The organism is Oceanobacillus saliphilus (genome assembly GCF_023522835.1).
GTDB lineage: Bacteria > Bacillota > Bacilli > Bacillales > Amphibacillaceae > Oceanobacillus > Oceanobacillus saliphilus.
Map to the genome: position 1 here is coordinate 57,672 of NZ_JALCZU010000012.1, position 56,711 is coordinate 114,382.

The following is a 56,711-nucleotide window of genomic DNA, read 5'->3' on the forward strand; positions in this document are numbered from 1 at the left end:
TGAGGATAAAGATAAGTGGGTAATTGAACAAAATGGAACGAAAATCAATCAGACATTTGAAAGCTTTCAAGAAGCAGAAAAATTCTTAAAAAGAAATTACGAGGCCTGGCTTGTGAGGGATAACATATTCGTGAATTATTTGATGGAAACGTTAGGCAGTATCACTGAAAAAGGTAATTAACAAGCGTGTAAAAGTCACAAAAGACTTCCAACAATTGGAAGTCTTTTAATTTGGAAATAAACACTTATTGGACGTACTCAGTCAGGTTGACATTTGAATAGGCTACAAGGTGAACAATTTTTAGGAGGTTATTATGTTGTCTAATCATGAGAATAATTCTGTAGAACCATTTGCGCATCAAAGTGAATCGGAGTATACGGACCAATCAGACTTTCCGGCTGAAAGGCAATTCCAACAAGCTTATTTTGATCCGGCCTTTTATCCGTATCCAAGACCTAGGCCGAGACCAAGACCGTTCTATCCATTTTTTCCACCTTTTTATTTTCCATTTTATTATTATCCTTATCCATATTTTCCTTATCCGTATTACCCAGGTTATTGATCCGGTGAAGAATCTATCCGTTTTTTCTGTCGTAAGGAAGTGCATGCCTACGCAAATAGTAAACACAGCAAATATAACCCCACCTATGGAATTTTTCATAGGTGGGGATTATTTATAATAAGCGTATGCGGGAGGGGGAGAACGTGGATGATGGCTACAATAGATACCCTCATACAGGAAGATTTTGAAGCGTACAATGAAAAAATAAAACTTTCAGAACTTGAAAAACCCTCTCTAGAATACACAAAACACGATTAACTATTTAAGGAACTTATTCATAACTATTTTGAAGAATTTCTAGAAACTTTTTTCCCAGAGGTTCAGAACAGTATCGATTTCAGTTCTGTCAAGCCATTGTAGGAAGAAGTATTTACAGGAATAAAAACGGATTTGTAATCCTGCATCAGCGCCCCTAGTATTCAAGGGCTGCCTATTGATAGACAGCCCTTTGGAAACTTAGCTATAATCCGTAACTACAAACGTTCCTGTCGTTTTAAAGTTACTCATGTCTTCAAAAATTCCTTCCACCTCGGACAGTTTAATGTTTCGTGTTACCATTTTTCCGGGTTGCAATTTATCCTGTGCCACTTGTTCCAAAAGGGAACTAAATCGATATGCTGGAATTCCAAGAGTGGTGATAAATGATTTTTCATTTAAAACCATATCATCTACAGGGATGGATATAAAACCAGCCTCTTTTTTCGATGTTACGCCAACTTGTAGATGACGGCCGCCTTTTTTCAAACTGTTGATTCCGTTTAGACATGTTTCCGTAATTCCCAGTGCGTCAACGGAAACATCTGCCCCGCCTTTTGTTAGCTCTTTTACTGCTTCTACTGGGTCATTGTTCATACTGTTGATTGTGTAATCTGCCCCAAGTTTTTTTGCGAGTTCAATATTGGAGTCATTGATATCGACGCCAATGACATTTGCCCCCATGGAGGAAGCAATATGAATTGCAGATAGTCCAATACCGCCACAACCATAAACGACAACATTTTCTCCAGGAAGCACATGTACACGATCTACAACACCGTGATAGGCAGTCATGAATCGACAGCCTAGTGCAGCAGCATCTGAGAAACTGAGATTCTCTGGTAAATGAATGGCATTTCTATCTCCTTTTGGTACAGCAACATATTCACCATATCCGCCTTGGTAAGCAGTTCCCGGTACGATGAAGGAATCACAAAGGTGAGTGTTACCGGCAATACAATGTGGACATGTTCCATCACTACCGGAAAAAGGAATAATGACACGATCGCCTCGTTTGAAATTCTTAACGTTATGACCAACTTCTTCAACAACTCCACAGAACTCATGACCAATAATTGGCTGGACAATACCATGGTCTCCTACCCATACATGCCAATCACTTCTGCAAACGCCATTTGCCATTGTTTTAATTAAAATGCCATCATGATCTATTTCAGGTGCTGGAACATCCTTCACTACTGCTTTTTGAACATCTTCTAATACGAGCGCTTTCATAAAATCTCTCCCTGTCTATTTTTATTTGAGTTGGTATGAACGATTCAGGTAACGCTTTCATAATTTAATGGTATAATATTCCCTGAAGTTAGTATATTACCAAAATTGTATAGTTCATCTACCCTAAAAGGAGTTGGTATCATGATAGAAACGTCTACCTTTTTAGAGAAATTAAGTGAAATAGAGAATATAGATTCTCATGAGAAACAAATCATCGCAGTACTTGAGACATACATCGATCTATTTCCTGTACTGGATGCCTCTCTTTGCCGGTACTCTCCAATTGGATACCTGGGGGAAGGGATTATTTCCATGCAACAACATGAAATCAAGTATATTCATGATTTGAGATATGATGTCAGGACGTTGCCTACGATTATGGCAGCTATCAATCAAAAGCAAGCAAAGTTTTATCGAGACCGTGAACTTTTTGAGAAAACGAGCAGTAACTATGTCATTGATTCAAAAATAACTTCTTTTCTCATAACCCCGATTTTGAGTGGGCCATCAGTCATAGGTTTTATTTACAGTGAAAGGTTTGAAAAAGATGTAGAATTTAACGAGGAATTATTAAGTTGCCTAACCGAATTCAGTAAGCAGGTTGGGTTGGTTCTGCAAGCCTCTACTTATAACAAGGATGATAAACTATTGAGTAATCGAGAATTTGAAGTAATGAAGAAAATTTCCTTAGGTCAGACTACAAAAGAAATTGCCTATTCCCTGGGTATCAGTGAACTGACTGTCAAACAGTATGTCAAATTGGCAATAAAAAAGCTGGATGCATCGAATCGTGTTCACGCTGTAGCTGAATTGTTCAGGAAGGGAATATTGTCTTGACTATAAGCGGGTATCGTTTATAATTTGACAAAATTCGGGAAGTGAAAGTAATCTATAATGACAAATACGGTATGATGGATATAATATATACATCTTTTTAGGGGGGGCTTATCAATGAGTATGAAACGAATGAAGTTAGGGACGAGCGATTTAAAAGTTCCTCAAATTGCATTGGGCTGTATGAGTATGAATAAACTTTCTAAACCGGAAGCTGCAAAGGTGATAGAGAATGCACTGGAGCATGGAATTGATTTCTTTGATCATGCAGATATTTATGGTAGCGGAGATTCCGAATCCATTTTCGCTGAAGCTATTGAGATGTCACCGTCTGTTCGTGAAAAGATTACGATCCAGACAAAGACAGGCATTCGTGATGGCTATTATGATTTTTCCAAAGAACATATTTTGAAATCGGCTGATGAAAGCCTCAAGCGTCTCAAGACAGACTACTTGGATGTATTTCTGCTGCATCGGCCGGATGCACTCGTAGAACCGGAAGAAGTAGCGGAAGCCTTTACGACACTATTCGAGAGTGGAAAAGTACGTCATTTCGGTGTGAGCAACCATAATCCGATGCAAATAGAGCTACTGAAAAAGTATTTAAATCAGGAGCTGGTGGTAAACCAACTACAGTTGAGTGTTACAAACACAAATATGATGAGACAAGGACTCTATGTAAATACGCCATTTGATTATGCGTTGAACCGCGATGGGAGTATACTTGATTACAGTCGCTTGAATGATATGACCATTCAGGCTTGGTCACCGTTTCGATACGGTTATTTTGAGGGATTTTTCATCAATCATGAGGACTTTAAAGAACTGAACATCAAGCTTCAGGAAATCGGTGAAAAATACGGTGTAACGAAATCTGCGGTTGCTGTAGCATGGATTCTTCGTCATCCGGCAAAAATCCAAACGATTGTCGGTACGATGACACCTGAAAGACTGACGAACATAGCCAAAGCTTCGACCGTCGAACTGACAAGGGAAGAATGGTACGAAATCTATCGTTCGGCGGGGAATCAAGTGCTGTAAAGTGAAACCCAAAACATGTATCTTTTCAAGGTACATGTTTTTTCATAAAGATTTAATTTTGTCCGATTATTACCGTATACTTGTGATAAAATAAAATTACAGAATAGTAAATCAATGTTTGAACTATAATGCTAAATTGATAAAATAGGGGGGAATAGTATTGGTAACGATAGAAGATTTTATGAAGCTGGATATTCGGATTGGAACGGTGACGAAGGCCGAACCATTTCCCGAGGCGAGGAAACCTGCAATAAAATTAGAGATTGATTTTGGTGAAATGGGCATAAAAAACTCATCCGCGCAAATTACCAAAAGATATGAACCAGTAAAACTTATAGGCCGTCAAGTTGCTGCAGTGGTAAATTTCCCCCCGAGGCGTATTGCAGGGTTTAAATCTGAAGTATTGGTGATTGGGGGAGTTCCGGAAGAAGGGGATGTTGTTCTTTTGAAACCGGATGAACTTGTTGAAAATGGTACAAAAATTCTTTAGGACGTTTGACTATGTTGGCAAGTAAGAAAGTACAAACTTTCTTACTTGCATAAGTGCAACTAGGCATACGCCATGTTTACTAAAAGGGAGTTACAGGTTTTTTTACTCTATTCCTGTTCATCTTCTGGAAGAGCTTTAATCGTCGATGCTAGTTCAGAAATAATGAGTTTGCTTCCGATAATCGGTGATTCCTTTTCCTGATCAGGTTTACTGCCTTGGTGGGCCTCTCTGAAATGGTCACTGTTTCTCCAGGATGTGAAGTTTTCAAGATTTTCCCAGTACATATTAACATTCAGTTCATCGTATTCTTCGATATTTTGTGTCACTAGAACTTCCACTTTATGAAAACCTTCCATTTTCTGAAGTAGACCTGGTTTGGTGAATGCAGGTGCCATTTTTGCTGCCATACCTTTTTTCGTCTTGATTCTATTCGTAACAATAAACATATCAATATCCTCCCTTAGTTGAAGATACTATTAGTATACTGGAATGAGTTTTATAATCCTAGTTATGCACTTCCAATAAAATGCATGTCTTGCCAGTAAGTACCGTCACTTTTTTAGGAAGTCATGGCCAGGAGATATAAAAATAAGCGCATAGGCACCCAAACACCTGTCCTGTGCGCGAAAATGTACTTCCTTTTTGATAAAATAAAAATACTGAAAATTTGCTTAATCAATGTTTATTTTTAGAGAGATAAGTATAGTCGAATAAAGAAAGGCAAATTCTAGAGGAGGGATCCAAATGTATTTAAAGAAAAAGAATATGTTTTATGTTGATTTATCAGAACTGCCCCAGTGGAAAAGTTTTGATGTGGTTACAAATACACCATTCGAGGAGGTTGGAGTGGAGCGGTTGTATGGGGTGGAGGATCATATTCTTGATTACAGGTTAATTGAAATGCTCGACCTTGGCGTAGTAAAAGATCATTATAATGATACGTGCTATATTTATAATCCAACTGCGGGTAATTTCTTTAATGAAACAATGAAGCTTGGAATCTATTACCAGATTACCCATCCAGAATATGATGATAAGGAGTTGGATCGTTGGATATTCGGAAATGAAGATGGCGTCGAATACATACTGAATCTTTTTCCACAAGATGGACCATGCATTTTAAGCCTGTTAAATGATACTTTCAAAAGTAAGAAAGGGAAAGTGCTGAAATTCAGAGCGCGCTCGTGAATGCATGAATCATACATAGAGAATAAGATGTAAGTCTGCCTGGAGGACATCCTCAACTATTTCGAACTAATTCGGGTGGTGCCTGGTGCGCGTGACTACAAGTGCTAGACTTCGTTGGCAATTGCTTCGGTAAGACCTTTTGTCGTTTTCGGTATGACGGATTTGAGGGCTGGTTTAATTGCAGGTGCAAGCAGGCCACCTGGTTTAATGAAAAGATATCCTGTAATTTTCGTGCTGATATCTGTTACTTTTTCGGCTTCAAAATAACCTGAGCCTGTAAACTTTTCATTGATTCCTTTCAGGTCAAAGGTGACTTTGGTCGGCTCCTGCCAGTTTGTGATCGTTACCTTCATGTGCAATGTTCTTTTGATGACACCAATATCACTGACAAATTTCCATGTGGACTGGTTGTCATTTAGTATCCTATGTTCTATATATCCAGGAACCAATGGCGCCCAGTTATTAATATCGCTAACAAAATTCCAGACCGTTTCAATTGGCCGATTCACCAGAATGGTATGTTTTCCACTTGCCATATGATAACCTCCTGTTCGATTCCATCCATTTAATGTTATGAAATATCCACTACTACTATTACCCTCGGGGTTGTTTGTCAAAACCTAAAGGTCGGCGCTACTCCGTTTGCAGAAACTTTTTCTCGTGAAAGGGCAGCATGAGCCGGCATGTATAGAAATAAATAGCCTTTCATGTCTCACATCAGAGAAAATGAAAGGCTATTTTTAGTAAGTAAGAAAGTATAAACTTCCTTACTGCATAAGTGCAACGAAGGCATTCGCCAAGTTTTCTAATGAACTGACTAGAAGTGAGCGGATCACTGCAAGCCCAGATACACGATTATAATTATTATTCGACAAAAACCACGGAGTGACAGGCACCTATCTGAGTTGGATTTTATTCTCTTCAGGGGTTGCGCGTTTTATAAAGAATGCAAGAATCAGTGCTACCACAATAATGAAGGTAGACACGAGGAATGCATCATTGATTCCTCCAAGCATTGCTTCCAGTGCGATTTGCTGCTTCCCCTCAGCTGTCGGCTGTCCGGTCATTGCTTCGGTTAATTTGTTGGCGTACCCCTTTTCACGAGTAGCCATAATAGTAATGATCAAGGCAGTACCGATTGCTCCCGATACTTGATTCAACGTATTGTTCATTGCAGTCCCATGCGGATAATAATCGACCGGCAACTGATTCAATCCATTGGTCTGTACAGGCATCATAACCATGGACATCCCCAACATCCGGATTACATGGATGAACATTAAGTAGTAATAACTCGTTTCAAACGTTAAATTACTAAGCGCAAAGGTCGTTCCCATCATAAGGGTTAACCCCGTGATGGCGAGAATTTTCCCGCCATACTTATCAAACAGTCTTCCGGTTATAGGAGACATGATGGCACTAACGATAGCTCCCGGTAAAAGCATTAATCCAGCTTCCATCGGGGAAACACCAAGAATGGTCTGTACGTAAATCGGCAAGAGCATAAATCCTGAAAACATCGCCATGTTAATAACAATCATGAGAATCGCAGCCAATGAAAACATCGGATAGGAAAACACATCAAAATTAAGCATCGGCTGTTTTAGTTTGCTTTGACGCTGAATAAACAGGACCAGCGAAATTATACCTGCGATAAGTGTCACGTAAACTTGAGGATTGCTCCACCCAAGGGACCCCGCTGAACTGAATCCATACAGCAACCCACCAAAACCAATGCTCGATAAGACGAGAGAAAATCCATCAAAATCGATGTTCACTTTATCTTTCTTATCTTTTAATAAGAAAAAGCCGAGCAGAAGGATGGCAATCGCGATCGGTGCAATAAAGTGGAACAGCATTCTCCAATTATAATGCTCCACAATCCACCCGGAGAGTGTCGGCCCAATTGCTGGTGCGAACATCAGAATCAATCCAAGGACTCCCATTGCAGTACCACGTTTTGCAACAGGGAAACTAACCAGAATAACATTCATTAAAAGTGGCATCATAATCGCTGAACCAGATGCCTGAATCATGCGGCCTGCAAGCAGTACGTTAAACATTGGAGCAAATCCGGCCAGCACCGTCCCTACGGAAAATAGGAGCATTGCTGCCAAAAATAAATGACGAACAGAATATTTTTGTATGAGAAAGGCAGTAGTCGGAATTAAGATACCGTTAACTAACATATAACCTGTACTCAGCCACTGGGCAGTAGCGGTAGTAATGTTTAAATCTGCCATAATGGAAGGCAGTGCAACGTTCAATAAAGTATTATTTAAAAACGAAATAAAGGCACCAATCATCAAAATGGCAATAATACCATACTTTGGACGACTGACGCTGTTTAGTGACTCACTCATCTTTTTTCCTCCAATTGGAATCAGCAAAATTCCGTTTAACCATAAAATATATCATATACCTCGTTGCAATTGTTTTCAATAAAGAAACCTCATTACATAGAGAAATTAATAAGCGTCCCCACATATCCCTCACCGTTAGGAAATACGAAATAAGCGCTCTACACCACGTCCTAAAACGGTTGATTAGTTGACAATACACTTAAAAAATTATTTAAAGTAGACAATTTTATAGCTAAACGTCGCTCCTAAGTGAAATTGTAGAATGAATGTTCTTTTGTCGTTAAGAATGTCTACTAGATGCAGATAAGCTTTACAGGAGGGTTTCAGATAAACGTTTACAAAAAAGATAGGATCTATGTTTGATGAAGCAGCGTTAATACGTGGAGTGGACATCGAAGTTATGAGGGAAGGTACTTTAGATTATTGCCCGATGAAAAATAATATACTGGGTGGTAGTATGGAAAAACAAAAGAAACAGAATATATATTCTGTTCCTTTTGTCGTTTAACAGTCTTCGGTATTATAATGGTGCAATGGTGGTGGAATTAACCAGCCTTTTTCCTTGTTCAGTCGAAGAACTTTTGCACCAAGAGCAGCTTTTTGCATATGAAATTGTCCATACATCATAGCGATGTCTTCTCGGACGGATTGACCTATGATCTGACTACATAAAACTAAACCTGCAGCAATATTTGCAGACAAAGCAGCTGATATCTCCGGGTCTTGAAAACGAGCTCCTGTTGGAATGTCCTCTAATCGAGCTTTCGCGCGTTCAGGAGGTGTTGGAGGTAATCCAATACCATTATCTTTTAATAAAGTTTCAATTTGTTTTATTTCTTCTTGTGCGCCTTGAATCGCTTCTTCAAGTAACTTTTGCAGGTCCACGTCACCAGTATGGTTTAGTTTGGTTTGGTAACCTGCAACCATTCCTTTAGCTGCTAAAAGAAATGACCAATTTGCAAAAACTTCACCATAGTGCATCGGTTCATTTTTTGGATTCCCGCTTAATATTCCCATAAAAACACTCCTTATTGCGTTTTTGAAATTCATAAATATTTTCCTCCTTGCAGAGGGTAAACATACGTACAGTTTGTGCAAGGAATAGGATTTTATTCACTTTATAAACAGTGTTCGTTTGCGCTACTTTAATTGGCCAGGGTTAATAGTAAAGAAAATCTAACCATATTACTGTATAAGTGCACAGGGTCCATCTTATATGATGGGGGATGCAAAAGATCCTTTTCACGAATTAATTTAGGCAAGTCCCCGAACGCTCAAGGAACAAAATTAAGCGCTCCATTCGACGTCTGGGAACGATTACTATCCTCGTGCAAATGAGTTAAAAAATAATTAGGGCACCTGTTACGCATAACAATGCAAAAATAAACCAACCTATAATGAACCAACTATAGGGAGGTAATATGTATGTCACAATCGTTAAGAGATATTATGACGTCGCAAGTTATGACAGTTAATGAAACCCAATCTGTTCAAGAGGCTGCTGCCATTATGAGTCAGTATAATATTGGGGCTGTACCAGTTGTAAATAATAGTGGACATATGGTTGGCATTATAACTGACCGGGACATTACTTTACGTACAACTGCGCAAGGTCAAAACGCGCAAACACAAGTTTCTCAAGTCATGACAGCACAACAAATGGTCCAAGGTACACCAGATATGGATGTACACGAGGCGGCACAGTTAATGGCTGAGCAGCAAATCCGTCGACTGCCTGTTGTAGAGAACAATCAGATCGTTGGAATGGTAGCATTGGGAGACCTCGCTGTGCAAAATCAATATGCAAATGAGGCTGAGCAGGCGCTTTCAAGTATTTCAACACCTTCTGCGCCTCAGTCGTAGAACATAGCTCAACTTATCTAAAAGCAGTAATCTTCTAATATATTTTCATTCAAGTGTCTGCCCTATTGTTTTTACACTTAAAACAATAGGGCAGACACTTTTTTCTCATGTATAATATTTCCCATTTACGTAGGAAAAGAAATAGTATATGCAAGCTGGCAAGGTATTAGATATATGAAGAAGTAGCCGTTATCTACCAAAGCGATGAACGTAATTATTTATCTAAAATTATTAGATAGCAATGAACTTCATAAGCGTGATGAACGTCATTATCGGCCTGGAATTAGATAGCAATGAACTTAATAAGCATGATGAACGTCATTTCCGACCTGAAATTAGAAAGCAATGAACGTCATTTCCGACCTGGAATTAGAAAGCAATGAACTTCATAAGCGGTATGAACATCATTTCCCAGCTGAAATTAGATAGCAATGAACTTCATAAGCGTGATGAACATCATTTCCGACTTGAAATTAGATAGCAATGAACTTCATAAGCATGATGAACGTCATTTCCGACCTGAAATTAGAAAGCAATGAACTTCATAAGCGTGATGAACGTCATTTTCTACCTGGAATTAGAGAAAAATGAACTTCATAAGCAGTATGAACATCATTTCCCGCCTGGAATTAGAGAGCAATGAACATCATTTTCGTCCTTTTTCTTAGTGAAAAATGAAAACAGTTCTTTTTAGAAAACTTGGTATAAAAAGCCTTTGGGTGAATGTCTTACTTTCCCAGAAATAACCAAACACCTGTCCTGAACGCTACATTGTATAACCTTCCTGTTAGACTTGGAGATAGATAAGCAGCAACGATAAAATGTGTTTTCAGCCGAACTAAAATTAATGCAGCAGAGGGTCAATTCGTTCTTAGATGGGATGAGGTGAATAGGAAGCAAAAGGATAAGTTTTTTTATTGACTAGTGAACAATTTTGACGGCAAGGAGCTGAACCGACTAATATTCGGTGATTATCCTTGTTCGGGTGGAGTCTTAGTGATGTCACGGCTAAAGGATATGGATAAGAAAAAAGGGAAGGCCATGTAGTTCCTTCTGCGTAAAAATTAAATTTTTCTAGGAGGTTATGGATCTATGTTTAAAAAATTGTCTCTGGAACGCACTGAATGCTATGGAACATGTCCGATATATCAAGTGGAAGTTACTCCGGATGGAATGGTTTACTGGAATGGGGAAGGTCACGTTTCTTTCATGGGGGAAACGACTTTTCGGATTTCAGAAAAAAAAGTACAGCAATTGGCGGCACTTCTGGAAAGTTTTAATTATCGGGTTTTTACTTATAAAGAGGGAGGCCCGTTTATAACGGATCAGCCACATTGCATCACAAGGGTTGAATATGAAGATGGCTTTGTAAAAGAGGTCGATCACTATTTGGGGAATAAGGATCAGAAGGAAACGCACTTAACAGATTCACTTACGAGTCTTGAAAAATTTGAGAAGCGGGTGGAACGTATTATTGGAACGAAACGCTATGTAGAACAAACCTTATATATTTATCATATTCGCTCAGATCATGCTGCTTATATTGTAGTTGCACCAAACCAAAAAGAGGCAGTAAATATGACGGAAGCAGACGAACATTGCAAAGTAATCAAAATAGGGAAAGAGACAACAGGGTCATTATTTCCCTATGTCGTGATGAAAAGCGACAAAAGTTATGACACGGTAGAGTAATTCAACCTATTTTCATGTAAATTAAATACAATCCTGGATGAGGAGCATCAAGTTATTTCAAATGGTGTTGTTGATCCCTCAGTGGATGAGATACCTTTCCTGTCCCTTTCTAAGACTAAAGTTCTAGGTGAAATCAGTCCAAAGGGTAGTGTCTGAAAAGTTAAAATAGTATAATGTGAAGACGCAGTATACAAATATCGTAGCATTCACACTAGCCAATTAGCTGCTTCATACTAAACTCTAACTTTTATGGGGCACATCAAACTCAAAGTCACAATTTTTAGAAACCAGCTTAATTTTAAAATGCTGAAGAACATGGTGCTTTGTACTTAAATTTATTGTAAATTATAAATGGTTTACAGCATTTTATAGTATTTTTCTAGTATACTGATTAGGGTTTATAAATAAAAACGAGGGACGGGGAAAGATCTTGTTAAAGTTTATTGTTAAACAGAAAATTTTAGTAAGTTTAGCTACTGTGTTAGTACTTATTTTAGGATTTTATTCGTTGACGAAGCTTGATAGGGAGTTAATGCCACCAGTTGATTTCGATGCGGCCTATGTTTCTGTCAATGCAGGGGGAATGGCTGCAATCGAAGTGGAGAGAACCATTACCACTCCAATTGAACGGAGTATTTTAGGGATAGACGGTGTGGATGAAATCTATTCGACAAGTAATATCGGTCAAAGCAGTATACAAATTATGATTGAAAAGGGCCGGGGTGAAGAAGTTTCTAGAGAAGTCCAATTAGCCGTTAACGCTGTCACTTCAAATGTATCAGCAGTCACAGAAGTAATAGCAGACCAAATGAGCCTGAGTCAAAACTATGAATTTTATATGGACATTTCCAATGGAGATATGGATGACGTCACAGCTTTTGCGAAGGATATTCTGGAACCTCGCCTGGAGGAACTTCCCGAAGTAAGGGATGTTTCTTTAATGGGAATCCAGGAATATGAAATGAGCATCGAGTTTGATCGCGAACGCCTTGCAGAAAATGGATTGGATAGTTCACAAGTCATTTCCATTATTCAACAGACCAATACAGAAGCGACATTTGGAGAATTACAGGAGGAGGGAGCACAACCATCTATTCGCTGGGAAACAGATTTAACATCTGTCGAAGAAGTATCAACGATTAAAATTCCAACACAGGAAGGTTTTATGGAGTTGGATGAAATTGCTGATGTTTCCTTACAGCCATTAGAAAATAGCTCCTATGTATGGAAAGATGGAACAAAGGAATTTATTTTTGTTCAAGTTGGCCGGACCTCCAATGTGACGCAAATCGAAATGGCAGAGGCGATCCGTGAAGAAGTTCAAAACATAAGAGATGAAGGATTAGTGGAAAATTTCGAGTTAAATGAACTTGTTGCCCAAGCCGATTATGTAAAGGAATCCATTGATGGGGTGACGAGTAATATCCTCATCGGTGGTATATTGGCAATCGTTATTTTACTGTTGTTTTTACGAAATGTTCGTGCGACAGTAATTATTGGGATTTCCATTCCAACCTCGATCCTGTTAACCTTTATCACAATGTGGTTATTGGATTACAGTTTCAATATCCTTTCCCTTATTGCTTTAGGGCTAGGAATTGGGATGATGGTTGATTCATCGATTGTGATATTGGAATCCATTTATAGGAAGAAGGAACAGGGTTTTCAATCTCTGAAAGCGGTGCTCGAAGGAACAAAAGAAGTCGCTTCGGCAGTTATCGCTTCGATGCTGACGACAATTGTTGTATTTCTGCCTATCGGATTGATGGGTGGGGAAGTAGGGCAGTTTATGATTATCCTGTCTGCAGTAGTTGCAATTACGTTAATCAGTTCTGTTATCGTATCCTTTACAATCATTCCATCTTTGTCAGAGAAATTCCTGAAGACTCGTAAAAGGAAAAAAGGAAAAGAAGGAAGAATCGTAAAAGGTTACGGAAAATTCGTCTCGTGGATCGTTAAGAAGAAACGCAATAGTATCGCTATGATTATTATATTTTTCCTCATGTTCGGGGGATCGATGTTTCTATTATTTAAAATTCCAATGACGATTATGCCGGATATGCTGAATCGGTATACCGAATTAATGATCGATCTGGAAACTGGTGTCTCTGCACAAGAAGTAGAGGAAGCTGCTCTGAAAATAGATGAAACGCTATCTGCAATTGACGACGTGGAATCAAGTTACATTATTGAAGATGGCTCGATGTTCTATACGCTCATTAATATGACAAAAGGTGATGAGATTACAAGAGAACAGAAAGAGGTTAATGAGGAGATATTAAGTTCCTTGCGTGAATTGGAAGAGGATTCCGCGATTAACAGTGTTCAAAGTGCGATGTCTCTAAGTGTTGGTCAGCCGGTTCAAATACAGATTAAAGGGCAAAATTATGAAGAAATGCACGCAATCGTGGAAGATTTTACCGTGGAGCTTCAGGAAATCGTGGGACTTGTTGGCATAAACAGTTCAATTGAACGGACTTCTATTGAAAAAGTAGTCGATTTGAATGAAGAAGCGATGGAGGATGCCGGGTTATCCGAAATCCAGGTACGCCAATTTATCCAAGAGGCGTTTCTTCATATGCCAATTGGTGAAGTTGTATTGGATGAACAAACTGTTCCGTTAGTAGTGAAATGGAATGAAGAAATGGTTAATGAAGAGAATCTGCTTGGCTTGGAAATCCCTACAGTGGAAGGGGATAGAAGCTTATCAGATTTCGTTGAACTGCGGAGTGTGGATACGCCGAATGAAATTTCGCATATCGACGGAGAAAGATATGTAACGATTTCTGCAGATATGGAAGACACGGATTTAGGGACTGTCAATAGGGAAGTACAGAACGTAATCAGTGCTTTTGAAACGCCGTCGGGATATACGATTTCAGCTGGAGGGGAACTGGAGACACAGCAGGAACTCATATTTGATATGATTCTGATTCTAGTCATATCCATCTTCCTCGTATATCTAGTTATGGCTGTACAATTTAATCATTTGGCACACCCAATCATTGTTATGTCCGTTATACCAATGACAATTGTCGGTGTAATTCTCGGCTTGTTCGTTACACAGCGGGAGCTCAGTATCATGTCGGGAATGGGAATTATTATGCTTATTGGTATTGTATTAAATAATGCCATCCTTCTCATTGACCGTACGAACCAACTGCGAAGAGATGGAGTTTCCGCAAATGAGGCAATTAGCAGGGCTGGGATGGATCGTCTTCGTCCCATATTCATGACGACGTTTACGACAATCGGCGGCATGCTACCACTTGCTTTGGCTTCTGGAACTACAGGTAATTATCAGGCACCGATGGCCACCGTGATTATTTCCGGGCTTTTGTTCGCAACCATTATAACGTTGGTTTTGATTCCTGCTGTCTATAGGACGTTTAATGCAATGGGAAATGGAATTGGCCGATTATTTGGGAGAAAGAATAAGAAACAAGAGCAGGCGGAGATGGTAGAGGAAAAGGGAGAAGCGATTTAATGCACATTAGCCTGTTCCTCAAAATGGATTAGATAAAGGAAACAACATCTAAACGTAGTGTAACAAAAAATAGTTAATAATAAGGCCATTCCAAAGGGGAAACTCTTTTGGAATGGCCTTAACATGTTGCAGATACATGTTTCTTGATCATACGAAGAAGATTTTAGTCTGATTTTAATCCGTGTCCCTGTTTCCTATTGGGAATAAAATAGGTGGACATCATTTTTCTCGTATTCTTCTAAGATGGAAGGTGAAATCATTGAATCGGTTATGATTCCGTCAACCGATTGGAGATCACCGATGCGTAACATTGCTGTGTTATCAAATTTCGTGTGATCAGCGACTGCGAATTTTTTAATGGAATTGGCAAACATCGCCATCTTCACTTCGAACTCTCCATCACCGTAGTCCGTTAATCCTTCTTTTAGGGAAATTCCGCTAACACTCATAAAGAATGTATCAAAATGAAAGCGGTTAATGTAAGAAACTGTAGACGCTCCCAAGATACATAATTCCGAGTTTCTAAGTTTCCCATTCGGTAAAAAAATAGTGAAATTTGGATTTTCCGTTAAGATGGTTGCAATAACCAAGGAATTCGTGAAGATTGATAACTTATTAAAATTTTTCACAAGTTGCTTGGAGATTTCCGTGTTCGTTGTACTGACATCCAATGCAATAAAATCCCCTTCTTTGACAAAATGGCAGGCTTCCATTGCAATTTGTTGTTTCTCTTTAATATTGATGGATTCCCTAACTAAAAAGTTTGTTTCAGAGATATTCGTTTGTTTTAAAATAGCCCCGCCATGAACTCGCTTCACTTCTCCTCTTTCTTCAAGATATTCGAGATCTCTCCTGATTGTTTCCGGAGTTACAGCTAATTTATTGCTTAAGAACCCAACTTTAGCGGTGTGATGCGTTTGTAAATAATCTAAAATATACGTCACTCTATCGTTTTTAAGCATAGTATCACTCTCTAAGTCTAGTTTTTTCTTTATTATACAAGTGAAATTCATATTTTTCTATCTAGACATATTTATAGAAAAATTTACAAAATCCGCGATTGAAGTTTACATTTATTATTTATAATTTGATTTGTGGACAAGAAACAAAGAAAAAACAATAAAAACAAAGATTTGTAGAAAGGGTGAATACATTTCCATGACCAAAATCAAATTGCAGCATGTATCCAAACAATACACCAAAGAAAGTGACAAAGTGATCCATGACTTTAATTTAGATATAGATGATAAGGAATTTATCGTTTTTGTTGGTCCGTCTGGATGTGGTAAATCTACTACATTACGAATGATAGCAGGTTTAGAATCGATTACAGGCGGAGAGTTGTGGATGGACGATCAACTCGTCAATCATGTTCCCTCCAAAGACCGAGACATTGCAATGGTTTTTCAAAATTATGCGTTATTCCCGCATTTAACGGTTTTTGATAACATTGCTTTCGGTTTGAAAATAAGAAAAGTAAAGAAAGCTATCATTAAAGAGAAAGTGGAACAAACCGCTGGCATTTTAGGATTAACCCCCTACTTGAAAAGAAAGCCAAAAGATTTATCAGGTGGGCAAAAACAGCGAGTAGCATTAGGAAGAGCCGTCGTCAGAGATGCGAATATCTTTTTAATGGATGAACCATTATCCAATCTTGATGCGAAATTACGTGTGCAAATGCGCGAAGAAATTATTAGATTACATAAAACGTTAGGAACGACAACGATATACGTTACCCATGATCAAACGGAAGCAATGACTATGGCTACGAGAATTGTCGTGTTGAAAGATGGACATATTCAGCAAATCGGTACACCAACAGAAATTTATAAAAACCCCAACAATATGTTTGTTGCTAGTTTTATTGGTGCACCAGCTATGAATTTCATCCATGCGAAAGTCGTGAACAACCAGCTGATGACTTCCGAGGGGAAAGAAATTGCTCCATTAGCAAGACCGATTGATCATCAAGGCAAAGTCATCCTTGGCATACGTCCAGAAAGTGTAGTTCTTGCCACAGAAAATGATGGCTTGGCCATGGATGTAGAATTTGTCGAGATGATGGGAGCAGACCTACATGTACATGGAAAACTCGAACAATCTAAAATTATTATTCGCCTGAACCCAGATGTGATGGTAAAAGAGAACGATCGGATTTACCTTCGTTTTCCTCATGAAAAAATCCATCTGTTTGATCCAAACAATGAAGAGTCCTTGTATCAAAGTGAGGGGATGACAGCGTGGGTCGACTAAGAGGAACGTTCAAATTATTGTTTTTTGTTGGAATCCCTTTAATCCCTCTTTTCGTATTTTGGTTCTTTCCAATGCTCGTGTCTTTGTGGCTTAGTTTCACGAACTGGGATTATATCAGTCCTTCATTTGATTATGTTGGAATTGATAATTATACAAATACGTTAACGAGTGAAACTTTTTATGAAGCATTGAAAAACACTATCTTCTTTTCGGTGTGGACAATTGTCCCAACCATCATTATCGGTTTATTTCTTGCGCTTTTATTAAAGGAAGGATTAAAGGGGCTTACCTTTTTCCGTTCGATCTTATTCTCGCCATGGATTACCCCGATGGTTGCAATGTCAATCGTTTGGTCATGGATTTTCCAAGCGGATGTAGGTCTCATTAACCAAATTTTAGGTTGGTTTCATTTACCACAACCACAATGGCTTACCGATTCCGATACGGCCATGTGGGCGATTATCATCGTTACCGTTTGGAAAAATGCGGGTTGGGCGATGTTATTTTACGCAGACTCCCTTTCGAAAATTCCAAACGACTTGTATGAAGTAAGTGATATAGAGGGAGCATCGTGGCTGCAAAAAATTAAAACGATTGTTATTCCGCTCGTATCACCAATTACACTATTTCTTGTAATCATTTCTGCGATTGATGCGATACAAGCGTATGACCAGATTCAAGTGATGACCCAAGGTGGACCTGCAGGAAGCACCAGAACGTTATTATACCTTTATTATCAAATGGCTTTTGAACAATTTAACATGGGGCAGGCTACGGCACTGGCAACCATCATCGTATTGATAACAGGGGTTTTAGCATTAAGCATGTTCTATGCTTCGAAAAAATGGGTGCATTATTAAGGAGGTTCGTTTGAAATGGTCAATGGAGCAACAAAACCGAAACGATTTGTTAACTATTTGCTGCTGATTCTATTTGGTTCAGTCATGATTTTACCATTGGTTTGGATGTTTTTAAGTTCATTGAAAACATCGGATGAAATCTTTGCGGTCCCATTAACATGGATACCTAGTAATCCGCAATGGGATAATTTCAGCAGGGCAATGGAGCTTGCCCCCTTTGGTCTCTATATTTATAACAGTACCGTAACAGCAATATTTATCGTTGTCTTTCAAATTATTTCATCCAGTATGTTTGCTTATGCATTAACACAATTAGAGTTTAAAGGGAAAAATCTATTATTTAACTCGATTTTGATTACGTACATGCTGCCAGCAGCTGCGACGTATGTGCCGAGCTATGTCATTGTTGCAAGACTTGGTTTGCTGGATACACTGACAGGGATCATCATTTCCAACATTGCGAGTGTATTTACGATATTTCTTATTCGCCAAGCATTTTTGCAAGTTCCAAAAGAATTAGTCGAAGCAGCTCGAGCAGATGGAGCGAATGACTTAACGGTTTTAATGAAAGTCATGATTCCGATGAGCAAATCTACCATTTTTACAGCGGCATTAATTAGTTTTGTGCAAATGTACAATAACTACTTATGGCCATCATTAATTGTAAGTAGTCAAGAGAAGTATTTGATTACGGTAGGATTAAATCGATTTTTTACAACCCAAGGTACTTTCGCCGATCAATGGCCTTTAATTATGGCAGCAAATGTTCTTGCCGTCTTACCACTATTAATCTTGTTTATCTTCTTGCATAAGTGGTTTATTAAAGGAATCAGTGATAACGGTGTGAAAGGATAAATTAAAAATAAAAGGAGAATACACATGAAGAAAAAAATAACGTTGTTTTTCGTCTTATCCGTATTGACATTATTAATGGCTGCTTGTTCAAGCAGTACAGATGGAGAAGGGGAGGCTGCTGGTCCAGTTGAAATTGAATTTTGGTATGGATTAGGTAGTGAAGCTGATTTGAAAATGAAAGAAATTGTTGAAGGTTTTAATGACTCTCAAGATGAAGTAATTGTAAAACCTGTTCCACAAGCAAGCTACTCAGAAACATATCAAAAACTGCAAGCTGGAATCGCAGCAGGAAATGCACCTGGAGCATTTATTACAGACTTAGATACAATGACAAATTTAGCTTTAAGAGATTCCCTTGCATCACTTGATGAATTTGCGAAAGCAGATAGTATTTATGATGAAGCTGACTTTCTTGATGTATTTATCGAACCAGCAAAAATTAATGATTCCTTGTATGGTATTCCAGCATACGGAACAACTCAAGTCATGTATTATCGAAAAGACATTTATGAAGAAGCGGGCATTAATCCAGAGGAAGCATTTTCATCTTGGGAAAATGTAGCTGAAGCATCAAAACAATTGCAAGAAGCCGGATTAGTCAATTACGGTCACCTGCCAATGTGGGGTTCCGGTAACTTAATCGATATAGCCTTAAGTAATGGAGGAGCAATTTTAAATGAAGCTGGTACAGAAGTAATGATCGATAGCCCGGAATGGGTGGAAGCATGGGAATTTATGCGTACCCAACTTCATGAGGAAGAAACAATGAAAGTAAATTCAGGTGGACAAGGTTGGGAATATTGGTACCGTACAATCGATGAAGTTATGAACGGATCTGCTGCAGGTTACACAGGCTCATCCGGTGATAAAGGGGATCTTGATTTTGAAATTATCGATTCCATTCCACAACCAGGTTTAAATGGAAATGATCCGAATCCAACTGTTGGTGCATTATATATGGCTGTACCTGAAATCAATAGTGATCAAGAAAAAGCAGCAGCCTACCAATTTATGAGCTATTTCTCCAGTGCAGAAGTAAATGCAGACTGGGCTCAAGCAATAGGTTACATCCCTGTAAGAGAATCAGCGATGGAAGTTCCTGATTATGCAGCATTTATAGAAGAAAATCCATACGCATCTGTTCCATATCAACAAGCACAAACAGGAAGTCCCGATTTTGTAGACCCAACTGGTGGCAAAATCTTTGACGCGATTAGTATTGCTGTGGATAAGGTAGAATTGCAAAATGTTCCAGCAGCAGAAGCTTTAACGGAAGCAAAAGTAAATGCGCAACAAGCACTAGATGAATATAACAACAATTAAAAATTGAATCTGGGAGTGATTACATTGACGATAGAATTACCAATCGTCCTAGCAAAAGCAACGAATCGTCTAAACCAACCATTCACGTTTCACGTTCCAGATCATGTCCATTCCATAACGATTACCGTACAAACGGAACAGCAGATGTGGCTTACTTATATGGTTTATGACGAACAACAGGAGTTAAGAGCGCAATATTTAAAGGGGAAATCTCCCAATACGATCGTAATTAATCAAGATAAGTTCAAAACAAGTCCCTATACGATATACGGACCCCTCCCATCGGGGGAATGGATGATTGATCTTGCTCTCATCACGAAAGAAGCGTTGGCATCTGACCATCAGGTAGCGAAAGTTACGATTCAATATAATGAAGAACAGAAATTAATAGCGGATAAAATCTTTTGGCAAGATAAAAACAGTGCTCGTTTTCAATTAAATGATTTCGATTCAAAGAAAATCTATCCATCAAAGAGCAAATGGTATAAAGGAGATTTCCATACACACACGATTTATTCAGATGGTCAAATGACGAGAGAAGAAAATATGATTAGCGCCAAGCATCAAGACTTAGACTTTTTTGTTGCTACCGATCATAATATCGTGCCAACTTCATGGCATGAGAAACAGGATATATTAGTTATTCCTGGTGTGGAAGTAACTGCACAACAAGGACATTTTAACGTCTTAGCTACGGATACTTCTCCTTTTTCCAATAACAAACTAGCTGATATGGAAACGGAAGAGGGAATGAAACGGATTATTCAAAGTGATTATGGCAATGCCGTCATTTCTATTAATCACCCGTTTTTAACGGAATGGAAATGGTTATTTACGGAAACACCATTGGATCAAATCGACTCGATTGAAATTTGTAATGATCCAACCTATCCTGATAATGAAAAGGCAACAGAAATGGCTTTGACAGCCTGGAATGTTCTGCTCAATGACGGTTACAGAATTACTGGAATTGGTGGATCGGATTCCCATTTGAAGCCGACGGAGACATACGAGGGAAGTAAGCTACCATCCTTAATTGGTGACCCTGGTACGTTCGTCTATGGTGAGGGGTTATCAGCAGATCAAATTGTCAAAGGTTTGAAACAAGGAAATGTTGTTGTTTCAAGAGAAGCATTCATCCAGTATTCTATCGACAGCTTCATTTCAGGTGATCAATGTACTGTAACAGAAGGGACAGCGAAAGCATCTGTAGATACAGATACCCCTATTTATTTTGAATGGATCGTCGATGGAGCAATCATAAAAAAAGAACATGGGAATCAATCGGAGTATACGTTTAACTTTAGTGATCAGGAATACCATTGGATTCGAGTCGATGTCAGATACGAGGATGGCCGTTTTTATGGCTTTTCTAATCCAATCTATTTCAACGATAAAAAACCAACCATCACAACCTGGGGACAGCTCCTTGCCATTACGAAGGAAATTTTGCCTCATGATTAAAGGTGTTTTATTCGATAAAGATGGTACATTAGTAGAATTCAACTCCCTTTGGGTCAACTCTACGTATACGATGATTCATTCGATTGTAAGTAAATATATGAAAAAAGATATAGAGGAAACAAGTCAAAAAATTGCAACAGCAGTTGGCTTAACTGGAAATCAGGTAAAAGAAGATAGTATTTTAGCTGGTAAAACGTCCGAAGATTTAGCACATGTCATTGCGAACATGTTGGGTGCAGATAAAAATGCCATTCACGAGCAAGTCAATCAATTTTATTATCAATCGGTCGTCGAAAATAGCGATGAGATACAAGCGATTTGTGATCTTCCATCCCTCTTCAAAAAATTAAAGAAGAATGGATTAAAAGTTGGCATCGTTACTGCAGATAACGCGGACGTAACGGAGTATACCATTCAAAAACTTGGTATTGAGCGTTATGTTGATTTTATGGGAACAGCCGATTTGTACGACAAAAAACCAGGAGCCGAAGCGATGGAGGTGTTCTGTAAAAAGTTTAATTTGCAAAGCGATGAGATCATTCATATTGGTGACACCTCGGTTGATATGGAATTTTCCAAGCATGGTCTGTTCGGTATCGGAGTACTATCAGGTGTCAGTTCAGAAGAAACGTTGAAACAATACACTCCATACGTAATCGATTCGGTAGCAGAATTAATAGATACCAATGGTAGATTTCGTATTCCAGGTTTTCCACAACTTCAGCAGTAAATTAAATAAAGTGAAGCTATTGCAGTAAAAAGCTGCTAGACCTTTGGTTTGGCAGCTTTTATCTATGCTTTGTATCGTACATCCATCCACTCATCTCAGAAAAGGAGGAAAGCTATATGGCTTATTTACTACTAGCATTTTCAATTGTATTAGAAGTTTGTGGATCGATTCTATTAAAAGTATCGAATGGATTTACGAAATTTCTGCCGGTCGTTGGTGTACTGATCGGATATGGTTTGGCCTTCTATCTTCTTGCGAAAACATTACGGTACCTTCCTTTGGGCGTTGTGTATGCAACCTGGAGTGGGGCAGGAACGATTTTAACGACGATTGCTGGTGTGCTTATCTTTAAGGAAAAAATCAATAAACAAGCTTACATAGGGATTGCATTATTAACGGTTGGATTACTGATGATGAATGTAGTGGAGTAGAGGTGATTGAATATGAAAGGAATTATATTTTTAATGGTTGCCATCCTTTTTGAAGTAGTCGGTTCTGTCATGTTAAAGTTGTCAAACGGATTTACCGTTCTGTTACCAACCCTTGCAGTAGGAATCGGATATCTTGTAGCATTTACATTTTTCAGCTTTGCCTTAAAAACGATCCCGCTGTCGATTGGATATGCCGTTTGGTCAGGATTAGGAACAATCTTAACGACAGTTCTAGGCATTTTCCTATTTAACGAAAGTACATCTATCCTTAAATTCACCGGCCTAACCATCGTAATCATAGGCATCATGCTGCTGGGGAAGCATGGGGACGGTTCTCCTGCTTCTAATTAGAATAATTATTATTTGGTAACTTTATCAAGATTTTAGGAAATATAATTCTCTCATGGGGTCACACCTGGACAATTTCAGGCTACATTGTCCAGCTAAAAAGCTTTATACAAGAGAAAAACTAGGAAACCGACTCTTAAAATGTGAGTCGGTTCCTGTTTTTTCTTCTAATCCGTTTTTGAGAAAGGAGGTGTCATGAGGTCTCCCGATTATGAACGAGTGTCTCCCTTTTAATGGGGTGCTTCTACAAATTTTCCTGTTAGGAGACAAGTTTCAGACCTATGGCAGCACTTAATACCATCCCAATAAAAACAAGTCTATTCCAGTCTCTTGATTCGCCATATAGAATCATTCCTACGATGGCCCCGCCAGATGCACCAATTCCTGTCCAGATAGCATATGCTGTACCCATCGGAATAGTATTCATGGAATAGGCAAGAAATACAAAACTTAAACCAAATCCGAGAATTAACATAACCAACGATTGCCACTTATGGTCGTTATGCAATTTGTTAATCATTGTCACACCAACCATTTCGAATAAACCTGCTAAGATTAACGAAAACCACGCCATCAGGACTCAGCTCCTTCTTCGACATTATCCTTTGTAACTAATTTCAGACCAATTACACCAGCTAATAACAATAAAATGAAAAGAATTTTTTCAATCTTGAATGGTTCTCCAAAGAAAAGAATCTCTGAAATAACAACACCGGCAGTACCCAATCCAACAAAAACGGCATAGACAGTACCAACCGGAAGCTTTTTCCCTGCCATGATCAAAATATAGAAGCTGATAATGATAGAAATAATCGTACCAGACCAAGTCCAGAAATCATCAGCGTGTTTTAGACCAATAACCCAAAAAACCTCAAAGAAAGCAGCAATAAAAACTTTCAACCAACCTGAATTCATTAAAAACACCTCCGAATGTTTCATTCTAAAAAAACAAAAAAGCCTCAGAAGATCACTCTTAAAGTTTCTCCCGGGCTTTTATCCCTCCGTGACACAGCAAAGCTGCGTGTTTTCTCTCGGACCAGACCAACATTTGTTGCGGAACCCTAGAAAACAAGGTAACTATTTAATTGATTATTATTATATAGGTATCTAGAAAATTATTCAAAGATAACACCCGAGCTTATCAGCAATCGTGAATCCAGACCTAATGAACCACAGCTAAGTACTGTCAATGACTTTCGAATCAATTCCAGTTCAACGATTTTTAGGAAAACTAGACTATTCTCTCATTTTTTAGAATTTACAGATAAAAATATTGAATAATAAAGCGTTTACAATTATAATAATCTATATAGTTTGTTTGATGTCCAAATTAATTAAAGGTTTTTGTAAGCGTTTTATCAAATGCTTGCCAACCTACATAAGGCTATCACCGAAACATATGGTGCCAACTTATTTATCAAATGAAGGGGGGAGAAAACCGGATCTTCAAATAAACTATCCGTAATTGTCCAGTTTTACACTTGAAAAAAGCGAAGGAGGAACAACATGCACCGAAAATGGAAGAAATTAAAAAAAGCAGGCATCGTTTCACTTGTATCTCTTATGGCTATATCTCCTGCAGGTCCGATTTATGGGGCTGCAGATGAGGAAACAAACAGCCCGAATGTGGAAACAAGGGTGAAAGAAATCATAACAGTAGATGGTCAATCTTTCAGGGATTTAAATGGAAATGGAGTAGTGGATGCATATGAAGATTGGAGACTACCGGTGGAAGACCGTGTGGGTGACCTGATTTCCCAAATGACCGTGGAAGAGAAAGCAGGATTAATGCTAATTTCTACCTTTAACAATACTTCGAGCCGCGTAAAAATCGAGGAAGATCATTTGCGGTATTTCATTGTACGTGATGATCCGGAACCACGGGATCTCGCTGCCCGCAATAATGAATTTCAGGAGTTGGGAGAAGCTTCGAGACTTGGGATTCCAGTCGTGATGACATCCAACCCACGAAACCATGTTAATCCAAATCAGACATATGGTCATGCTGAAGCAGGAGGCCAGCTGTCTACGTGGCCAGGGGAACTCGGACTTGCTGCGACACAGGATCCTGAGCTTGTAAAGGAATTCGCTGAAACTGCAGCAAAAGAATGGCGTGCTGCCGGTATGCATAAGCTTTATGGGTACATGGCTGATTTGCTGACAGAACCACGCTGGACGAGAACAGATGGTACGTTTGGAGAAGATCCGGAGTTAGTAGCAGATATGATGACTGCGATTGTGGAAGGATTCCAAGGTGACGAGCTGGATGAAAACAGTGTTTCCCTGACAATCAAACACTTCGCAGGTGGCGGTCCACGTGTAGATGGCACAGACCCGCATCATGTGTGGGGGAACACAAATGAGTATCCAACGGAAGGTAGCCTATACAATTACCACCTGCCACCGTTTGAAGCAGCGATAGCGGCAGGACCAACGTCAATCATGCCGTATTATGCAAAGCCAGTGAATGAGCCGAGCGCACTTCAATTGCCGGAATATCTCTGGTACAGTGAGAACGAACAGTTTGAAGAAGTCGCTTTTGCTTATAATGAGCGTATGCTTCAAGGGTTATTGCGTGATGAGCTTGGCTTTAAGGGCTATGTCAATTCTGACACTGGAATCATTTCCGATGGAGACCGTCCATGGGGTGTCGAGCATTTGAGCGAGCCTGAACGCTATGCGAAAGCAATTAGTGCAGGGACAAATATGTTCTCTGGTGGAACCAATGTACAACCGCTTATTGAAGCAATCAACACAGGTTTGGTAGAGGAAGCTGCCATCGACAATTCGATTTCCTTCCTTTTGACAGAAATCTATCAACTTGGATTATTCGAAAATCCTTATGTTGATCCGGAATTAGCACAGGAAATAGGAGATGACCCGGCCTCACAGGCACTTGCAGATGAAGCGCACCGCAAGTCAATCGTTCTCTTGAGAAATGGACATGCAGAGACTGGACAAGTATTGCCGATTTCTGATAACGAATTAAAAGATATGAAGTTGTATGTGGAAGTATTTATGAAAGATGAAGAAGATGCAGCTGAAGCCAGCACCGGACTAGGACATTCTATTAAACTGGCTGACCCATCTATTGATATCGTGGAATCTCCTGAAGAAGCAACACATGCTTTTCTTACAGTGATGCCTTCTCTTAGCTGGAGAGCAGATGATACCGAGGATGATCCACCATCCATTGAATTGAAAAAGGATGCAGATACAGGAATTGATTCAGAACGCATTTTGGAACTGCAGGAAATAGTTGAAACGACCATTCTTGGTGTTAATATGACAAATCCATGGTTGATCGATGAAATTGAGCCAGGTGCAGATGCTGTATTGGCAACTTTCAATACGACACCAGATGCCATTGTTGATGTCATCCGTGGCAAATACAATCCGACAGGGAAACTTCCATTTACTGTTCCAGCTGATATAGATGCTGTCGAAAATAATGCATCAGACGTACCTGGCTATGCAGAAACATTCGACTATGCTTATACAAATGCTGCTGGTGATGATTATGCCTTGAACTTCGGCCTTTCTTATAAGAAAGCATCCGATATCAAAGAAGCCATTGACCAATTTGAGATTGAAGGAGCATTCGCCAACAAAGGCACGGCACGTTCCCTTCAGGCATTATTGAACCCGGTGGAAAACTTTGAGCAGCAAGGTGAAGCAGAAGAAGTCATTAGTCACGTAGAAAAATTCATCAACAAACTGGATCAAAACTATCAAAAAGGATCCGTATCCGAAGAAGCACATGCCCAACTGGAAGCAGATGCAACTGAACTGCTGGAAGTCTGGCAGTAAAACAAATTTTATAAAAGTAAATCCCTATGGCAGTTTTAATATGTTGCCATAGGGATTTTTCATTTTTATGTGAAGTGAGGACGAATGCTGTTTTATGAGCAATTAGTATAACAAGTGATGGACGAGTTACTAGTTAATCGAGGGGTGCTCTCTCCCGAGTATAGCGGTTGCTCTCCCGTCTGGCAGGTGCTCTCTCCCGAATAGAGTAGTTGCTCTCCCGAATGGCGGATGCTCTCTCCCGAGTAGAGTGGTTGCTCTCCCGAATGGCGGATGCTCTCTCCCGAGTAGATAGAACGTTCTCCCGTTTTACCTGGCGCGAAAAAGAAAAGGAACGGTTCTAGTGCATCCTCGAACGAAGCACTAGAACCGTTCTTTTTTCATTAGATTTGACCTTTCCTAACTTATTCTGTCTCGATAGTAAGGTCCTGGAGCTTCAAATACTGCCCTTCAGAAACGGTGATATACATGTCTGCCTGGGCAAGCTCATTCGTTACAATGCTTCCAAGCTGATGGCTGCTGTCAGAGCTCACTTCCAGGTATCCCATCCCGGCTGCTGCATTGTGGTTCAACAGTACCTTATACTCGCCGGCTGGAATATCCTGACCAACCTTGTACATGCCATCCTCATAAACGCCATCTTCTGGAATGACAGAAGGGGCTTCATTTACCGGATACATATAGCCACCCTGCAATTTGAAATATTCTCCGTCTTTTACCGTAACATAACTGTGAGCGTCACCCATCAAATTATCATTGAAGATGATGCTTTCGAGACTTCCTGTGCTGTCAGATGAGCTTTCGATATACGCCATACCATTAGAAAATACCAAGTATTCGCCAGCTGGAATTTCCTCGCCGACTATATACGTACCTGACTCAATTGTTGCCCCATCATTTGTTTCTTCTTCTACAACCGGTTCAGTGGATTCTTCTAATTCATCTGTTTCATCAGCCGCCGATCCATCAACTTCTTCTGCCGTATTACCTTGTTCATCCACAACCGTTTCAGTTTCCATTTCTTGTTCGTCACTGGTTCCTGCTACTGTTGTATCCGACTCCTCGTTGTCGCCTGTCGATATTCCGATGATCACAATCAACAACACAATCCCCCATACCCACCATTTCTTATAAAAAGGTTTTTTAGCTTTTTCAGCCATATCCATTCTCCTTTGTGTAATAACGTATTCCACGAGTACTTCGTGTTAACTTCATACTATAAGAAATGGTATGCAAACCTGTGTCCAGGGTGGGGGACGCTTGGCAGGAGTGAATTCTTAAAGGAGTCCTGCATTAGAACGGGTGTCCTGGTCAACGTTTTGTATAGCGCTGTTGGTATGATGGCCTGTTAATGAATAAAGATACCTAGTCCCTTTAGATCCGATGCACTGATCTTGAAGGTAAATTCCATCCAAATCGATGGGATAAAATACGCAGTGCGAGAATAAGGCCAAATAACAGATAGAGCTGATAAGGTTGTGTAGCCCAGCCTAAACCGATAATAAATCCGGCAACGAGGGCCCATAATAGATAAATATCTTGGCGAAAAACAAGTGGTTTTTGTTGTGCCAAGACATCCCGGATGATTCCTCCACCAGCACCGGTTATCGCTGCCGAAAACATAATAGCCAAGATTGGCAAATTATTGGCATAAGCATGCATGGCACCTTGCACGGCGAATGCTGACAAACCAATGGCATCAAAGATACTCCACTCCCTAAGCCAGCGAACAGTCAAGTTTGGCAAAAGTAAAACAATGGTGATGGTAATGAGCGCAATGACAAACAGTGATGTCTGCTGCCATATCTCAACAATGGGGATACCAATCAAAAGATTTCGGAGGGCCCCGCCACCAAATGCAGTAATTAACCCCAATACGTAAGCACCGACAATATCGTATTTCACTTTCAATGCAATGATTGCCCCACTCATTGCAAAAGCGATTGTGCCGACCACATTTAAAACTTCCCAAACCACAAAAAAACCCCCTTCATCAGCTGGTAAAAATAGAGAGAATATTTTTGTCTCTGTCCTTGTACCTGAGAGTTTTACCTAATGATAAAAGGTGTTCCCCGTGGGTGTGTGAAGCGTTCTCCAGAGAAGCGTCCTGCAATGGTCTTTTTACCTGAGAGATTCATCTTTAAATAAGATTTGCCCCTTCGGTGACGTATTACGTTCTCTCCCACAGCAGTCTTCCGCAAGTATTCATATTATAACTATACAGTAGGGCAAGACTACTCTATTTGTCAATGGGAAAAATCATGACTTTTCATTCTAATTTTTAAGTATGTGATTTTTGGAATATAGCTTTCATATTTTGGTAGGGAATTTATCTCGAATTAACGCTTCCTTTCTTGAATTCGCTGTTGTACGAAAACGGATCCTATCATAAACGTTACTCGTTGATATTAATCTTTATGATTACAGTCAGTTACTATATAATGGATTACATGTTTGAGACTAAGTGGTTTACACTCTTGTTGTTTTGAAAGAGTTTTGATAGAGGAATTATTAAAGGCGTAAAAACAATTGGCCGAAAGCGATTTTAATAGAATAATGAAGCAATCGAATTTATTAGACGATGTGGACTTGAATATATAGAATGAGTGGTAGATTATGAGCAAAAAAAAGATAGAACAACAGGTATATAGATATGCTGGTGACCTGCTTCATGAGAAAGGGTATATCAGTGTGGTGGACCTTCTTATGAAGATGGAACGACTAACAGATAAACAGGTAAATGATTGGCGTTTGAAGCGAATTCCTTATCTAGAACGGGTCATGATCGGTAATTTGGCTAAAATGAATTACGTTCTAATTACCCTTAAGAAATTTGCAGGTGAGAAGAACCTAAAACCATCACATACTGTATACAAGTCTTGGGGAAAAGGTCCAAAACGAGTACTGCGTTTCTCTAAAAATGGTAAGTCTTATGTAGAAGAAATGTATTCTACGCACTATTTGCAGCGCAATGTTACAAAAAAAGGGGGAAGGGATTATGGGAGCTCAGGCAAAACTTAAAATTTCAGATTTAAAGAAGGAATTGAAAGGATACGATCAGAAGGAGTTAATCCAATTGATTACAGATCTTTATAAATTAAACGAAGATGTACAGGATTATCTCGCAGTTAAAATGAATCGGGAAGATACTGTTTCCATTTTATATGAGAAGGCACAAAAAGAGATATTGAATGAATTTTTTCCTACAAAAGGTTTTGGTAAAATGCGTTTGGCCAAAGCTAAGAAAGCAATAACAGACTTTAAAAAGGTAACAGGTGATCATGAAAATACGATAAGTCTGATGTTGTATTATGTGGAAACAGGTACGGAATTCACCAATGCGTACGGTGATATTGATGGGAGATTTTACGATAGTATGCTATCTGTATATCATAATGTCATAGTCGAGTGTGAAAAGGACAGAGAATTATTTATGAAATTTCGTGATCGTTTATATGAGGTTGTTGCTGAATCAGAAGGAATCGGTTGGGGATATCATCATGGATTGACTGATTACTATGATTCCATCAGCTGGTTGGAAGAAGAATCGTAATATTCCGTCTGTCCATGACAGCTTAAAAACAAAGAAAGCCAAAGCTTACCTGAGCTATGGCTTTTACTATTTTAATTCGATAAAATCCGCCGATATTCGGGGAGTGACAGGCACCCTTGTAAGTAAGTGCGGACTTCTTCGGTTGTTAGGCCAATTTGTTTTGCTTGTTGTATCAATGCTATCCATTCCTGATCCAGTTCCGTTTTATCTGTTATTCCTTGTGGAGACACAGCCATTACGATTCACCCTTCCCGAAAAAAGTTATCTCTGATAAGTATGGTCTTAGTTTATTAGGAAAAGGTTAAAAACAGGTTTAAAAAATTTATATTTTTAAATTTTCTGATGAGAATTTATACCCAAAACCTCTGACTGTCTGGATGAATTTCGGTTTTGCCGGGTTTTGTTCTATTTTTTTACGCATATTGCTGATATGAACTTTAACCGTCTGATAATTACCGTACTTATCCTCTCCCCAAATGTGGTCATAGAGCTGTTCAATCGAGAATACTTGATTCGGTTGGGTCACAAGAAAAATAAGGAGCTGGATCTCCTTTGTATACAATTGCAGTCGTTCTCCATTCCGGAAAACGGTGTATTCATCCAGATTAATTTCCAGCTCGCCAAATTGAAGCGTTGTCCTCGTTTCTTCACTATGACGTGATGCAATTTCTTTTCTTCGTAAATGTGCCTTCACCCTTGCCAGTACTTCTCCTGGGTCAAAGGGCTTTGTAATATAATCATCGGCACCAGCCTCAAGCCCGACAATTCGATCCTCGTATTCACTTCTTGAACTTAAAAATAAAATCGGTACATTTTCATTGAACAAACGGATTTCTTTACAAACTTCCAAACCGTCTTTTTCCGGTAGCATAACATCTAATAGAATGAGATCCGGTTCTTCTAATTTTGCAGCTTCGATTGCCTGATTTCCATCGGCTGCCAGAATGACTCTATATTCTTGTACCAAATATAGCTCAAGCAAATGCCGAATATCTGCATCATCTTCCACAATCAATATCGTTTCATGCTTCAATCGGTTCACCTCCAGGGGAACTGCTTTGGAACAATGGTAGAATAAAATGAAATGTACTACCCACACCAACATTACTTTCTGCCCATAAGTATCCTTGATGATATTCAATTATCTCTTTTGAAATGGAAAGACCGAGACCTGTATTGGTATGCCCAGATGCGGCTTTTTCTTCCTGGTAAAACCGGTCAAAAATATGTTTGATTGCCTCTTTTGCCATTCCTTTTCCGTTATCACGGACACTTATCTGTAAAAAAGGGCCATCTGTTGTTAATTGAAATGCGGATTCACCATTGGGATGCAGCTCCGTGATTTTCTTTATATCTACTGCAATCAACCCGGATTTCTCTGTAAATCGAATTGCATTGAAAATGAGATTGTGCATTACCTGGTCTAGTCGGTCAACATCAATGGTCACTATATCGGAACGTTCGGTTTCCTGCAAGTGGATATGAAGCTCAAACCGAATAGCATGTGCCTTCACATCCAATTCGTACTTTTTGAAAAGGCTTGATAACAAATCATTAATCGTATACTGCTGCCATTTGAAACTCATTTGTCTAGCCTCAAGTCTGGAAAGCTCATATAAATCCTGAATGAGACGATCAATAAATACTATTTTTTGATACACAATCATTAAGTAATTCCGGTCATCCGCTTCAATCACACCATCAAGCATTGCCTTCACATAGCCTTTAACAGAGGTGAGTGGTGTTCCTAGCTCATGAGAAATATTGGACATCAACTGCTTTCTTGCGCTGTCCACCCGACTTAGCTGCTCGGACTTGATTTCCAGTTCTTCTGTACGTGTTATTACCTGCTCTTCAAGCGATTGATTCAACAGGTGAAGCTGCTTGTTGACAGCCTTCACTTCTTCCATTACAAGTTTTAATGATAGAAGCGTCTTCACACGTGCCAGCAGTTCTTCTTTAGAGCTTGGCTTGGTCAAATAATCATTAGCGCCTGCATCAAAAGCGGTTACAATATCCTCCATTTGTGATCGTGCAGTCAACATGAGAATAGGGAGTTCCGTCAAAGAAAATTGTTCTCTAATTTTTTTAGCTACATCAAATCCGGATTTCTTTGGCAACATCACATCGAGAATCACAAGGTCAAATGAACGATCATCTGCAAGCAACTCCAGCACTCTTTCCCCGTCATATGCGACAACGAGTTCATAACCAACCATTGATAACTGGTTTAATAAGACGCGAATATTTACTGCTTCATCATCTGCAATCAGGATTTTCCCGGGCGAAACCTCGTCAAAGTCCCGTGTTGCGACTTCATAGCGGATCACATCTGTATGCACGTTATGCAGTGGGGATAAAGAAGGTACCTGTGAAAAATCTTCCGCTTCTTTGTAGAGTGGAATGGAAAAGGAAACGGTCGTTCCTTCACCGAGAGTTGATTCGATGACAATCTCTCCACCATGCAACTCCAATAGCTGCTTCGTAATACTTAGTCCCAAACCGGTACCAATAGAAGAACGATCAGTCAGATTCTTTCCTCTTTTGTAGCTGTCAAAGATATCATCCATATCCTCTTTTGAAATGCCTATTCCTGTATCTTTAATAGTTACGATAATTTCTTCCATGCCGGCTTCAGCGGACAGAATAACTTCACCTATATCGGTATACTTGATTGCATTTCCAACCAGATTGTACATGATTTGTTGAAGTCGATTTTCATCAGCAGCGACAGTAGGGAGTTCCTCGGGAATCAGATTCTGTATGGTAACTGGTTTGCCTGCTGTTAACGAAGCGGAAACCGTACAGATAACCTCAGCCATGTCTCTAAGCATGATCGGCTTAATTTGCAGAGCGATTTCATTGTGATTTAGTCTAGAGACATCAAGAAGGTCGTTAATTAAATGGGTTAGTCTTTCCCCGCTGGAAATAATTAAGGAAAGATTTTGTTTTACTCGTTCATCGATTCCTTGACTATCCCGTAAAGATTGTGCAATTCCGATAATTCCATGCAATGGTGTTCGTAATTCATGAGAAGTGTTTGTAAGGAATTCGTCTTTTAACTTGTTGGCTTGTTTTAAATGCTTTACCGCAAGCTGTTGGCTTTTCCGGGCTTGCTGCTCAGCTGCATCCTTTTCTAGACGCAAGGCTTTAATTTTTGCGCCGAGGGCAAGTGAAAACAAAATAATTTCAAATGCCGAGCCTAATTGGGAAGCATATTTTGTAACAAATGTAATTGGAATCAGTCCCATATCAGCAATCGAGGAGACCATCACACCTATTAAAAAAACCGTCCAGCCGAAAACGAAAAATTTCGCTGGGTGGTATCCTCTCCTCCAGCATAACATTGCTACTGTGATTACAATCCCAACCAAACCAATTGTTGCGAGCATAATTAAATCGAGTGCCACTTCATAACTTATCAATAAGATGATAATCAGAACTGGTTGCAGGATCATATACCAATTAATCAGTTTGTTAAACGTTGGCGTATATGTTTTGGTATTCAGAAAAGATTTTGTAAACAATAATGAAAAGAAATTCGTTCCTGCTATAAAAAACAGGATAGCACGGTTATTCCACCAACTCATTTCGGGCCAAATATACTGATAGGAGAGCCCATTTAATGTGAAGTGAACAAGCATCAGCATCAAAATAAAACCGGCATACCACAAATAACTGGTGAAGCGAAGGGAAGCGAATAAAAACAAGCTATACAAAATCATGATTAGGCCAAATCCATAATACAGTCCCATAATCAGGTATTCCAATAGGCTTTTTTGATGGAATTCTTCTTTTGACATCAGTGCTATAGGCAATTGCATAGAACCTTCTGTATTGAACTCAATCAAGAAGGTTTGGCTATCTCCTTCAGCAATATCCAGTTGATAAACGAAATTACGGTGAGGTAATTCTCTTGAGGAAAATGGCAATAAATCCCCGGTTTCACGTACATGGAAAGTCCCGTCTTCTGTTGGTATATAGAGACGAATCAAATCATGGGGCGGGTAGTCAATTTCCAATAACCATGCCGTTTCCGAAGAATTATTTTCAAAGGTGATTCGTGCCCAGTAGGTTGAGGAGGTATAACCAAAGCTCGGTACATTGCCATTATATTGAAAGAATTGTTTATCCAATCTACCGCTTGCCACATCATCAATGTCCCACTTTTTTTCCTGATCCTCCAAAAGTTCCACCATCGGACTGAGCTGATAATGCGTTTTTCCTTCTTCTAATTGTATGACAGTGGAGGCTTCCACTTGAACAAGGGGAAAAAGGAAAAGCATAAATAAAACAGTTGAAGCCGTTGTTATGAAAGTACGAATTCTCTCCACCACCTTAGAAAACTTGGCAACTCCTAAGTCTTTATACGCAAAACTTTACTTGCTAAAAAAAACACTTTTCTATAAGTCTAATATACTAGATGGTTGTTAATAAATATAGTGAATTCGTACTCTTCTGAAAAAATATTTGTATACAGCAAGGGGGGATCGGTTATTCAGGAGGTAAATAAATGGAGAAGGACCAGTAATAACTTTGATAAGCCAGAAACAGTCTAGAATCAACTATTCTTGTGGATTCTTGGCTACTTTTATATCAATTTAATTGTAAAAGCTAGCTTATTGTCTCATCTCCACAGTAACAAATGTGATGGAAAAGGGAGATGGGAGTCAGCACTTTACATTAGAAAACTTGGTAACTGCCTATGCCTTTGGGCGAATGCCCTAGTTGCCAAAAAAAGGCAATCATCTCCTGTCGTTCAGGAAATAACTGCCCTGTTGTTTATTCCTCTTCTAAAATCTCATCAAAAGCTTCAGAGACCTTATCAAATTCCTCATCTGTCTCAATTGCCGATAGCTCGCCATCATCATCAATTTTAAGGAAAAATACATCGATGTCTTCTTCGCTCTCCGCCTGTACGTCCTCTAAAAAGCTGACAGCCACATAGTCTGTGCCTTCCAATGTAACCTTTGCCAGTACTTCAACTTCCTGATCTTCATCAAGCTCATCGACAATTGTAAAAACTTCACCAACTTCAATTTTATCCATATCATTACCCTCCATCGGAATATAGGCGCTTGTCCCACATTCTTTTTCTTTAGTTTTACTTTATTTAAGCGATTCATGCAACTAATTCGCCGAAAAAAATTAAAAACGCGCCCATAAATGCTTCCAATCCGCCGATAAATCAGAACTAGCAACTTGTCCCATCCAATTAAACAAATTTATTCCGTCCTGCTCCAAAGCCAAATAGCGTTACAAAGCAAGCAACGATAATAATTGTTATGATTGGTATGGTCCATGATCCGGTTAGGTCAAAGAGATATCCAATAAATATCGGACCGATTGCTGCGAGGATATAACCTAATGTCTGTGCCATGCCGGACAGTTGTGCAGCTTGTCTCGCTGTCTGTGTGCGCAAGCCTAAGAAGGCTAATGCCAAAGCGAATTTTCCAGCGAGAGCAATGCCAATCAGAATGATACTGATGACTGTCAGCGCATAAGATTTTCCGAATAGTAATCCACTATAGCCTCCAATGGAAAAAATGCTTAGAACGAGTACAATCCCTCGTTGTGATTTGAATTTCTCTGCAATGACAGGGACGAGGAAACTTGCCGGTAATCCGATAAACTGTGCAAAGGATAGCATCCATCCTGCTGTTGCCATGGATACACCAGAGTCATGCAGAATCTGCGGCAACCACGATATCGTCACATAAAAGAGAAAGGACTGAAACCCCATGAACAGTGCGATTTGCCATGCGAGAGGCGAATGCCAAACATTGCTGTTAATCGTTTGGATAAAGCGGCTTTCTATTTGGTAATCGGTATTTTTCTTTTTGGAAAGATAAATCCAAATTAGTATGCCGATGATAGCGGGGGTAACCCAAATAATTAATGCAAATTGCCATCCTAAACCCAATCCACTAGCTAGAGGAACACTTAATCCAGTTGCGGTTGCAGCGATGATTCCCATTGCAGTTGAATAAACACTCGTCATCAAGCCAACACGATTCGGGAATTTATCCTTAATTAAACTTGGTAGAAGTACATTTAAGACAGCAATTCCTATTCCGATTAAAAAAGTTCCTAAAAAAACCATTAGAATTACGGAAACCGAACGAATACTGATTCCAACGAGTAATAAACCCATTCCCATCAACATCGCCCGCTCGTTTGTCAGGCGATTTCCCAGGCTCGGTGCAACAGGAGACATGACGGCAAATGCAATTAAAGGGAGACTTGTAAGTAAACCAGCACTCCAATTTGCTAAACCCAGATCATCCCGAATGATGGCGATAAGCGGGCCAACGGAAGTAATCGCTGGCCTTAAATTAAATGCAATGATAATGACGCCAATAAATAATAAGATTTGATCCAGCTTTCTACCTTGCTGAGATGCATTGTTCAATTCCACGTTAGTTAACTCCTTTTCCACTGCCATACAGGACCATTTTCTTTCCAACTTGAAATATGCACCTTTCTAGTCTTAACATTGTTTTAAATTTCGTTTAATGAAGCACGAGATAATAAAAATTTAGCTCAAATAAATCAACGATACAATTTTATTGGTTAATAAAATATCTACTATTTACATAAAGTTCACTCCTATTCTATCACAACGGAAAAGCTGATAATGGAATGGGACATTTTCTGTCTTAACGACCTGCAACAATAGTAGTCAAAGTGACGGGGAAGAGGTATCGTTTTGCACTCATTTACCTTTACAAATTTAAAAGCATAAGTGAAACATGAGATTATGTAACAGCTTTTCTGTCCATCTGCTTCATTTTGCGCTAGAATGGATGTGACTTATTAATTACATGGAAAGTTGGCGTTAGAATGACGGAAAGAAGTATTATTTTTTTTGATATAGACGGAACATTGCTGAATCACGATAAAAAATTGCCTGACTTGACAAAAAAGGCTATTTTTACGTTAAAGGAAGCTGGACATGAGGTGGCAATCGCAACAGGGCGTGCACCGTTTATGTTTGAGGATTTGCGAAAAGAATTGGATATACATACCTATGTTAGCTACAATGGGCAATATGTTGTACTGAATGACGAGGTTATCCATACAAATGGATTAAACCTTTCTTCCCTTGAAAAATTAACTGATGAGGCACTTGAAAATGAGCACCCGGTTGTTTTTATGGATCACGAGGACATGACAACGAATGTCCCGGATCATGACTATATTACAGAAAGTATTAGCACGTTAAAAATCGATCGTTTTCCGACACATGATCCGAATTATTATAAAGACCGTGCCATCTATCAGACACTCCTTTTCTGTACAGAAGGGGAAGAAAAGCAATATGAAGAAAAGTATAAAGACTTTGATATTATAAGATGGCATCCGGTCGCAGTCGATGTGCTGCCGGCCGGGGGCTCGAAAGCTGAAGGGATTGAAAAAATTGTTCAGAAGCTAGGCTTTCCAAGAGAAAGACAATATGCTTTTGGGGATGGCCTCAATGATCGGGAAATGCTTACGGACATCCATCATAGCGTAGCGATGGGAAATGCAAGTGAGGAAATAAAATCAGTTGCGAAATATGTCACGAAATCCGTAGATGAGGATGGCTTGTATCATGGACTTAAAATGGTAGGCCTGTTGTAACGGTTTAGGGGATGTGAGATGAGAATTCAGGTAAAGTCCTTCACACAGGGCTAAAAAAGCTTCTATTTTGATGAGGAATAGTATAATATTAACTATTATATATTATATAGAAGGTGTAAATAGTGGAAAGTTTTAATTTCTCCTCATTAATGGAAGGTAAAAATTATTCGTTACCTGAACAAATTGCAAATTATATATTATCAAAGATATTTATAGGTGAAGTCCAGCAAGGTAAACGCCTGATTGAATCTGAAATTGCTAAAGAACTAAATGTTAGTAATATTCCTGTCCGGGAAGCGTTCTATATTTTGCAAAATACTGGGATTATCGAAAGGTTACCAAGAAAAGGGGTACGGGTCAAATCGATAACTGAACAAGAAATGAGTGACTATACGGATGCATTAATTGAATTATTTCGGTTAGGAGTCGATTATTCTGCCTCTAAGTGGGATGATGAAAAACGTAATCATTTGAAACAGTATTTAAAGGAAGCAAACGAAATGTTACTGGAAAATAATATACTACAATATGTCGTAAAGGTACATCGATTGTGTGGCTATATATTTGACGTTGCAGAAAATAAGGCATTTATCAAATTTTATTCTGACATAACCTTTATTACTAATGCATATTCCCAAATGATGTGGGGTGAAGTGGACAAAACAAAAGAGCGTTATATGCATTTGGAAGCATTGGTAGACGCTCTTGTCCATTCCAATTTCGAGCAGGCAAAAGAAGCGTTTGAAATATTGACGAGACAATCCTTAAGCCTTAAAATGCCATAAATCAAAACTAAAAAGAGAGACAGCGTTATTGCAGCTGTCTCTCTTTTTAATTAGTTGGCCATTACGCCGCCATCAACATAAAGGTCAATGCCAGTAATGAATTTAGATTCTTCAGATGCAAGGAATAATGCAGCATTAGCAATATCACTAGGATCTCCAAAATGACCTAATGGAGTTTTATTTAAATAGTATTGCTTTACTTCCTTCGATTCTTCCGTTTCTAGTGCGGCAGACATCGGTGTGCTGATTTGACCTGGTAAGATAACATTGGCTCTGACATTATCTTTTCCATAATCGACAGCGATATTTTTCGTTAAACCGATTAAACCTGCCTTAGCTGCACCGTACCCAGTACCACCTTGTCCACCAAGTGTAGCAGCGATAGAAGAAACGGTTACAATGGAACCCCCACCAGCTTTAATCATTTCAGGTATTGCATATTTGCTTCCGAGGAAGGCACCTTTTAAGTTAATTGCCAGAAGTTTATCCCATTCATCTGGATCATGTTCATGTGCTTTTGCTACAAATGGACCAGCCACTCCGGCAGTGTTTACTAATACATTTACTTTACCATACGTTTCTACAGAGGTATGAATAGCATTTTCCCATTCTTCCGGGGAAGAAATGTTTAGTTTAATTCCAATCGCATCGCCGCCATCGGCCTTAATTTCATCAACTACTTTTGTGAGGCCTTCTACGTTCATATCAGCTCCAACTACTTTAGCGCCTTCTTTTGCAAATAGACGAGCTTGTGCTGCACCCATACCACTACCTGCACCTGTAATAATAGCTACTTTACCTGTTAATCGTCCCATTCTAAATCCCCCTTGATTTTTATGATGTCTTAAACAAAATAAAATTTTTTCTATTTCATTTAAATATATTATATATAATATATAATTATAAGTCTATGAAATTGCTTGTTATGCTAGAATGCAAAGCTCTTCCAAAATATAAGTAGGACAAAATCTAGGGGTATAGACAGTTTTTTATCTTATATTTGAAGGAATTCAACAAAAAGGGTAGGCTATAACTAGAAATAATATTGGGAGTGATCAGCATGTATCGTAAAGTAGAAGACTTTTTAGAGGATTGGGCCCATTCTGCAAAAGGTACCATCCAGGTTTTGGAATCTTTGACAGATGATAAATTAGATCAAGCTATCGTTGAGGGACATAGTACACTCGGTTGGCTTGGCTGGCACATTACGACAAGCACGGCCTTTTTTGCTGGTTTGGTAGGACTTGATGTAACCGTTCCTTCAGAAGAATCTGTACCAAAGAAAGCAGCGGTAATTCCAGAAACCTATAAAGAGATTTCTGAAAAACTGGTTCAAGAGATCAAGGAGAAGCTGACAGATGAAAAAATGGTGGAGGAAGTGGATCAATTCGGCAGGCTAACCCCCCGTGGCGCAATTTTAAGAGACGTAATTCTCCATCAAACACATCATCGCGGGCAGATGACAGTTCTATTACGTCAGGCAGGCTTGCATGTTCCAGGGGTAATGGGACCAACGAAAGAGCAGGGCGGTTACTGATTTCTGTTATCCTGAAGAAAAGGAAGCTTAGTCTTAGGACTGGGCTTTTTATATGGGGTCAGCCTTGGGAAATGAAAGAAATAAATAGAATGGAAAAGAAAAAATCTGGTTGTTAAGAAAGTGATTGGAAGAATATAGTGTAACGTAGTTTGGTAAATGTTTTAAAAATAAACATGGGGAGTATGAAAAATTTTACTATTGAGTGATCATACGTCAAAAATGGATGACTTGAAGTATATGATGGAAAGAGCTAGTGGTAAAACAGAACTGCAGATGGTTATTAATAAACTGTAGTTCGAGAAAATGAGCAGTCCTTGAATCAAACGACAAAATGACGTGGATGGAACACGTCATTTTGTTTGTTTAATGGGAAAGGGGTAATTCTCCATAACGTCTCCTATTTGCAAAGTTAAGATCAAATCTATGTGGAAATCCATAAAATACTCGCCTAACACTACAATGCTTCCGCTCCATGAGCAGCTTTCTCATAGTGCTTGTATAACGAATGAAATTTTCCGGAATAATTCTTATGCCACGGTTTCTTTTTACCGCAAAAATGAATAATCGATGTATTTTTAATGACATAGTTCATATCGACTTTATTTTTGCTGGTCAATTTATAGAAGTGGTAAAACCGTGCATCATAATTAAAGAAAATTTCATCGATGTTTTGGATATGTTTCGAGTAAAGTCCATTCAAGATATCCTGATCAGGTAAAATAAGTTTTTTCTTATTATCCTCCACAAAAGTAAAAATTTCCTGCTCGTTAATTTTTTCACGCTGAAGCTTTAGATTCATTAAAAGCACACCTGAATTGTAATAAGCTTCGATTTCATATTCCTTCAATCGAAGCTTATTGATTTCTTTTACAGATGCTCGGTCATGATAGGCTGCAGCAAAAAGCTTATTTCCTAAATCTATATCATATAATCTCCGAATGTCATTAATGATCATAATATCTGGATCAAGATATAAAATTCGATCTAAATCAGAAGGTAAAAACTTGAATGCCAACAGTCGGTAATACATTTCTTTAGAGTAGTGTTTCACGACGGGAGCGTCAGCGAAATAGTCTCTTTTTATAGTGATTTCGTTTAATTGATGACCATTTTCTTCTACATATTCCTTTATTGTAGAAAGCTCTTCCTCTTTTAAACTTGAATGCAGGAGATAAATGGAGAAAGCTTCATTCTCGTGATTCATAAACAATGATTTTAGCATTACTTTCAGTGGATTTATGTAATTCGAATTTAATGTGACTAGAATATTCATATGTGTCTTCATAGAGTTCCTTTCTACTAATCTTATAGTTACAAATCTTTGATGTCATTAAAATTATATCATGAAACAAGGATTGACGAATGTTTAACAGCGTTAATGAATTCAAGGTGCCTGTCACCTAACCTTTCAGCATATTAAAGTAGTGTGGGACATGTATCGTGCCTAAATACACTCTGATCATCTTTAGTGAAAATGTTTAGAAATAAATGAAGGGCTTTTAATGAATTTTGTCTAAAGGTAATAATGTATTTTGATTTAAAAGAAGAACGGGATGAGGAGAGTGATGGTGGAGATGGGGAGAACGAAGATGAATCATAAGATGAAGGATTAATAATTAGTAGAATGATAGACTTTATTGATTATGAGTGACTACGTCTGGAGAGCTCGTCCCTAAATTTAAAAACAGGAGGAAATGAAGTGATTCATTTTAGTAATAGTTTGGTGATTCATGCTAAAGTAGAACATGTTTTTGAATATCTAAAGCTGCCTGAGAACTTTTCAAAATGGAATTATGCAGTGAAAAGCATATCAAAAGTAACTTCAACTGAAAAAGCAACTCAATCGCTTTACCATTTACATAGAGAAGTAGGTTTACAAGTCTTCGAGGAAATTATCCTGACAGATAATATTCCAAATAGGAAACTATCTTTTGAAGCTACTGGGAAATTGTTTTCATATAAGGCATCATATGAAATAGCTCCCATTCTTAGAGGAACATCTTTAACGAATACGATGGAACTGGCCTCTTCCGCAAATCATTTAATGGTTAACCTTTTTAAAAGAAAAATAAAGAAAGAAGTCAATCAAAACTTACTGGTATTGAAAAAGATATTAGAGGAAGATGAACGGGACTAATTTGAAGCCACTCACAATAATAAATTTAAAAAGACCGAGATACATTTTCTCAGGTCTTTTTAACAATCTATAGAATAAGTCTAGGCCGTTAACATTTTCATTGCGATGGAAACTAGAATTCAGCTTTCAATAACCTGTTCACCTTTTCCAAATCAAACTTCTCTTTACTTTGTCCCTTACCCCATTCCAGCATATGCCGGTGTTCGGGATGTTCTGGATCTGCCAGGATATTTAGATACCTTTCATAGCCGTGGATGCCACCTACATCTTCAGGGGGTGTGTTACCTTCTCCTTCCATACATATCGGATAATTTTTATCATAATCATCAATGACTGCTTCGACTTCTATACGGTGGAGCCAATCATCACCAAAATCATAAACGTAATCCATATGTTTATATGTTGGAAGATAGGTAGACAGTTGGATTCCCTTTTCTAGCTTCACGGGGATATCATTTTTATAGTCTAACGTCTCTTCTTGGGAAACAAGATTTAGAATGAGTTTCTTTTTCTCATGACCAAAGGAAGGATAGTTCGTGGACCATCCGCTGTCTGTTGCATCCGTAGTTTGATCATCATAAATATAGAATTCATGCAAATGGTAATCTTCCCAGTCAAAAGCAATTTGCAGTGTCCGATGTAACTGATGAAAAGTGAAGCGAAGCGGAACCGTCAGCTTACGTAATACATGGCCGCGTTCTAAATTTAATTTCACATGAAGTCTTACTGCTTTCGTTTGTAAGACAGGTTGACCTGCGAATTCCTCAAGGTTGACATATAATTGCTGATTAGGATAAATATAATTATTTTTGCCATTCGTAATTAAATAGCGGCTTGCTTTCTTGTTAAACGTTAGTTGTTCAACATGATCATCATCCAATAAGTCATTCCAAATATAGATTGTTTCACAAGATTTATTCATTCTGGCTACAGATGTCTTATCTTTTGTTTTCGCAAACGTGAAATCCGGGGCGTGCTGGATATATTGTTCGATGACTTCTTCCTTAATCCCTTCTGCCAGGAACGTTTTTTGGATGCTTTCTAAAATAAGTGTATCAAGTTTCTTTACATGCTTTGCTGTTACTCCATATAAAGTAATAACATAGCGATTATTATCATTTACCAATACAATTGCTTTTCTGCGGTTTATGGTCATTAAATTGGCATGCCAGGAGAAAAGAGGATCTTCTTCCTGCTGGGATATAGGATTTACTTTTAAATAATCCAGTAGTTTTTTTGTACATTGGATAAGCATGGGTTTAACTCCTTATTATTAATTATAGGCAACGCTCTAGTCAGTTTAACAGGATTATATCATTTTGTTTTATCGTTTAATAACAAAATGTGGAAAGAGGCAGAGTTGGATTGCAGTCAGGGGGGCTACAATGTAATCCGCATTTTTAGTAATGTTCATAACTTCTGTGATTGAGATCAACCTTTTTGGATGAAGAAAAAGCAATCACCCAATGGCGATTGCTTCATTCACTATTCATATATATCCGTCATCCAGTCAACAATGTTCGTATGCTTTTCCTCCCGCAGCTGTTCCACATTATGGTGACCGATAACAGAACCATCTTTAATCGCAATCACTTCATCCAGGACATTTTCCAATTCTCGGATTTCATGTGTTGTAATCAGCACAAGCTGTTTTTCCAGGTCAATAAAGGAGATCAGACCTCTTACAATGGAATTTCGGACCATTGGATCAAGACCGGATAATGGTTCATCCATCAAGATTACGGGTACATGTCGCGATAAGGATAGGACAATTTTTAGCCGGCCACGATTTCCTTTTGATAAATATTTCAGCTTGTCATATGGGTTGAGTTTCATGAATTTCAAAATTTCATAGGCTTTTTCCTCATCAAAATCCTCAAATTGACTTGCGTAAAATGCGATGGATTGTTTGACAGTAAAAAAACGATAATACTCATCCAGTTCTGACAGATAAGAAACAGACCGAGCAATTTTTCGATTTACTTTTTCCCCATTTACCTTGATTTCACCTTTTGTAGGATGGTTAAGCCCTGCGATTAGCTTGAGAGTGGTTGATTTTCCACTGCCGTTTTCTCCAACAAGACCAATCAATTTTCCGGGTGTCAGCTCTAAATTGACTTGGTCCAATGCTTTTTTTGTTCCATATCTTTTCGTTACATCCTTTAACGTTATCATGCATTTGTCTCTCCCTTCTCATGTAGATAGTTCGTTAATCCGTTCTGTATTTCATCATCCGAATATCCCATTTCCTGCATTTCGCGGACGAAATCAGAAATCGCTTTTATTTTCATCTCTTCACGTAAGGAATCAAGGACGGATTGATCTTCGGTTACAAATGTTCCTTGTCCGCGTCTCGTTTCAACAATTTGCATGCTTTCCAATTCACGATAGGTCCGCTGCACTGTGTTCGGATTTACGCTTACATCTAGTCCGGTTTCCCGAACAGATGGTAGCTTATCGCCAGGAGATAACTCTCCACGTATGATTTGTCTTTTCATCCTCTCAGCTAATTGTTGATAAATAGGCTGAGAGGATTGGAATATATCTGACATCAACTACACCTCAACTTTTCGCTCAATGATCCAGCAGGCAGCACTAAACAGGAGTACTGAAAAAATAAAATCTCTTAAAAAATTGCCTATATAGAACACCGTTGCATCCTTTATCGTCAGGATGTCAACCGATTCCTCCACATAGCTTACTTCAATCCCGGTAATCATATCACCTGCCTGAATAGCTCCCCAGTTCGTCAGCATTTGTACAAATGGAAGATGAATGAAATTGCCATAGGCCCAGACACTTACAAAAAATAGAAGTATGGTCAATAAAAAGCTGAAAAAATCATTCCATTTTTGACTGAAAGTAAGAAAAATGGACCAAAACAACAGGAATACCGAACTTATAAACAGTGCCATAAGAAATATGGTGATTGAAATGCTACCTAGTGTGTTTATGAGACTTTCCTGACTAAAAAAACTAAATGCAACTCGGAGACTCAGCATAGCTAAAATGACGGATACGATTAAGGTCGAAAGCATAAACACTATACCTGTAAAAATCTTGGATGCCAGTAATCCTGCGATGGACATCGGTGTATGCAGCCATAAATGCAGTCTTTTTCTTTCCGTATTCAAACTGTGATACAAATAAAAAGCAAGGAAAAATGTGTGCAGCGCAATAACAATCATAAATACAATGGACATAATCTCGTCTTCAAAGCCAAATCGATTGCCGGCAATAATCCCAGCGGCAATAATTCCGGAATATAAAATTAGTGCAACGAGAAAAGCGGGCAGTCCAAGCCGGAATTCCTTCTTCGTAAGATACAACCAAGCATTCATTCATTTACCTCCCAATAATTGTATTAGTGTACTACTTAGATAGTACACTAATACATATTCTTCCGTCAATCACTATTTATCTAAAAAAACAAAAGGGTCTAAAGAAGGAAATTTAGAGATATTGGAGAAGTAATATACGACAAAAACTGACAAAAACAGGGGAGTGACAGGCAGCTTTAGATAAATCTTTACTTCTTATTCTGCATCCTATACAATTTATAGCAAAAGTAAAATGTAGAATTTAATAAATTTTTACATAATTATAAAATTTCGTAGTTATGATAGCGTGAGATGTAGCGACCTTGAAAATTTCGTATATCAATTAAAATGAAGGTGAGTCCATGAATATTACCTATCTACTATTTTTTCTCTGTATTGTCGTTTGTACATTAATTATTACTTATTGGGCGGCAAGGCAAAGTAAAACGACCAATCAGTTCTTTATTGCTGCTGGCAGTTTAACAGGCACTCAAAATGGGATGGCCATTGCAGGGGATTATATTAGTGCGGCTTCTTTTCTGGGAATCGTTGGTATGATTGCAATCAATGGTTTTGATGGTTTTTTATATGCGATTGGATTTTTAGTTTCCTATTTAATTGTCTTGTTCTATATTGCAGAGCCAGTGCATCGTTTAGGTACGTATTCATTAGGTGATGTTATTTGCGCACGCTTCCCAAGCTATAAAATGCGAGGAATGATGGCAATTGGAGCTCTCATTATCTCGGTTTTTTATATGATCCCACAATTAGTGGCCGCAGGTTTGTTAATTCGTTTACTGTTAAATATTAATTATTCAACTTCCGTATTAATCATAGGGGTACTCATGACAATTTACGTTGTATTTGGTGGGATGTTTGCAACATCATGGGTACAAATCGTCAAAACGGTATTACTTTTATCTGGCACATTCCTACTTGCACTTATTGTATTTTCCCGGTTTAATTGGAGTATTTCAAACCTCCTTGAACAGGTTACACGAGGCTCCCCTTTAGGTGATCAATTTTCGTTGCCGGGTCATTTATTTAGCAATCCTTTGGAAACGATTTCTCTCCATCTGGCATTAATCCTTGGTACAGCTGGGTTACCACATATTTTAATTCGATTATTTACCGTTCGAAATACGGTGGAAGTACGTAAATCTCTCTTAACTGCAAGCTGGATCATAGGTGTATTTTATTTAATTGCACTTGTTTTAGGCTTAGGGGCTGTTGCATTAGTTGGATTTGAGGAATTGGTTTTGCTTGATCCATCCGGGAATTTAGCTGCACCATTATTAGCGGAGAACCTTGGTGGCGATTTTCTAATGGCATTTATCGCTGCGATTGCATTTACAACCATTGTTGCGGTTGTAGCTGGTTTAGTTATCTCGGCTACGACTGCCTTCTCACACGATATATATTACCATATCATTAAAAAAGGAAATACAACGGAAAAGAATCGCTTACTTGCTGCACGTTGGACTGCATTTTTTATAGGTCTTCTCTCAACATTATTTGCACTCGGTTTAAGAAATATGAATGTAACGTTTCTTGTTTCGTTAACATTTATTGTTGCAGCATCTAGCAATCTACCAGTACTTTTATTAACAATCTACTGGCGCCGATTTAACCAAACGGGAGCAATTACTGGAATGGTCTGTGGTTTAACAGCGTCGTTACTGTTGCTGTTCGTCGGCCCACATGTGATGAATCTGGATGGAGGCTTCATTGCAAGAGAACCATTAATTCCGCTCTATAATCCAGGGATTATTGCCATACCGATTGGTTTTTTAGGTGCATATCTTGGAGCGGTATTTTCACGGGAAGGTCAAGAAAATGCGATTCCATTTCATTCGTTTCACTTAAAAGCGCAAACCGGGATTGATACAAGGAGAGATCTACCGTGATGTATTTGACAATCGTCTTATTCGAACGTTTAGGTCTATTGCTCGTTATCGCCTTCGTCCTTACCCGAAGCCCGGGATTCAGGTCGCTACTTTATCGTGAATTTAGTTTCAAAATGGCTGCTATTCATGCATGTGTGTTTGGTCTGTTCGGGATTGCAGGAACATTAACAGGGGTCGTTATTGGAAGTGATTTTACTGTGATTCAAGCGTTTGTCTGGAATGTCCAAGACGATCAAATGGTTGTAAGCTCAAGTTTAGTTGCAATTGTCATAGCAGGGTTATTGGGAGGACCAATCGTAGGTCTTGGAGCAGGGATTATTACTGGCACGCACTTATTTTTCCTCGGTGGAATTGGCTTTCTTGCTAATAGTCTCGTGAATCCATTAACAGGATTATTAGCGGGGTTTACGGCGCGTTTTTTTTCGCAGGAGCGGGTTATATCACCATTAAAAGCACTATTTATCGGGATTTTTCCTCCGATTTTACTCATGCATTTCTTACTTATATTTGATTCACAGGACAGGGCAATGATTGCAATGATTAACACGATTGGATTGCCGGTTGTATTATCGAACAGTATTGCCATTGCTATTTTTACAGCGATGATCTCCATTGTGTTACGGGAGCAGGAAAATGAAGCTGCATTTGCAACAAAACAAGCATTGACGATTGCTGAAGAAGCGCTGCCTTTTTTAAAGGAGGATTCCTTTCAGAAGAAGGCTGAGGGGATTACGAGTCTTCTATATGCGCGTTTGAAGTTAGCAGCTGTCACGGTGACAAATGAAAAGGAAGTAATGGCACATAAAGGATTAGGAAGTGACCATCATCAAATTGGGAACCAGTTGACGACACAACTTTCGCACAGAGCAATGGATACGAAAAAAATGCTTGTTGCTTATTCGCAAGCAGAAATTCAATGCACAACGAAAAATTGTCCATTGGAAGCTGTTATTATTATCCCGATTTTGGAAGCGAGTAAAACAATTGGATTGATAAAATTATATTTTCGCAAAGCACAGCATATCCGTCCGGTTGAGCTGATGTTAGCAGAGGGGCTTGGGCAATTAATTGAAAATCAATTAAAAACGATTAAAGCGGAAAGGCTTGAACTACATACACGTGACGCAGAGCTAAGTAATTTACAAGCACAAATAAATCCGCATTTTCTTTTCAATACACTGCATATGATTGCAGCATTATTTCGAAAAGATCCTGAAAAAGCAAGACATATAACCGTTCAGTTAGCCCACTTTATGCGATTCAATTTAAAACTTGTGTCCACACATCTTGTGCCATTTGAAAAGGAATCGGAACATGTAAAAGCGTATATTGCGATTATCCAAACACGATTTACGAGTCGATTACAAATTAATTTTTCACAACCAGAAGGGATTTCCCATCTGCTTATTCCACCGTCATCGATTCAGCCGCTTGTTGAAAATAGTGTCGGTCATGGGCTGGAACATGTTACAGAAGGGGGAAGAATTGATGTAAATATGGAGCGAATCGGCCATCGAGTGAAGATCAGTGTTCAGGATAACGGGCGAGGATTCCCTGAGGAGGTTTTATCACAGGTCGGAAATGTCGTGTTGACCCAGAGCCCGCATGGTGGGACTGGCTTATATAATGTGAATCAACGTTTAATTAATTTGCTTGGTGAGGAAGCACGCTTACATGTACGTAATTTACCTAGTGGAAGTGAAGTATATTTTTTCATTCCTTATCAGGAGCAATAGAAAGGTGGGGTTTTTATGAAAATCCATACAATGATTGCAGAAGATGAACAATTGGCGCGTGAAGAATTAATTTATTTATTGGAAAAGGAACAAGATGTAAACCTGTTGCCAAGTGCACAGACAGGGGAGCAACTCGTTGATCTCTATATAGAGCATGAGCCGGATGTTATCTTTCTAGATGTTCATATGCCAGGCATGCATGGTGTAGATGCAGCGAAGAAAATAATAGAGCTTGCTTATATAAAAGCCCCATTATTTGTTTTTACAACTGCGTATGATGACTATGCAGTAGAAGCGTTTGAAATGGAAGCTGTCGATTATATGCTGAAGCCTTATGACACGGAACGATTCCAAACAGCTATGAATCGTGTTCGTAAGCGAATGCAGCAATTGGAAAATAAAGTCTCGCAGCAGGTAACAAGTCAAAGCATGCCGCAAGCGACAAAATTACTGATTGATGATAATGATCGGACGGTCGTCCTGTCTCCAGATGCAATTTATTATGCCGTTCCATTTAAGCGGATGTTAGAAATACATACGGAGGACAAGGTGTTTCACAGTAAACTGACATTACAAGAGCTGGAAAAGAAGCTTCAGGGACATGCTTTTTTCAGAACGCATCGTAGTTACCTTGTCAATTTGAATCATGTACAAGAGATTACCCCGTGGTTCAATGGGACGAGCAACGTAACGTTAAAAGATAAAAAACAGACGACAATTCCAGTTAGTCGGGCTGCAAGAAAACACCTTTTTGATTTATTCGAAAATTAACCATTAATGACAATATTACAACAGTTCACTCGCAAATTTAAACAGTTGAAGCAAATTCTCTAACCTGCAATGCCGACTTCCTCTATAATCAACGTAAGCGCTTACAAAATAGTCTGGAAAACGATAAGGGGAGGAAATGTGAAGTGACGGATACAATTGCAGCGATAAAGGAGAAAGCAAATATGCCTGATTATGAACAGGCATATAAAGAGTTTAACTGGAAAGATGTGGAGAAGAACTTTTCCTGGCATGAAACTGGCAAAGTAAATATGGCCCATGAAGCAATTGACCGACATGCAGATAGTTGGAGAAAGAATAAAGTGGCACTTTATTACAGTGATCAACAACGTGATGAGAAATATACATTTCGGGATTTGAAGTTGCTCTCCAATCAATTTGGGAATGTATTGCGAACAATCGGTATTGAAAAAGGAGAACGCGTCTTTTTATTCATGCCACGATCACCTGAGGTTTATATTAGTTTGCTAGGGATTTTAAAAAATGGCTCCATTGCAGGTCCGTTATTTGAAGCATTTATGGAACAGGCCGTTCGTGACCGATTAGAAAATAGTGATGCTACTACGCTCATTACAACGAAAGAACTCTTGCCACGTGTGCCATATAAAGAGCTTCCGCATTTAAATCAAATCATTTTGGTTGGTGAAGAGGAGTTACCAGATAATACAGAAGATATTACGTTTTACAGTTACGAAGCAGAAATGAAAAAGGCATCTCGTGATTTTGAGATGGAATGGGTAGATCGTGAGGATGGTATGATTTTACATTATACATCCGGTTCAACTGGAAAGCCAAAGGGAATATTACATGTTCATAACGCGATGATCCAACATTATCAAACAGCTAAATGGGTTTTGGATTTACAGGAAGACGATATTTACTGGTGTACGGCTGATCCGGGGTGGGTAACAGGTACATCGTATGGAATTTTTGGACCGTGGTTAAATGGTGCATCGAATCTGATTCGGGGTGGCCGTTTTAGTCCGGAAGATTGGTATAAAACGATTGAAAAATACGGTGTGAACGTGTGGTTAAGTGCTCCAACAGCATTTCGAAGACTGATGGCTGTAGGCGATAATGTTACGGAAGAGTATGATTTACGTTCATTAAGACATATTTTAAGTGTTGGAGAGCCGTTAAATGCCGAAGTCGTTCACTGGGGTATGAAAGTTTACCAATTGCGGATTCATGATCATTGGTGGATGACAGAAACAGGTGGAATGATCATTGCCAATTATCGTTCCATGGAAATGAAGCCTGGTTCAATGGGGAAGCCATTTCCAGGTATTGAAGCAGCGATTTTAGATGAGCAGGGAAACGAGCTTCCACCAGGGAAAATGGGCAAACTATGCGTGAAGTCTGGGTGGCCATCAATGCTTAGAGCCGTTTGGAAAAATGAAACGCGTTTTAATCAATACTTTCCAGTTGACGGCTGGTTTGAATCAGGCGACTTGGCTTCAAAAGATAAAGATGGCTATTTTTGGTTTGAGGGCAGGGATGATGATGTTATCCAAACCTCGGGTGAGCGGGTAGGTCCGTTTGAAGTAGAAAGTAAGCTTGTGGAGCATCCTGCCGTTGCAGAAGCAGCAGTAATCGGGAAGCCAGATCCTGAACGTGGTGAAATTATTAAAGCATTTGTTTCCTTAAGGGATGGTTATACGAAAACAGATGAATTACAAGAAGAGCTTCGATTATTTGTTAAGCAAGGACTTGCGGCACATGCTGCGCCAAGGGAAATTGAAATTCGTGACTTTTTACCAAAAACAAGAAGTGGAAAAATCATGCGCCGTGTACTAAAGGCATGGGATCTCGGTTTGCCAACGGGTGACCTTTCGACAATGGAAGAATAGAATCTAGTAAATGATTTCAAGGGAAATGATAGGTTTTCTTAAGGTAAAGCCTAAGAAAACCTTCATCCAATCCGAGGAGGATGCATATATGGGTGCAGAAAAAAAATATAAGCAGGAGCAGTATGTGACAGAAGAGCTAGATTATGTGAAAGTAATCGAGAGTAAATCCTTTAAAAAGCTCATGCATGATCGAAAAAAATTCACTATACCATTAACTATCTTTTTCCTAGTATTTTACTTCATGCTACCAATCTTAACTTCTTATACGACCTTTCTGAACACGCCGGCGATTGGAGATATTTCATGGGTATGGCTATTTGCTTTAGCTCAATTTGTGATGACATGGGTTTTATGTACGATATACGTGAAAAAAGCAGCTGGTTTTGATAAGCAAGCAGATCAAATTATAAAAGAGATGGAGCAAGGGGGAGATGGGCGATGAGTCCTACTGTCATTATACTCTTTCTTGCCATTGTTCTATTAACCCTCGTGATTACATTTTTTGCCGCTAGGAAAACCCAAACAGCAGGGGACTTTTATACGGCTGGTGGAGGACTAACAGGAACACAAAATGGACTTGCGATAGCAGGCGACTATTTGTCAGCAGCATCCTTTCTTGGAATCGCAGGAGCAATCGCTCTTTTTGGATTTGATGGGTTTTTCTATAGTATCGGCTTTTTAATTGCTTACTTAGTCGTACTATTTCTTGTTGCTGAACCATTACGAAACCTTGGTAAATATACACTTGCTGACATGATTAATTCCCGTTTTGATGCTAGAAAGGTTAGGGGAGCAGCAGCTCTGAACACAATCACAATTAGTACGTTCTACATGATTGCACAGCTTGTTGGTGCTGGTGCACTCATTCAACTATTGTTTGGCATCGATTATTGGCTGGCTGTGCTTATTGTCGGTGTGATGATGACAACGTACGTATTATTTGGGGGGATGATTGCAACAAGTTGGGTGCAAATCGTGAAAGCTGTCCTCCTCATGGCTGGGATGGTCATCATGGCTTTTCTCGTATTATTAAAGTTCAATTTTAACATTGGGCAGATGTTTACAGAAGTGAAGTCAGTTACAACACATGGGGCAGCTTATTTAATGCCTGGTTTACAATATACAGAACCACTCGGTACACTGTCACTCATGTTGGCGTTAGTACTTGGAACTGCGGGGTTACCACACATTCTCATGCGTTTTTTTACTGTGAAAGATGCGAGAACGGCAAGAAAATCTGTTATTACCGCAACATGGATAATCGGTTTATTTTATATTCTCACATTATTCCTAGGCTTTGGCGCTGCAGCATTTGTCGGATATGAGACCATAATTGCTGCAAATCCGGGTGGAAATATGGCAGCACCTCTTCTCGCTCAAGCAATCGGTGGCGATCTACTGTTTGCCTTTATCTCTGCTGTTGCCTTCGCTACAATATTAGCGGTCGTAGCAGGGCTTGTACTAGCGGGTGCCTCAGCATTTGCCCATGATTTATACGGCCAAATAATAAAAAAGGGAAAAGCTTCGGAATCGGAGCAGGTAAAAGCGGCTCGATATGCATCCTTAGCTGTATCTGTTCTGTCGATTGTTTTAGCGCTATTTGCGCAATATTTAAATGTGGCATTCCTTGTCTCTCTTGCCTTTTGTATTGCTGCAAGTGCCAACTTACCGGTTATTCTTTACACCGTATATTGGAAAAGATTCAATACTGCGGGGGCAGTTACAGCAATGCTAACTGGGTTGCTTTCAGCATTAATCCTCGTATCGCTTAGTCCAAGTGTTTTCTCGCCGATTGAAGGAGCCGCATTATTCGTAGGAGAACCGATTTTCCCACTTGCGAATCCAGCTCTCGTTTCGGTGCCACTCGGTTTCCTAGGAGGATATGTAGGTACAATTTTATCGAAGGAATCGAATCTGAAACGCTATGCAGAAGTTAAGGTAAAAGCAAATACGGGGTATAAGAGTAGTGGTGCGAACCACTAGAAGGATACGAAAAATGCTTGCAGTCTAATTGTTGCAAGCATTTTTTATTTTGGGGATTAGTAGGTATAACTCTTAGTCTAAAAAAGCATGTTATACAAATTAAAAAGTGTTACCAGCAAACCATTGAAACTTTCCTTGCAAGTCATCCGTATAGTAGCTAATTAAAACGAATGAAGAAGGGTGATTTCATGGATTTTATTGTATGGATATTTGTTGCAATCGTATTTTATTATACATATCGGTTTGTTCAGGTTCTAATGAGGATGAGGCAGGATATTGTACTGCCTGTTACAGTGGATGAGATGGCGTCAATCCGAAGGGAACCGCAAAAAACAGTAAAAGCTCCGAACTATTCCAGTCAAAAAGCTGGAATCATCTTCTATATTTTAGTGCTGATTTATATTATTGGGATGTTATTTTTGGTCTGGCAATTTCGAAATGATGTTGTGTTCTTGTTATATTTTCTTGTGATGTTTCCAATTTTTCATCTGTCAAACTTTCTAAATTTATTTGCTGTCACGAAGGATGGAATACTATGTGGTGACTGTTTTGCGTCGTGGAAAAGTATAAAATCTTTTGAATTTGTACGAATTGATATCACCCATAATTACTACGGGTTTTCAAGCGAAGTCAATGATCAATATGAATTGAGATTAAAGACAAGGTTTCGTACGTTAAGCTGTATTGTGACTACGGAGGAGATGAAGGAGAGGTTAGGGGATTTAATGGGGGAAAGGGAAGTAAAAGCTCAGTAGTAATAATCATCTTTAGCTTTACCAATAGCGGCCGCCTGACAGCAACCATGTGGATTAAAAAATCAATTACAATTAATACCCTGGTAAAAAAATTACATGATTCCATTCTATCAGTTCAAAACAACGCTTTAATAGCACTATAAACAAATAATTAAAAAATATTATTGATCCAGTTTTAACATAAAATTCAACCCGAAACCAAGTCTTTATACCTGTGCTATCCTGCTTATCAGAATTTGTTTTATTTTTAAAAAATGATACTTTCCGCCCTTCGAATCTGAGTCTAATTACCTTAAAATTTTAATTAGACTGGTAAATTTTTCATCTATCATAGAAGTTGTAAGGAGGTGATGAGTTGTCTTTGTACGCGATTAATCTACAAATAAGTTCTATTCAACAGTCAATTGACGTATTGAATTACCGACGAATTCAAAAAAGAGAAGCACTGGCACGTTTAGAAAAGATCTTGTCCGAGGTCAGTCGATTCAAGGGGGACTACGATCAAAACCGTAAGCTCTGGAGATTCCCGGAATTAGCCTCTAACACGTGGAACGGAAAACGCGCAACAGACTTTCAATCATTCCGAGATGGAGAGGTTCGAGCTAGTTACCAATCGATTACCGATCGGCAATTAGAGAGAAGAATGTCAATGTTAGAGAACGAAATAGAAAAAACGAAACAGGAAATCGGTGACATTGGAAGCCAACTCACATCTCAGAAAACGCGATTAAGTCACCTCCAAGCACGAAGACGAGAGGAGTTGTTGAAATAAATGCGTGAAGTAAAGTTAGATGATAGCTCCGTCAAACAAGCAATGGAACGCATGAATCAAACCATACAGTCTCTGGACCCTACTATTCCTCAGAACGTAAAGGGAAAAAATGCATTAGACGTAGTAGAGAAACTACATGCCATAACTCAAACGTTAGAGGATGTGGTGAAACAGTATCAGGACTTAACCATTCAAAACCTGGAATCGACTCGGGGAGCTGTCGAAGCGTTGAAGGAGTCAGAAAAACAGGCAGCCGATGCCATCGGGTTGTTAAGGTAAATGAATGTGAAAGCCGTCATGAAGGGGGATTCACATGAAAGTATTAGATGCGGAAAGTCTGCATCATGGGCTTCAAGAAACCATACTAGCACTCGATCATTTGAATACGCAAATCAAGGGAATCCAGAAAGCGGTCGATGGATTCCTCCATTTAGAAAACGACTTTAAAGGGCAAGGAGCAGAGGCCATTCGCTCCTTTTACCGCGAATGTCACGTTCCTTTGCTGCTGTTTATGGAAGGTTTTCTATGGGATTATCAGGATATATTAAAGCAAATCCAAAAGTCACTTCAATCGTTCGATCCTCATCAGCGCGCTTTTATACGACAGGATTTTTTAGAACAGGAATTACAACAAGGGATTCGTAAAGCAAAAAATGTTACGATGGATATAACAAATGCTGTAAATGCATCGCTTCGATCCGTTAACGACCTTGTTTCCCTTCCATCGATTGATGATGGAGCGTTTCTACATCGGATGGATCAGTCCAAAGAGAAAATTCAAGCAACATTGGAGCAGCTGCACCAATTTGACAGGCAAAGTACTTCGCGACTTGAAAAAGCAGAAAAGGATCTCTCCTTGATGCAGAATTATATCCGTGAAA

At 39.0% G+C, this 56,711-nt stretch carries 56 protein-coding genes and 3 riboswitches (1 of these 59 only partly in view); of the genes, 35 read left to right on the forward strand and 21 right to left on the reverse strand.

Annotated features, from left to right (window positions below):
* Nucleotides 1-181: the final stretch of a DHH family phosphoesterase gene (locus MN204_RS17380; RefSeq protein WP_249872358.1), read on the forward strand. 1,019 nt of this gene lie to the left of the window's left edge; 181 of the gene's 1,200 nt are visible here — the last part of the coding sequence; its start codon lies off the left edge, out of view; the stop codon is at nt 179-181.
* Between the two features lie 133 nt (nt 182-314).
* Nucleotides 315-563 carry a hypothetical protein gene (locus tag MN204_RS17385; protein ID WP_249872359.1) on the forward strand — a complete coding sequence of 83 codons (249 nt, stop codon included), beginning with the start codon at nt 315-317 and terminating at the stop codon, nt 561-563.
* 456 nt (nt 564-1,019) lie between these two features.
* On the opposite strand, the gene MN204_RS17390 is transcribed toward MN204_RS17385, so the two are convergent.
* Nucleotides 1,020-2,054, reverse strand: a complete 1,035-nt coding sequence (locus tag MN204_RS17390; protein WP_249872360.1) for a zinc-binding dehydrogenase — start codon at nt 2,052-2,054, stop codon at nt 1,020-1,022.
* Between the two features lie 141 nt (nt 2,055-2,195).
* Between MN204_RS17390 and MN204_RS17395 the strand changes: the two genes are divergently transcribed.
* From MN204_RS17395 to csaA, 3 genes are all read left to right on the forward strand, one after another.
* Nucleotides 2,196-2,891, forward strand: a complete 696-nt coding sequence (locus MN204_RS17395; protein ID WP_249872361.1) for a response regulator transcription factor — start codon at nt 2,196-2,198, stop codon at nt 2,889-2,891.
* A 120-nt stretch (nt 2,892-3,011) separates the two neighbouring features.
* The gene (locus MN204_RS17400; RefSeq protein WP_249872414.1) at nt 3,012-3,929 is read left to right on the forward strand and encodes an aldo/keto reductase; all 918 of its coding nucleotides are present in this window, start codon (nt 3,012-3,014) and stop codon (nt 3,927-3,929) included.
* A gap of 160 nt (nt 3,930-4,089) precedes the next feature.
* A complete protein-coding gene (gene csaA, locus MN204_RS17405) occupies nt 4,090-4,419 on the forward strand; it encodes a chaperone CsaA (protein ID WP_249872362.1) in 330 nt (109 codons plus the stop codon).
* A gap of 107 nt (nt 4,420-4,526) precedes the next feature.
* Here csaA and MN204_RS17410 read toward each other — a convergent pair whose 3' ends face one another.
* The gene (locus MN204_RS17410; RefSeq protein WP_249872363.1) at nt 4,527-4,865 is read right to left on the reverse strand and encodes a heme oxygenase; all 339 of its coding nucleotides are present in this window, start codon (nt 4,863-4,865) and stop codon (nt 4,527-4,529) included.
* Nucleotides 4,866-5,163: 298 nt separating this feature from the next.
* On the opposite strand from MN204_RS17410, the gene MN204_RS17415 reads away from it, so the two are divergent.
* Entirely contained in the window at nt 5,164-5,607 is a 444-nt protein-coding gene (locus MN204_RS17415; protein ID WP_249872364.1) for a hypothetical protein, read from the forward strand.
* A 104-nt stretch (nt 5,608-5,711) separates the two neighbouring features.
* Here MN204_RS17415 and MN204_RS17420 read toward each other — a convergent pair whose 3' ends face one another.
* Nucleotides 5,712-6,143, reverse strand: coding sequence for an SRPBCC family protein (locus MN204_RS17420; RefSeq protein WP_249872365.1), 432 nt, complete (start codon nt 6,141-6,143; stop codon nt 5,712-5,714).
* 360 nt (nt 6,144-6,503) lie between these two features.
* A complete protein-coding gene (locus MN204_RS17425; protein ID WP_249872366.1) occupies nt 6,504-7,970 on the reverse strand; it encodes a DHA2 family efflux MFS transporter permease subunit in 1,467 nt (488 codons plus the stop codon).
* Nucleotides 7,971-8,325: 355 nt separating this feature from the next.
* Between MN204_RS17425 and MN204_RS17430 the strand changes: the two genes are divergently transcribed.
* Nucleotides 8,326-8,478: a hypothetical protein gene (locus MN204_RS17430; protein ID WP_249872367.1), complete on the forward strand. Its 153-nt coding sequence runs from the start codon at nt 8,326-8,328 to the stop codon at nt 8,476-8,478.
* Here the strand turns inward: MN204_RS17430 and MN204_RS17435 are convergent.
* Nucleotides 8,475-8,987, reverse strand: coding sequence for a DUF3231 family protein (locus MN204_RS17435; protein ID WP_249872415.1), 513 nt, complete (start codon nt 8,985-8,987; stop codon nt 8,475-8,477). The two genes, MN204_RS17430 and MN204_RS17435, sit on opposite strands and share 4 nt — an antisense overlap.
* 408 nt (nt 8,988-9,395) lie before the next feature.
* Here MN204_RS17435 and MN204_RS17440 point away from each other — a divergent pair, with 408 nt between their 5' ends.
* From MN204_RS17440 to MN204_RS17450, 3 genes are all read left to right on the forward strand, one after another.
* Nucleotides 9,396-9,833, forward strand: coding sequence for a CBS domain-containing protein (locus MN204_RS17440; RefSeq protein WP_249872368.1), 438 nt, complete (start codon nt 9,396-9,398; stop codon nt 9,831-9,833).
* 1,092 nt (nt 9,834-10,925) lie between these two features.
* Nucleotides 10,926-11,525 carry a DUF6438 domain-containing protein gene (locus MN204_RS17445; RefSeq protein WP_249872369.1) on the forward strand — a complete coding sequence of 200 codons (600 nt, stop codon included), beginning with the start codon at nt 10,926-10,928 and terminating at the stop codon, nt 11,523-11,525.
* 430 nt (nt 11,526-11,955) lie between these two features.
* Nucleotides 11,956-15,012, forward strand: a complete 3,057-nt coding sequence (locus MN204_RS17450; RefSeq protein ID WP_249872370.1) for an efflux RND transporter permease subunit — start codon at nt 11,956-11,958, stop codon at nt 15,010-15,012.
* A gap of 194 nt (nt 15,013-15,206) precedes the next feature.
* Here the strand turns inward: MN204_RS17450 and MN204_RS17455 are convergent, their stop codons facing one another.
* Entirely contained in the window at nt 15,207-15,974 is a 768-nt protein-coding gene (locus MN204_RS17455; protein ID WP_249872371.1) for a DeoR/GlpR family DNA-binding transcription regulator, read from the reverse strand.
* Nucleotides 15,975-16,170: 196 nt separating this feature from the next.
* On the opposite strand from MN204_RS17455, the gene MN204_RS17460 reads away from it, so the two are divergent.
* The 8 genes from MN204_RS17460 to MN204_RS17495 all read left to right on the forward strand — a co-directional run bounded on the left by MN204_RS17460 (nt 16,171) and on the right by MN204_RS17495 (nt 23,279).
* Nucleotides 16,171-17,265 (forward strand): ABC transporter ATP-binding protein, encoded by a 1,095-nt coding sequence (locus MN204_RS17460; RefSeq protein WP_249872372.1) that lies wholly within the window; start codon nt 16,171-16,173, stop codon nt 17,263-17,265.
* Nucleotides 17,253-18,125, forward strand: coding sequence for a carbohydrate ABC transporter permease (locus MN204_RS17465; RefSeq protein ID WP_249872373.1), 873 nt, complete (start codon nt 17,253-17,255; stop codon nt 18,123-18,125). The genes MN204_RS17460 and MN204_RS17465 overlap by 13 nt, the downstream gene beginning before the upstream one ends.
* A 15-nt stretch (nt 18,126-18,140) precedes the next feature.
* A complete protein-coding gene (locus tag MN204_RS17470; RefSeq protein WP_249872374.1) occupies nt 18,141-18,980 on the forward strand; it encodes a carbohydrate ABC transporter permease in 840 nt (279 codons plus the stop codon).
* Between the two features lie 24 nt (nt 18,981-19,004).
* The gene (locus MN204_RS17475) at nt 19,005-20,303 is read left to right on the forward strand and encodes an ABC transporter substrate-binding protein (protein ID WP_249872375.1); all 1,299 of its coding nucleotides are present in this window, start codon (nt 19,005-19,007) and stop codon (nt 20,301-20,303) included.
* Between the two features lie 24 nt (nt 20,304-20,327).
* The gene (locus MN204_RS17480) at nt 20,328-21,767 is read left to right on the forward strand and encodes a CehA/McbA family metallohydrolase (protein WP_249872376.1); all 1,440 of its coding nucleotides are present in this window, start codon (nt 20,328-20,330) and stop codon (nt 21,765-21,767) included.
* Entirely contained in the window at nt 21,760-22,497 is a 738-nt protein-coding gene (locus MN204_RS17485; RefSeq protein WP_249872377.1) for an HAD family hydrolase, read from the forward strand. Before MN204_RS17480 ends, MN204_RS17485 begins: the two co-directional genes overlap by 8 nt.
* Before the next feature lie 116 nt (nt 22,498-22,613).
* A complete protein-coding gene (locus MN204_RS17490) occupies nt 22,614-22,928 on the forward strand; it encodes a DMT family transporter (protein WP_249872378.1) in 315 nt (104 codons plus the stop codon).
* A 12-nt stretch (nt 22,929-22,940) separates the two neighbouring features.
* Complete coding sequence (locus tag MN204_RS17495) at nt 22,941-23,279, forward strand: DMT family transporter (protein WP_249872379.1); 339 nt, start codon at nt 22,941-22,943, stop codon at nt 23,277-23,279.
* A 256-nt stretch (nt 23,280-23,535) separates the two neighbouring features.
* Here MN204_RS17495 and MN204_RS17500 read toward each other — a convergent pair whose 3' ends face one another.
* On the reverse strand, nt 23,536-23,850 hold the full coding sequence (locus tag MN204_RS17500) for a DMT family transporter (RefSeq protein ID WP_249872380.1): 315 nt from the start codon (nt 23,848-23,850) through the stop codon (nt 23,536-23,538).
* Entirely contained in the window at nt 23,850-24,191 is a 342-nt protein-coding gene (locus MN204_RS17505) for a DMT family transporter (RefSeq protein ID WP_249872381.1), read from the reverse strand. Before MN204_RS17505 ends, MN204_RS17500 begins: the two co-directional genes overlap by 1 nt.
* Before the next feature lie 65 nt (nt 24,192-24,256).
* A riboswitch (guanidine-I (ykkC/yxkD leader) is annotated at nt 24,257-24,352 on the reverse strand.
* Nucleotides 24,353-24,782: 430 nt separating this feature from the next.
* Between MN204_RS17505 and MN204_RS17510 the strand changes: the two genes are divergently transcribed.
* Complete coding sequence (locus MN204_RS17510) at nt 24,783-27,086, forward strand: glycoside hydrolase family 3 protein (protein WP_249872382.1); 2,304 nt, start codon at nt 24,783-24,785, stop codon at nt 27,084-27,086.
* Nucleotides 27,087-27,487: 401 nt separating this feature from the next.
* On the opposite strand, the gene MN204_RS17515 is transcribed toward MN204_RS17510, so the two are convergent.
* Complete coding sequence (locus MN204_RS17515) at nt 27,488-28,243, reverse strand: Rv1352/Rv1906c domain-containing protein (protein ID WP_249872383.1); 756 nt, start codon at nt 28,241-28,243, stop codon at nt 27,488-27,490.
* Between the two features lie 214 nt (nt 28,244-28,457).
* On the reverse strand, nt 28,458-29,060 hold the full coding sequence (locus MN204_RS17520; RefSeq protein ID WP_249872384.1) for a trimeric intracellular cation channel family protein: 603 nt from the start codon (nt 29,058-29,060) through the stop codon (nt 28,458-28,460).
* A gap of 47 nt (nt 29,061-29,107) precedes the next feature.
* Nucleotides 29,108-29,184, reverse strand: a riboswitch (glycine riboswitch).
* Between the two features lie 2 nt (nt 29,185-29,186).
* Nucleotides 29,187-29,278, reverse strand: a riboswitch (glycine riboswitch).
* Between the two features lie 421 nt (nt 29,279-29,699).
* Here MN204_RS17520 and MN204_RS17525 point away from each other — a divergent pair.
* The gene (locus tag MN204_RS17525; protein ID WP_249872385.1) at nt 29,700-30,104 is read left to right on the forward strand and encodes a hypothetical protein; all 405 of its coding nucleotides are present in this window, start codon (nt 29,700-29,702) and stop codon (nt 30,102-30,104) included.
* A complete protein-coding gene (locus tag MN204_RS17530) occupies nt 30,082-30,636 on the forward strand; it encodes a DUF6155 family protein (RefSeq protein ID WP_249872386.1) in 555 nt (184 codons plus the stop codon). The genes MN204_RS17525 and MN204_RS17530 overlap by 23 nt, the downstream gene beginning before the upstream one ends.
* A gap of 71 nt (nt 30,637-30,707) precedes the next feature.
* Here the strand turns inward: MN204_RS17530 and MN204_RS17535 are convergent, their stop codons facing one another.
* The 5 genes from MN204_RS17535 to MN204_RS17555 all read right to left on the reverse strand — a co-directional run bounded on the left by MN204_RS17535 (nt 30,708) and on the right by MN204_RS17555 (nt 37,054).
* Entirely contained in the window at nt 30,708-30,872 is a 165-nt protein-coding gene (locus MN204_RS17535; protein ID WP_249872387.1) for an anti-repressor SinI family protein, read from the reverse strand.
* 86 nt (nt 30,873-30,958) lie between these two features.
* Nucleotides 30,959-31,669 (reverse strand): response regulator transcription factor, encoded by a 711-nt coding sequence (locus tag MN204_RS17540; protein ID WP_249872388.1) that lies wholly within the window; start codon nt 31,667-31,669, stop codon nt 30,959-30,961.
* The gene (locus MN204_RS17545) at nt 31,659-34,973 is read right to left on the reverse strand and encodes an ATP-binding protein (RefSeq protein ID WP_249872389.1); all 3,315 of its coding nucleotides are present in this window, start codon (nt 34,971-34,973) and stop codon (nt 31,659-31,661) included. The genes MN204_RS17540 and MN204_RS17545 overlap by 11 nt, the downstream gene beginning before the upstream one ends.
* A 445-nt stretch (nt 34,974-35,418) precedes the next feature.
* Nucleotides 35,419-35,685, reverse strand: coding sequence for a DUF1292 domain-containing protein (locus MN204_RS17550; RefSeq protein ID WP_249872390.1), 267 nt, complete (start codon nt 35,683-35,685; stop codon nt 35,419-35,421).
* Between the two features lie 166 nt (nt 35,686-35,851).
* The gene (locus tag MN204_RS17555; protein ID WP_249872391.1) at nt 35,852-37,054 is read right to left on the reverse strand and encodes a CynX/NimT family MFS transporter; all 1,203 of its coding nucleotides are present in this window, start codon (nt 37,052-37,054) and stop codon (nt 35,852-35,854) included.
* A 425-nt stretch (nt 37,055-37,479) separates the two neighbouring features.
* Here MN204_RS17555 and MN204_RS17560 point away from each other — a divergent pair, with 425 nt between their 5' ends.
* Both MN204_RS17560 and MN204_RS17565 read left to right on the forward strand, forming a co-directional pair.
* On the forward strand, nt 37,480-38,259 hold the full coding sequence (locus MN204_RS17560) for a Cof-type HAD-IIB family hydrolase (protein WP_249872392.1): 780 nt from the start codon (nt 37,480-37,482) through the stop codon (nt 38,257-38,259).
* Nucleotides 38,260-38,381: 122 nt separating this feature from the next.
* On the forward strand, nt 38,382-39,044 hold the full coding sequence (locus tag MN204_RS17565; protein WP_249872393.1) for a GntR family transcriptional regulator: 663 nt from the start codon (nt 38,382-38,384) through the stop codon (nt 39,042-39,044).
* Between the two features lie 50 nt (nt 39,045-39,094).
* Here the strand turns inward: MN204_RS17565 and MN204_RS17570 are convergent, their stop codons facing one another.
* The gene (locus MN204_RS17570) at nt 39,095-39,859 is read right to left on the reverse strand and encodes an SDR family NAD(P)-dependent oxidoreductase (RefSeq protein WP_249872394.1); all 765 of its coding nucleotides are present in this window, start codon (nt 39,857-39,859) and stop codon (nt 39,095-39,097) included.
* A gap of 245 nt (nt 39,860-40,104) precedes the next feature.
* Between MN204_RS17570 and MN204_RS17575 the strand changes: the two genes are divergently transcribed.
* Nucleotides 40,105-40,581 (forward strand): DinB family protein, encoded by a 477-nt coding sequence (locus MN204_RS17575; protein WP_249872395.1) that lies wholly within the window; start codon nt 40,105-40,107, stop codon nt 40,579-40,581.
* A gap of 454 nt (nt 40,582-41,035) precedes the next feature.
* Here the strand turns inward: MN204_RS17575 and MN204_RS17580 are convergent, their stop codons facing one another.
* Nucleotides 41,036-41,866 (reverse strand): glycosyltransferase family 8 protein, encoded by an 831-nt coding sequence (locus MN204_RS17580; RefSeq protein WP_249872396.1) that lies wholly within the window; start codon nt 41,864-41,866, stop codon nt 41,036-41,038.
* 414 nt (nt 41,867-42,280) lie between these two features.
* On the opposite strand from MN204_RS17580, the gene MN204_RS17585 reads away from it, so the two are divergent.
* Nucleotides 42,281-42,718 carry an SRPBCC family protein gene (locus tag MN204_RS17585; RefSeq protein ID WP_249872397.1) on the forward strand — a complete coding sequence of 146 codons (438 nt, stop codon included), beginning with the start codon at nt 42,281-42,283 and terminating at the stop codon, nt 42,716-42,718.
* A 112-nt stretch (nt 42,719-42,830) separates the two neighbouring features.
* On the opposite strand, the gene MN204_RS17590 is transcribed toward MN204_RS17585, so the two are convergent.
* The 4 genes from MN204_RS17590 to MN204_RS17605 form a co-directional block, all read right to left on the reverse strand.
* Nucleotides 42,831-43,973, reverse strand: coding sequence for a plasmid pRiA4b ORF-3 family protein (locus tag MN204_RS17590; protein WP_249872398.1), 1,143 nt, complete (start codon nt 43,971-43,973; stop codon nt 42,831-42,833).
* 230 nt (nt 43,974-44,203) lie between these two features.
* The gene (locus MN204_RS17595) at nt 44,204-44,893 is read right to left on the reverse strand and encodes an ABC transporter ATP-binding protein (protein WP_249872399.1); all 690 of its coding nucleotides are present in this window, start codon (nt 44,891-44,893) and stop codon (nt 44,204-44,206) included.
* Entirely contained in the window at nt 44,890-45,270 is a 381-nt protein-coding gene (locus MN204_RS17600) for a GntR family transcriptional regulator (RefSeq protein WP_249872400.1), read from the reverse strand. The genes MN204_RS17595 and MN204_RS17600 overlap by 4 nt, the downstream gene beginning before the upstream one ends.
* 3 nt (nt 45,271-45,273) lie before the next feature.
* Entirely contained in the window at nt 45,274-46,059 is a 786-nt protein-coding gene (locus MN204_RS17605; protein WP_249872401.1) for a hypothetical protein, read from the reverse strand.
* 341 nt (nt 46,060-46,400) lie between these two features.
* Here MN204_RS17605 and MN204_RS17610 point away from each other — a divergent pair, with 341 nt between their 5' ends.
* The 10 genes from MN204_RS17610 to MN204_RS17655 all read left to right on the forward strand — a co-directional run.
* Nucleotides 46,401-47,945, forward strand: a complete 1,545-nt coding sequence (locus MN204_RS17610; RefSeq protein ID WP_249872402.1) for a solute symporter family protein — start codon at nt 46,401-46,403, stop codon at nt 47,943-47,945.
* A complete protein-coding gene (locus MN204_RS17615; protein ID WP_249872416.1) occupies nt 47,945-49,681 on the forward strand; it encodes a LytS/YhcK type 5TM receptor domain-containing protein in 1,737 nt (578 codons plus the stop codon). The genes MN204_RS17610 and MN204_RS17615 overlap by 1 nt, the downstream gene beginning before the upstream one ends.
* Before the next feature lie 15 nt (nt 49,682-49,696).
* Complete coding sequence (locus MN204_RS17620) at nt 49,697-50,452, forward strand: LytR/AlgR family response regulator transcription factor (protein WP_249872403.1); 756 nt, start codon at nt 49,697-49,699, stop codon at nt 50,450-50,452.
* A 182-nt stretch (nt 50,453-50,634) separates the two neighbouring features.
* Nucleotides 50,635-52,320 carry an acetate--CoA ligase gene (acsA, locus tag MN204_RS17625; protein WP_249872417.1) on the forward strand — a complete coding sequence of 562 codons (1,686 nt, stop codon included), beginning with the start codon at nt 50,635-50,637 and terminating at the stop codon, nt 52,318-52,320.
* 88 nt (nt 52,321-52,408) lie between these two features.
* Nucleotides 52,409-52,762 carry a DUF485 domain-containing protein gene (locus tag MN204_RS17630; protein WP_249872404.1) on the forward strand — a complete coding sequence of 118 codons (354 nt, stop codon included), beginning with the start codon at nt 52,409-52,411 and terminating at the stop codon, nt 52,760-52,762.
* Nucleotides 52,759-54,303 (forward strand): solute symporter family protein, encoded by a 1,545-nt coding sequence (locus MN204_RS17635; RefSeq protein WP_249872405.1) that lies wholly within the window; start codon nt 52,759-52,761, stop codon nt 54,301-54,303. The genes MN204_RS17630 and MN204_RS17635 overlap by 4 nt, the downstream gene beginning before the upstream one ends.
* Nucleotides 54,304-54,491: 188 nt before the next feature.
* A complete protein-coding gene (locus MN204_RS17640) occupies nt 54,492-55,058 on the forward strand; it encodes a hypothetical protein (protein ID WP_249872406.1) in 567 nt (188 codons plus the stop codon).
* Nucleotides 55,059-55,413: 355 nt separating this feature from the next.
* Nucleotides 55,414-55,830: a hypothetical protein gene (locus MN204_RS17645; RefSeq protein WP_249872407.1), complete on the forward strand. Its 417-nt coding sequence runs from the start codon at nt 55,414-55,416 to the stop codon at nt 55,828-55,830.
* Nucleotides 55,831-56,109, forward strand: a complete 279-nt coding sequence (locus MN204_RS17650; protein WP_249872408.1) for a YwqI/YxiC family protein — start codon at nt 55,831-55,833, stop codon at nt 56,107-56,109.
* A 34-nt stretch (nt 56,110-56,143) separates the two neighbouring features.
* Nucleotides 56,144-56,711: LXG domain-containing protein (locus tag MN204_RS17655; RefSeq protein ID WP_249872409.1), on the forward strand; the 568-nt coding region annotated here is incomplete at its 3' end.

Bases quoted from the DNA above. Each gene is read 5' to 3' on its own strand.
- MN204_RS17385 (WP_249872359.1), top strand. From the start codon at position 315: ATGTTGTCTAATCATGAGAATAATTCTGTAGAACCATTTGCGCATCAA.
- MN204_RS17390 (WP_249872360.1), bottom strand. From the start codon at position 2,054: ATGAAAGCGCTCGTATTAGAAGATGTTCAAAAAGCAGTAGTGAAGGAT.
- MN204_RS17395 (WP_249872361.1), top strand. From the start codon at position 2,196: ATGATAGAAACGTCTACCTTTTTAGAGAAATTAAGTGAAATAGAGAAT.
- MN204_RS17400 (WP_249872414.1), top strand. From the start codon at position 3,012: ATGAAACGAATGAAGTTAGGGACGAGCGATTTAAAAGTTCCTCAAATT.
- MN204_RS17410 (WP_249872363.1), bottom strand. From the start codon at position 4,865: ATGTTTATTGTTACGAATAGAATCAAGACGAAAAAAGGTATGGCAGCA.
- MN204_RS17415 (WP_249872364.1), top strand. From the start codon at position 5,164: ATGTATTTAAAGAAAAAGAATATGTTTTATGTTGATTTATCAGAACTG.
- MN204_RS17420 (WP_249872365.1), bottom strand. From the start codon at position 6,143: ATGGCAAGTGGAAAACATACCATTCTGGTGAATCGGCCAATTGAAACG.
- MN204_RS17425 (WP_249872366.1), bottom strand. From the start codon at position 7,970: ATGAGTGAGTCACTAAACAGCGTCAGTCGTCCAAAGTATGGTATTATT.
- MN204_RS17430 (WP_249872367.1), top strand. From the start codon at position 8,326: ATGTTTGATGAAGCAGCGTTAATACGTGGAGTGGACATCGAAGTTATG.
- MN204_RS17435 (WP_249872415.1), bottom strand. From the start codon at position 8,987: ATGGGAATATTAAGCGGGAATCCAAAAAATGAACCGATGCACTATGGT.
- MN204_RS17440 (WP_249872368.1), top strand. From the start codon at position 9,396: ATGTCACAATCGTTAAGAGATATTATGACGTCGCAAGTTATGACAGTT.
- MN204_RS17445 (WP_249872369.1), top strand. From the start codon at position 10,926: ATGTTTAAAAAATTGTCTCTGGAACGCACTGAATGCTATGGAACATGT.
- MN204_RS17455 (WP_249872371.1), bottom strand. From the start codon at position 15,974: ATGCTTAAAAACGATAGAGTGACGTATATTTTAGATTATTTACAAACG.
- MN204_RS17460 (WP_249872372.1), top strand. From the start codon at position 16,171: ATGACCAAAATCAAATTGCAGCATGTATCCAAACAATACACCAAAGAA.
- MN204_RS17470 (WP_249872374.1), top strand. From the start codon at position 18,141: ATGGTCAATGGAGCAACAAAACCGAAACGATTTGTTAACTATTTGCTG.
- MN204_RS17475 (WP_249872375.1), top strand. From the start codon at position 19,005: ATGAAGAAAAAAATAACGTTGTTTTTCGTCTTATCCGTATTGACATTA.
- MN204_RS17485 (WP_249872377.1), top strand. From the start codon at position 21,760: ATGATTAAAGGTGTTTTATTCGATAAAGATGGTACATTAGTAGAATTC.
- MN204_RS17490 (WP_249872378.1), top strand. From the start codon at position 22,614: ATGGCTTATTTACTACTAGCATTTTCAATTGTATTAGAAGTTTGTGGA.
- MN204_RS17495 (WP_249872379.1), top strand. From the start codon at position 22,941: ATGAAAGGAATTATATTTTTAATGGTTGCCATCCTTTTTGAAGTAGTC.
- MN204_RS17500 (WP_249872380.1), bottom strand. From the start codon at position 23,850: ATGGCGTGGTTTTCGTTAATCTTAGCAGGTTTATTCGAAATGGTTGGT.
- MN204_RS17505 (WP_249872381.1), bottom strand. From the start codon at position 24,191: ATGAATTCAGGTTGGTTGAAAGTTTTTATTGCTGCTTTCTTTGAGGTT.
- MN204_RS17510 (WP_249872382.1), top strand. From the start codon at position 24,783: ATGCACCGAAAATGGAAGAAATTAAAAAAAGCAGGCATCGTTTCACTT.
- MN204_RS17515 (WP_249872383.1), bottom strand. From the start codon at position 28,243: ATGGCTGAAAAAGCTAAAAAACCTTTTTATAAGAAATGGTGGGTATGG.
- MN204_RS17525 (WP_249872385.1), top strand. From the start codon at position 29,700: ATGAGCAAAAAAAAGATAGAACAACAGGTATATAGATATGCTGGTGAC.
- MN204_RS17530 (WP_249872386.1), top strand. From the start codon at position 30,082: ATGGGAGCTCAGGCAAAACTTAAAATTTCAGATTTAAAGAAGGAATTG.
- MN204_RS17535 (WP_249872387.1), bottom strand. From the start codon at position 30,872: ATGGCTGTGTCTCCACAAGGAATAACAGATAAAACGGAACTGGATCAG.
- MN204_RS17550 (WP_249872390.1), bottom strand. From the start codon at position 35,685: ATGGATAAAATTGAAGTTGGTGAAGTTTTTACAATTGTCGATGAGCTT.
- MN204_RS17560 (WP_249872392.1), top strand. From the start codon at position 37,480: ATGACGGAAAGAAGTATTATTTTTTTTGATATAGACGGAACATTGCTG.
- MN204_RS17570 (WP_249872394.1), bottom strand. From the start codon at position 39,859: ATGGGACGATTAACAGGTAAAGTAGCTATTATTACAGGTGCAGGTAGT.
- MN204_RS17575 (WP_249872395.1), top strand. From the start codon at position 40,105: ATGTATCGTAAAGTAGAAGACTTTTTAGAGGATTGGGCCCATTCTGCA.
- MN204_RS17580 (WP_249872396.1), bottom strand. From the start codon at position 41,866: ATGAAGACACATATGAATATTCTAGTCACATTAAATTCGAATTACATA.
- MN204_RS17590 (WP_249872398.1), bottom strand. From the start codon at position 43,973: ATGCTTATCCAATGTACAAAAAAACTACTGGATTATTTAAAAGTAAAT.
- MN204_RS17595 (WP_249872399.1), bottom strand. From the start codon at position 44,893: ATGATAACGTTAAAGGATGTAACGAAAAGATATGGAACAAAAAAAGCA.
- MN204_RS17600 (WP_249872400.1), bottom strand. From the start codon at position 45,270: ATGTCAGATATATTCCAATCCTCTCAGCCTATTTATCAACAATTAGCT.
- MN204_RS17605 (WP_249872401.1), bottom strand. From the start codon at position 46,059: ATGAATGCTTGGTTGTATCTTACGAAGAAGGAATTCCGGCTTGGACTG.
- MN204_RS17610 (WP_249872402.1), top strand. From the start codon at position 46,401: ATGAATATTACCTATCTACTATTTTTTCTCTGTATTGTCGTTTGTACA.
- MN204_RS17615 (WP_249872416.1), top strand. From the start codon at position 47,945: ATGTATTTGACAATCGTCTTATTCGAACGTTTAGGTCTATTGCTCGTT.
- MN204_RS17620 (WP_249872403.1), top strand. From the start codon at position 49,697: ATGAAAATCCATACAATGATTGCAGAAGATGAACAATTGGCGCGTGAA.
- acsA (WP_249872417.1), top strand. From the start codon at position 50,635: ATGCCTGATTATGAACAGGCATATAAAGAGTTTAACTGGAAAGATGTG.
- MN204_RS17630 (WP_249872404.1), top strand. From the start codon at position 52,409: ATGGGTGCAGAAAAAAAATATAAGCAGGAGCAGTATGTGACAGAAGAG.
- MN204_RS17635 (WP_249872405.1), top strand. From the start codon at position 52,759: ATGAGTCCTACTGTCATTATACTCTTTCTTGCCATTGTTCTATTAACC.
- MN204_RS17640 (WP_249872406.1), top strand. From the start codon at position 54,492: ATGGATTTTATTGTATGGATATTTGTTGCAATCGTATTTTATTATACA.
- MN204_RS17650 (WP_249872408.1), top strand. From the start codon at position 55,831: ATGCGTGAAGTAAAGTTAGATGATAGCTCCGTCAAACAAGCAATGGAA.